47 protein-coding genes and 1 pseudogene (1 of these 48 only partly in view) are annotated in these 57,671 nt (G+C 42.4%); 23 read left to right on the top strand and 25 right to left on the bottom strand.

Annotated features, from left to right (window positions below):
* Nucleotides 1–81: 81 nt before the first annotated feature.
* The 4 genes from AACT52_RS30840 to AACT52_RS30825 all read right to left on the bottom strand — a co-directional run bounded on the left by AACT52_RS30840 (nucleotide 82) and on the right by AACT52_RS30825 (nucleotide 4,627).
* Nucleotides 82–627 carry an outer membrane beta-barrel protein gene (locus AACT52_RS30840; protein WP_073627945.1) on the bottom strand — a complete coding sequence of 182 codons (546 nt, stop codon included), beginning with the start codon at nucleotides 625–627 and terminating at the stop codon, nucleotides 82–84.
* A gap of 377 nt (nucleotides 628–1,004) precedes the next feature.
* A complete protein-coding gene (locus AACT52_RS30835) occupies nucleotides 1,005–1,343 on the bottom strand; it encodes a DUF6464 family protein (protein WP_073628057.1) in 339 nt (112 codons plus the stop codon).
* A 508-nt stretch (nucleotides 1,344–1,851) separates the two neighbouring features.
* On the bottom strand, nucleotides 1,852–2,466 hold the full coding sequence (locus AACT52_RS30830; protein WP_083630025.1) for a hypothetical protein: 615 nt from the start codon (nucleotides 2,464–2,466) through the stop codon (nucleotides 1,852–1,854).
* Between the two features lie 814 nt (nucleotides 2,467–3,280).
* Nucleotides 3,281–4,627 carry a helix-hairpin-helix domain-containing protein gene (locus AACT52_RS30825; protein ID WP_073627943.1) on the bottom strand — a complete coding sequence of 449 codons (1,347 nt, stop codon included), beginning with the start codon at nucleotides 4,625–4,627 and terminating at the stop codon, nucleotides 3,281–3,283.
* A gap of 371 nt (nucleotides 4,628–4,998) precedes the next feature.
* Between AACT52_RS30825 and gatA the strand changes: the two genes are divergently transcribed.
* Complete coding sequence (gatA, locus tag AACT52_RS30820) at nucleotides 4,999–6,453, top strand: Asp-tRNA(Asn)/Glu-tRNA(Gln) amidotransferase subunit GatA (RefSeq protein WP_073627942.1); 1,455 nt, start codon at nucleotides 4,999–5,001, stop codon at nucleotides 6,451–6,453.
* 29 nt (nucleotides 6,454–6,482) lie between these two features.
* Here gatA and AACT52_RS30815 read toward each other — a convergent pair whose 3' ends face one another.
* The gene (locus AACT52_RS30815; protein WP_073627941.1) at nucleotides 6,483–7,430 is read right to left on the bottom strand and encodes a helix-turn-helix domain-containing protein; all 948 of its coding nucleotides are present in this window, start codon (nucleotides 7,428–7,430) and stop codon (nucleotides 6,483–6,485) included.
* Between the two features lie 181 nt (nucleotides 7,431–7,611).
* Here AACT52_RS30815 and AACT52_RS30810 point away from each other — a divergent pair, with 181 nt between their 5' ends.
* From AACT52_RS30810 to AACT52_RS30795, 4 genes are all read left to right on the top strand, one after another.
* Entirely contained in the window at nucleotides 7,612–8,496 is an 885-nt protein-coding gene (locus AACT52_RS30810; RefSeq protein WP_198940829.1) for an alpha/beta hydrolase, read from the top strand.
* Between the two features lie 377 nt (nucleotides 8,497–8,873).
* A complete protein-coding gene (locus tag AACT52_RS30805; RefSeq protein ID WP_073627940.1) occupies nucleotides 8,874–9,983 on the top strand; it encodes a helix-turn-helix domain-containing protein in 1,110 nt (369 codons plus the stop codon).
* Nucleotides 9,984–10,806: 823 nt separating this feature from the next.
* Nucleotides 10,807–12,174 (top strand): serine/threonine-protein kinase, encoded by a 1,368-nt coding sequence (locus AACT52_RS30800; protein WP_073627939.1) that lies wholly within the window; start codon nucleotides 10,807–10,809, stop codon nucleotides 12,172–12,174.
* Between the two features lie 40 nt (nucleotides 12,175–12,214).
* On the top strand, nucleotides 12,215–13,723 hold the full coding sequence (locus AACT52_RS30795) for an ABC transporter substrate-binding protein (protein ID WP_073627938.1): 1,509 nt from the start codon (nucleotides 12,215–12,217) through the stop codon (nucleotides 13,721–13,723).
* A 13-nt stretch (nucleotides 13,724–13,736) separates the two neighbouring features.
* On the opposite strand, the gene AACT52_RS30790 is transcribed toward AACT52_RS30795, so the two are convergent.
* Nucleotides 13,737–14,417 (bottom strand): HAD family hydrolase, encoded by a 681-nt coding sequence (locus tag AACT52_RS30790; protein WP_073627937.1) that lies wholly within the window; start codon nucleotides 14,415–14,417, stop codon nucleotides 13,737–13,739.
* 158 nt (nucleotides 14,418–14,575) lie between these two features.
* Between AACT52_RS30790 and AACT52_RS30785 the strand changes: the two genes are divergently transcribed.
* Complete coding sequence (locus tag AACT52_RS30785) at nucleotides 14,576–15,346, top strand: glucosamine-6-phosphate deaminase (RefSeq protein WP_073627936.1); 771 nt, start codon at nucleotides 14,576–14,578, stop codon at nucleotides 15,344–15,346.
* A gap of 132 nt (nucleotides 15,347–15,478) precedes the next feature.
* Here AACT52_RS30785 and AACT52_RS30780 read toward each other — a convergent pair whose 3' ends face one another.
* Together AACT52_RS30780 and AACT52_RS30775 are read right to left on the bottom strand one after the other, a co-directional pair.
* Nucleotides 15,479–16,252: an ABC transporter permease gene (locus tag AACT52_RS30780; RefSeq protein WP_073627935.1), complete on the bottom strand. Its 774-nt coding sequence runs from the start codon at nucleotides 16,250–16,252 to the stop codon at nucleotides 15,479–15,481.
* Between the two features lie 206 nt (nucleotides 16,253–16,458).
* On the bottom strand, nucleotides 16,459–17,265 hold the full coding sequence (locus AACT52_RS30775; RefSeq protein ID WP_233153804.1) for an ABC transporter ATP-binding protein: 807 nt from the start codon (nucleotides 17,263–17,265) through the stop codon (nucleotides 16,459–16,461).
* Between the two features lie 902 nt (nucleotides 17,266–18,167).
* On the opposite strand from AACT52_RS30775, the gene AACT52_RS30770 reads away from it, so the two are divergent.
* The 8 genes from AACT52_RS30770 to AACT52_RS30735 all read left to right on the top strand — a co-directional run bounded on the left by AACT52_RS30770 (nucleotide 18,168) and on the right by AACT52_RS30735 (nucleotide 26,965).
* Nucleotides 18,168–19,664 (top strand): multicopper oxidase family protein, encoded by a 1,497-nt coding sequence (locus AACT52_RS30770; protein WP_073627934.1) that lies wholly within the window; start codon nucleotides 18,168–18,170, stop codon nucleotides 19,662–19,664.
* 1,077 nt (nucleotides 19,665–20,741) lie between these two features.
* Nucleotides 20,742–21,395 carry a response regulator gene (locus AACT52_RS30765; protein WP_073627933.1) on the top strand — a complete coding sequence of 218 codons (654 nt, stop codon included), beginning with the start codon at nucleotides 20,742–20,744 and terminating at the stop codon, nucleotides 21,393–21,395.
* Nucleotides 21,396–21,429: 34 nt separating this feature from the next.
* Nucleotides 21,430–22,722, top strand: coding sequence for a hypothetical protein (locus AACT52_RS30760; protein WP_073627932.1), 1,293 nt, complete (start codon nucleotides 21,430–21,432; stop codon nucleotides 22,720–22,722).
* A gap of 136 nt (nucleotides 22,723–22,858) precedes the next feature.
* Nucleotides 22,859–23,257, top strand: coding sequence for a hypothetical protein (locus tag AACT52_RS30755; RefSeq protein ID WP_073627930.1), 399 nt, complete (start codon nucleotides 22,859–22,861; stop codon nucleotides 23,255–23,257).
* Between the two features lie 224 nt (nucleotides 23,258–23,481).
* Nucleotides 23,482–23,802: a hypothetical protein gene (locus AACT52_RS30750; protein ID WP_143172719.1), complete on the top strand. Its 321-nt coding sequence runs from the start codon at nucleotides 23,482–23,484 to the stop codon at nucleotides 23,800–23,802.
* 629 nt (nucleotides 23,803–24,431) lie between these two features.
* A complete protein-coding gene (locus tag AACT52_RS30745) occupies nucleotides 24,432–24,680 on the top strand; it encodes a peptidoglycan-binding domain-containing protein (protein ID WP_073627926.1) in 249 nt (82 codons plus the stop codon).
* A 128-nt stretch (nucleotides 24,681–24,808) separates the two neighbouring features.
* Entirely contained in the window at nucleotides 24,809–25,057 is a 249-nt protein-coding gene (locus AACT52_RS30740) for a peptidoglycan-binding domain-containing protein (protein WP_073627924.1), read from the top strand.
* Nucleotides 25,058–25,222: 165 nt separating this feature from the next.
* Complete coding sequence (locus AACT52_RS30735) at nucleotides 25,223–26,965, top strand: sulfatase-like hydrolase/transferase (protein ID WP_083630023.1); 1,743 nt, start codon at nucleotides 25,223–25,225, stop codon at nucleotides 26,963–26,965.
* A gap of 198 nt (nucleotides 26,966–27,163) precedes the next feature.
* Here AACT52_RS30735 and dnaG read toward each other — a convergent pair whose 3' ends face one another.
* Nucleotides 27,164–29,077 carry a DNA primase gene (dnaG, locus tag AACT52_RS30730; protein ID WP_073628053.1) on the bottom strand — a complete coding sequence of 638 codons (1,914 nt, stop codon included), beginning with the start codon at nucleotides 29,075–29,077 and terminating at the stop codon, nucleotides 27,164–27,166.
* Between the two features lie 184 nt (nucleotides 29,078–29,261).
* On the opposite strand from dnaG, the gene tftA reads away from it, so the two are divergent.
* Complete coding sequence (gene tftA / locus AACT52_RS30725; RefSeq protein WP_073627920.1) at nucleotides 29,262–30,614, top strand: hormogonium tapered terminus morphoprotein TftA; 1,353 nt, start codon at nucleotides 29,262–29,264, stop codon at nucleotides 30,612–30,614.
* A 219-nt stretch (nucleotides 30,615–30,833) separates the two neighbouring features.
* Here tftA and AACT52_RS30720 read toward each other — a convergent pair whose 3' ends face one another.
* From AACT52_RS30720 to AACT52_RS30700, 5 genes are all read right to left on the bottom strand, one after another.
* Complete coding sequence (locus AACT52_RS30720) at nucleotides 30,834–31,127, bottom strand: hypothetical protein (protein ID WP_073627916.1); 294 nt, start codon at nucleotides 31,125–31,127, stop codon at nucleotides 30,834–30,836.
* A gap of 238 nt (nucleotides 31,128–31,365) precedes the next feature.
* The gene (locus tag AACT52_RS30715; RefSeq protein ID WP_272937064.1) at nucleotides 31,366–31,497 is read right to left on the bottom strand and encodes a hypothetical protein; all 132 of its coding nucleotides are present in this window, start codon (nucleotides 31,495–31,497) and stop codon (nucleotides 31,366–31,368) included.
* 33 nt (nucleotides 31,498–31,530) lie between these two features.
* The gene (locus tag AACT52_RS30710) at nucleotides 31,531–32,385 is read right to left on the bottom strand and encodes an HIT family protein (protein WP_073627914.1); all 855 of its coding nucleotides are present in this window, start codon (nucleotides 32,383–32,385) and stop codon (nucleotides 31,531–31,533) included.
* Between the two features lie 150 nt (nucleotides 32,386–32,535).
* A complete protein-coding gene (locus tag AACT52_RS30705; protein ID WP_158054511.1) occupies nucleotides 32,536–32,676 on the bottom strand; it encodes a hypothetical protein in 141 nt (46 codons plus the stop codon).
* A 158-nt stretch (nucleotides 32,677–32,834) separates the two neighbouring features.
* Entirely contained in the window at nucleotides 32,835–36,383 is a 3,549-nt protein-coding gene (locus AACT52_RS30700; RefSeq protein ID WP_073627912.1) for an AAA-like domain-containing protein, read from the bottom strand.
* Nucleotides 36,384–36,498: 115 nt separating this feature from the next.
* On the opposite strand from AACT52_RS30700, the pseudogene AACT52_RS30695 reads away from it, so the two are divergent.
* Nucleotides 36,499–36,706: pseudogene (locus tag AACT52_RS30695) on the top strand (transposase); the annotation flags it as partial.
* A 143-nt stretch (nucleotides 36,707–36,849) separates the two neighbouring features.
* Here the strand turns inward: AACT52_RS30695 and AACT52_RS30690 are convergent.
* A complete protein-coding gene (locus AACT52_RS30690) occupies nucleotides 36,850–36,981 on the bottom strand; it encodes a hypothetical protein (RefSeq protein ID WP_272937063.1) in 132 nt (43 codons plus the stop codon).
* A gap of 926 nt (nucleotides 36,982–37,907) precedes the next feature.
* On the opposite strand from AACT52_RS30690, the gene AACT52_RS30685 reads away from it, so the two are divergent.
* A complete protein-coding gene (locus tag AACT52_RS30685; RefSeq protein ID WP_073627910.1) occupies nucleotides 37,908–39,170 on the top strand; it encodes an RICIN domain-containing protein in 1,263 nt (420 codons plus the stop codon).
* Between the two features lie 135 nt (nucleotides 39,171–39,305).
* Here AACT52_RS30685 and AACT52_RS30680 read toward each other — a convergent pair whose 3' ends face one another.
* Together AACT52_RS30680 and AACT52_RS30675 are read right to left on the bottom strand one after the other, a co-directional pair.
* Nucleotides 39,306–42,815 carry an AAA-like domain-containing protein gene (locus AACT52_RS30680; RefSeq protein WP_073627908.1) on the bottom strand — a complete coding sequence of 1,170 codons (3,510 nt, stop codon included), beginning with the start codon at nucleotides 42,813–42,815 and terminating at the stop codon, nucleotides 39,306–39,308.
* 101 nt (nucleotides 42,816–42,916) lie between these two features.
* On the bottom strand, nucleotides 42,917–43,072 hold the full coding sequence (locus AACT52_RS30675; RefSeq protein WP_198940828.1) for a hypothetical protein: 156 nt from the start codon (nucleotides 43,070–43,072) through the stop codon (nucleotides 42,917–42,919).
* 73 nt (nucleotides 43,073–43,145) lie between these two features.
* Here AACT52_RS30675 and AACT52_RS30670 point away from each other — a divergent pair, with 73 nt between their 5' ends.
* Both AACT52_RS30670 and AACT52_RS30665 read left to right on the top strand, forming a co-directional pair.
* Nucleotides 43,146–44,351, top strand: a complete 1,206-nt coding sequence (locus AACT52_RS30670; RefSeq protein ID WP_073627906.1) for an RNA-guided endonuclease InsQ/TnpB family protein — start codon at nucleotides 43,146–43,148, stop codon at nucleotides 44,349–44,351.
* Nucleotides 44,352–45,340: 989 nt separating this feature from the next.
* On the top strand, nucleotides 45,341–45,964 hold the full coding sequence (locus AACT52_RS30665) for a hypothetical protein (RefSeq protein ID WP_073627904.1): 624 nt from the start codon (nucleotides 45,341–45,343) through the stop codon (nucleotides 45,962–45,964).
* Nucleotides 45,965–46,058: 94 nt separating this feature from the next.
* Here the strand turns inward: AACT52_RS30665 and AACT52_RS30660 are convergent, their stop codons facing one another.
* The 3 genes from AACT52_RS30660 to AACT52_RS30650 all read right to left on the bottom strand — a co-directional run bounded on the left by AACT52_RS30660 (nucleotide 46,059) and on the right by AACT52_RS30650 (nucleotide 48,004).
* The gene (locus AACT52_RS30660) at nucleotides 46,059–47,501 is read right to left on the bottom strand and encodes an AAA-like domain-containing protein (protein WP_233153803.1); all 1,443 of its coding nucleotides are present in this window, start codon (nucleotides 47,499–47,501) and stop codon (nucleotides 46,059–46,061) included.
* Nucleotides 47,482–47,691: a hypothetical protein gene (locus tag AACT52_RS30655; protein ID WP_073627902.1), complete on the bottom strand. Its 210-nt coding sequence runs from the start codon at nucleotides 47,689–47,691 to the stop codon at nucleotides 47,482–47,484. Before AACT52_RS30655 ends, AACT52_RS30660 begins: the two co-directional genes overlap by 20 nt.
* 121 nt (nucleotides 47,692–47,812) lie before the next feature.
* Complete coding sequence (locus tag AACT52_RS30650) at nucleotides 47,813–48,004, bottom strand: fluoride efflux transporter FluC (RefSeq protein ID WP_233153807.1); 192 nt, start codon at nucleotides 48,002–48,004, stop codon at nucleotides 47,813–47,815.
* A 904-nt stretch (nucleotides 48,005–48,908) separates the two neighbouring features.
* Here AACT52_RS30650 and AACT52_RS30645 point away from each other — a divergent pair.
* Nucleotides 48,909–49,799 carry a LysR family transcriptional regulator gene (locus AACT52_RS30645; RefSeq protein WP_073627900.1) on the top strand — a complete coding sequence of 297 codons (891 nt, stop codon included), beginning with the start codon at nucleotides 48,909–48,911 and terminating at the stop codon, nucleotides 49,797–49,799.
* Between the two features lie 85 nt (nucleotides 49,800–49,884).
* Here the strand turns inward: AACT52_RS30645 and AACT52_RS30640 are convergent, their stop codons facing one another.
* The 4 genes from AACT52_RS30640 to AACT52_RS30625 all read right to left on the bottom strand — a co-directional run bounded on the left by AACT52_RS30640 (nucleotide 49,885) and on the right by AACT52_RS30625 (nucleotide 51,696).
* On the bottom strand, nucleotides 49,885–50,061 hold the full coding sequence (locus AACT52_RS30640; protein WP_158054509.1) for a hypothetical protein: 177 nt from the start codon (nucleotides 50,059–50,061) through the stop codon (nucleotides 49,885–49,887).
* Nucleotides 50,062–50,075: 14 nt separating this feature from the next.
* Nucleotides 50,076–50,261, bottom strand: a complete 186-nt coding sequence (locus AACT52_RS30635; RefSeq protein WP_143172718.1) for a hypothetical protein — start codon at nucleotides 50,259–50,261, stop codon at nucleotides 50,076–50,078.
* A gap of 58 nt (nucleotides 50,262–50,319) precedes the next feature.
* Nucleotides 50,320–51,093: a hypothetical protein gene (locus AACT52_RS30630; RefSeq protein WP_073627898.1), complete on the bottom strand. Its 774-nt coding sequence runs from the start codon at nucleotides 51,091–51,093 to the stop codon at nucleotides 50,320–50,322.
* A 195-nt stretch (nucleotides 51,094–51,288) separates the two neighbouring features.
* Complete coding sequence (locus AACT52_RS30625) at nucleotides 51,289–51,696, bottom strand: hypothetical protein (RefSeq protein WP_073627896.1); 408 nt, start codon at nucleotides 51,694–51,696, stop codon at nucleotides 51,289–51,291.
* 460 nt (nucleotides 51,697–52,156) lie between these two features.
* On the opposite strand from AACT52_RS30625, the gene AACT52_RS30620 reads away from it, so the two are divergent.
* Nucleotides 52,157–53,038 (top strand): phytanoyl-CoA dioxygenase, encoded by an 882-nt coding sequence (locus AACT52_RS30620; RefSeq protein ID WP_073627894.1) that lies wholly within the window; start codon nucleotides 52,157–52,159, stop codon nucleotides 53,036–53,038.
* Nucleotides 53,039–53,107: 69 nt separating this feature from the next.
* Here the strand turns inward: AACT52_RS30620 and AACT52_RS30615 are convergent, their stop codons facing one another.
* Entirely contained in the window at nucleotides 53,108–53,569 is a 462-nt protein-coding gene (locus tag AACT52_RS30615; protein WP_233153802.1) for a GNAT family N-acetyltransferase, read from the bottom strand.
* Nucleotides 53,570–54,087: 518 nt separating this feature from the next.
* On the opposite strand from AACT52_RS30615, the gene AACT52_RS30610 reads away from it, so the two are divergent.
* Together AACT52_RS30610 and AACT52_RS30605 are read left to right on the top strand one after the other, a co-directional pair.
* A complete protein-coding gene (locus tag AACT52_RS30610; RefSeq protein ID WP_073627890.1) occupies nucleotides 54,088–55,584 on the top strand; it encodes a multicopper oxidase family protein in 1,497 nt (498 codons plus the stop codon).
* Nucleotides 55,585–55,738: 154 nt separating this feature from the next.
* Nucleotides 55,739–57,671, top strand: the 5' portion of a protein-coding gene (locus AACT52_RS30605; RefSeq protein WP_073627888.1) for a DUF4347 domain-containing protein. The gene runs 1,586 nt beyond the window's last position; only the first 1,933 of its 3,519 coding nucleotides appear in the window; it begins with the start codon at nucleotides 55,739–55,741; its stop codon lies beyond the right edge, outside the window.

Genomic DNA, 57,671 nt, shown 5'->3' with positions numbered 1-57,671 from the left:
ATAATTCTTGACTTTACAGGAGTTAACCTCCTGTAAGCATTGGTTAAGCTGTATGTTCAACCTGACACTTGAACTACAGCTTTACCTAAACCGATAGCCTAGACCACCATTGATGCTGAGGGCAGAAGCAGGGCTATTTTTGTAAGCATCAACTCCTACCGTAGCGTTGCTGTAGACCATAAAGCTATTACCGAGTTCTGATTCTACGCCAGCAGTCAGCGCTAGTCCATCTTTGTTGCCCAACGGACTTGGTTTGCCATCTTTCTCCACAAAAGAGTAACCAACACCTACGAAAGCATTGGTACCTTTAGCAATCCCTAGGTCTGCGGAAATTTGTGGAATAATAGCAGTTGTTTCTTCACCCCAGAGCAGTTGACCACGTGCAGACAAAGGTGTGTCTCCTAATTTCACGCGACCTGTGACATTTCCGCCAATTCCTGCAGCATCACTGTTTTGCCCACCATTGGTAACACCAGCAGAAACACCAACACCAACATAGTTAGCATCAGTACCCTTTTGTGTTGGTTGAGGCAAAGCAGAAGCATGACCAGCCGAGAGAAAAATAGGAGCAACTACCACAGAGGACAATGCAGAAATTGTCACAAAGGATTTAAGCAACCGTTTCATAATATTTACCAAATGTTGTAGGTATTGCTTTTAAATCCAAGGTCGAAAAACTAACCAAAATGTTCCATGTAATTTGAAAAAAAATTTCCTTATCTGTTGCTATTGATGCTGAATACTTCAACGTATATTTTTCTAGTTATTTTGTTAGAAAGGTATTATAAATACAAGACACACTGCGGCTGTCCGGTGTTTTTGTTTCAAAATAGACACTTTTTTGAGTGTCACATTAATCAATCATCTTTTATCACTATTCAGTAAAGTTTTTGCAAAAAATAGGTTGAGTTTATTTGGAAGCATAAACACAAAAAAATCAACACAGATTCATTATCTGTGTCCATTTCCATCATTCCTCGTTACAAAGAGGGAGAAATGATTAGTCAATACGGTAAGTCTGACGAGCTATTTTCACTACAAACGGTTTCCTTAGGTTGATAATAGCGGCAACCTTCGCATGGTCCTGTGGGATTGACAGCACAGCGCAAGTAGCCAGAACGGGCATTAAATTGGCAGCTGATGTCGCCAATCAGGTAGCCGACTCCTTCAAGATAATAGCGATCGCCCGGTTCGCTTATGGTGTTCTGCCGTATTCCCCGTGCAGGAGAACTGGTAGCTGCTCGCCTAAACTGCGAACGTGTTCTAGCCTGGGTTTTACGCATCAACCACAGGGAGAATAGGGACGGTAAGAAACCAATGATAATAACCAAAAGTGTCTTCACTTCAACACCTTCTTTTGTTTGTGCGCTTATCGTCCCTGGTATTGCATCTTCGCATTTAAGGAGGGTGCAACCCGTGGGAAATTCCGCGTGGAAGAAAGCTAACACTAGAATAAGTGTCAACTGCCACTTTTATCAGCATAACCGTTGCGACGCAAACCGTGCGTTTTGCTTGAATGTTGCTACCTTAAGATTTGTTTATAAGTCGTTCTTTGAGCTTGCACAAGTCTTACATAAAATAAAGCGATATGAAACTTGGCACACCTGACTATGGCAATCAGTGAACTACCCAACACCGACCCTTACGGGTACGGTGTGGGCTTCTGACTTCATTGACCGCTGCCCCTTGCCCTTACTTTGTAGGTGGTCTTACGCAGCCTCCATCAGCAATAACGGGATTCCCTCCGCCCAACGGGAGAGCCACTTTGCTTATGCCGGGGAACCATGCACGCCAGTTTCTCAACGGGACGGACAGTTTCTCCCGGAGGGAAACCCTCCAAGAGAACTGTCCTCACCGAACCCCCGCACCGGACTGGCTCACCACCGCACTGTCTCCTCCTGACTCCTGTTCGCGTAGCGTGTCCGCAGGACATATTCTGCTGTAATTCATTCTCCAATATTCGAGCTTATCTATGAGGATTGATTTGGTGATAACATTCACACCGTTTCCTCGCCAGGCTATTTCTGGATCTGTTGTAAAAACAGCACACTCTAATTGCTCTAGCTTAATATTCCAATACTGACTAAATCTGCTTTTTAAAGTTATTACCTGCTCAAATACTTTATTTCTGTGCTTATTTCTTCTTTTTCTTTCTGTTGCGCCTGTGGCTTCTGTATCAATAAATTTAGTTTCAACTATAAAAATTTTACCAAATGAAGTAAGATAAACAAAATCGCACTTTCCCAAATCTGTATAATCAGCAATTGGGGACTTTTCAAATAACAGTAATTCAGAACATGAAGGAAATATCTGTTTGATATTCAAAAATAAATAAGCTTGCAACAGGAGTTCCTTGTCATAAGGAAAAGCGATAACCCCTTCAAAAAACCTTTTGATGTTTTCCTGAGATTGGGGTTGAATTTTTTTGCAATATACAACAAAGTTATTAACCTCATCTCCGGTCATGCAGTTTTTGCTCCTTCCCCCTTGTTGCCACACACACCTTCATGGCATAAAAGATACCATGTATACAAGGAAGATATCATCCGCAGAAGTAACTAAAAAAACGATTAAACCATAAGTTACCTACGGCAATTTACTGATGACGCAAACGCAAAATAGTTATCTAGCTATTTGCTGTTTCTTATAAGCTACTCCCTTCCAGCTAGAACAATACCGATTAAAACAGTACCAGCCGCAGTACCAGCCGCAGTGCGGGCGCTTTGGGGGATTTAAAAGAGCCCTCCGGGTTCGCCACTTGCTCTACTTGGGGAAACCCCAAGACCGCAGTGGCTCACCACCAACGCTTATGCCTACGGCACGTCTCTTGACGAACGGTGCTCGGGGGTGGGGGACTTAAACATGCAAAGGATGAAACTGATAACTGGTAACTGGTAACTGTTAAATGAACCACGTTCAAAGCAGCGTGTCCTCTGGATCACGTAGACGCACTCTTCGGCGTGCCTCCTAAGGGATTTCCAACAAATAAATTATCCAATCTTGGTGGGGTGGGATTGGCACCCGCCCAGTTTATAGAACGGGCTAGATCCCACAAAAAAAAGTTGGATATTATATTTTTTAATTTGGAAGTCCCTAAGGGAGGTCGCACGGTACAGCCGTCAGGTGTGCCGCAGGCATACCGGCAGGGGGGTTCGGTGAGGACAGTTGCTCCGGAGGGAAACCCTCCGGAGCAAACTGTCCGTCCCGCCCGTGCGGACTAGCGTGGGTTGGGGGGATCAAGTCTTATCCGAACCGTATTGCTTTGCGGCGTCCTGTTTCATCAAACATTAGTCAGCGATTGTACATGAGCAGAAAATCTGGCGTTTTGAAGAGCCTGAACAGTTGTTCTCGAATCCTGTACCCAAAATTGTCGTCCAAAACGGACAAGTTGACGGGAATTTCCGGCTTGTACAATTCCTATCACTGGCACTTTTGCTTTTTCTTTGTCTCCTGATTGTTCTTGCAAAATTGTTCTGAGGCGATGCTGTTCCTCAATAGTAGCGGCTTGTTGGAGGTTGAGTTCCACCATCACCAGATGTACTGTTTCCACTGGTTCTACATCTTCAACAATCAATTGAGTTTGGTCTTCGCGTCGGTCTATTTTGCCCCAAATAATTAACCTAGAATCAACCAGAAGCAGTGAATTAATTCGCTCATAAATTTTGGGAAATACCACCGCTTCTGATTGTGCAGTTAAATCTTCTATTTGCAAAATCGCCATTGGGTCGCCTTTTTTGGTCATCACTTTTTTAACGCCATTGAGCATGACAACCGCACAAATGGTACTTTCCTCTTTCTGTTCGCCAAGTTGCGAAAGGTTAATCGGAGCTAGAACACGGGCTGATTGGCGAATAGCTTTCAGAGGATGATCTGATACATAAAATCCCAAAAGTTCTTTTTCTCTCCGCAACTTTTCCTGTGGAGGAAAATCAGGAACTGGTTGAGCTTTGGGAGCAGATTCAAAGCTATTTTGGACTTTGTTTTTATTATGAGAAAATCCGCCACCTAACAAATCAAAAAGATTTCCCTGTCCAGTCGCTCTATCTCTGGCACGCGATTGTGCCCAATCATACACTAAACCTAGGTCCTGGATAAGTTGGTTGCGGTTGGAGTCGATTTTATCAAAGGCTCCACAGTAAATGAGCGATTCTAAAGTGCGACGGTTAACAGTACCCAAATCCACGCGATCGCAAAAATCACCCAAGGATTTAAACTCTCCTTTGTCTCTCACTTCCAAAATACACGCTATTGCGTTCTGTCCCACGTTACGAACAGCGGACAATCCAAACAAAATTTTGCCATTTGACGGTGTAAAATCCACAAGAGAGCGATTGATATCTGGCGGTTCTATCTGAATATTCATACTCATACAGGTGGAAATATATTTCTGCACCTTGTCTGTGTCGTCACTGTTAGCCGTCAACAGCGCCGCCATGTATTCCAATGGATAGTTAGCTTTTAAGTACGCGGTTTGATATGTTACATAACCATATGCCGTAGAATGGGATTTATTGAAACAATTGGAAGCTATGAAGCCATTTTTAGTAACAAAATTATGATCCCGCTCTACCCCAATATCATAGACATTTTGCGTCTCTACTAATTTTCGTGTTAAAATTTTTACCATTTAACAAAATTCCTAAAAACTATAAAATCAATTAGTTTATAAATTGACAAAAAGGAAAGCGGGCATTGCCCTACTGAGTGAAATAATGATTAAGCTGATGAGCGTACATATTGCACTGTCTTGAAAAATAGCTTGCCAGGAAACCCCGCAATGCTTTTTTCGCTTTTTTCGTTAAGGTTCTCAAGAGTCCAAAAGTCCAGGTTGGCTCTTGACTCTTGAGAACGCTCACGAGTGATTATGCAATTTTAATGCGTCACAGGTTAATTTAGTCCAAGCCGCCTTCAAGGTGAATATCTGCACGGCTGAATACCTTGAGCAGGAATCGTCAAAATGTACTAAAATCAAGGACTTGAGTCGTAAAGGGAGCAATCATGGCGTCCATCCGCGAGTTGCACACACAGCTAATCAAGAAAGAACGTTCTGCCGTTGAAATTACTCAAGAAGCAATAGAGCGCATTCAAGCAATAGAACCGAAATTGCACAGTTTCTTATGCGTTACTGCTGAACAGGCTGTAACGCAAGCGCGGAATGTAGATGCTAAAATCGCCGCCGGGGAAGAAATCGGTATTTTAGCAGGGATTCCCATTGGGATCAAAGATAATATGTGTACTAAGGGAATTCCCACCACCTGCGCTTCTCGAATTCTGGAAAATTTTGTACCGCCTTATGAATCAACTGTCACCCAAAAACTGGCTGATGCTGGTGCGGTGATGGTAGGAAAAACGAATTTGGATGAGTTTGCTATGGGGGGTTCTACAGAAAACTCTGCCTTCAAACTCACCGGCAATCCTTGGGATTTGTCAAGGGTTCCTGGAGGTTCTTCTGGCGGTTCAGCCGCAGCGGTAGCAGCAGGAGAATGTGTTGTCTCCCTAGGTTCCGATACTGGCGGTTCGATTAGACAACCAGCGTCTTTCTGCGGTGTTGTGGGGATGAAACCAACTTATGGACTGGTTTCTCGCTATGGTTTGGTGGCTTTTGCTTCATCTTTAGACCAAATTGGACCATTTGCACGCACAGTAGAAGATGCAGCGATATTATTGCAGGCGATCGCCGGTCATGATCCCAAAGATTCCACCAGCCTGAAAGTCGAAATTCCCGACTACACCGCCAACTTAAAACCAGATTTCCCCAAAGGAAAGCTAAAAATTGGTGTCATTAAAGAAACTTTTGGTGAAGGTTTGGATTCACAAGTCGAAGAAGCTGTTAAGAAGGCAATTGAACAGTTAAAAGAATTGGGAGCGGAAATTCAAGAAATCTCCTGTCCTCGGTTCCGTTATGGCTTACCAAGCTATTACATTATTGCTCCATCTGAAGCATCAGCAAACCTGGCTCGCTACGACGGCGTTAAGTATGGCTACCGCGCTCCTGATGCAGATAATTTGATATCAATGTATAGTCGCACCCGTGCTGCTGGTTTCGGTGCAGAAGTCAAACGCCGGATTATGATTGGAACTTACACCCTGTCGGCTGGTTATTACGATGCTTATTATCTGAAAGCGCAAAAAGTTCGCACCCTGATTAAACAAGACTTTGAAAAAGCGTTTGAAAAAGTTGATGTTTTAGTCAGTCCCACAGCTCCCACCACTGCATTTAAAGCAGGGGAAAAAACCGCTGATCCTTTGAGTATGTACTTAGTTGACTTGATGACTATTCCCGTAAATCTTGCTGGTTTACCGGGTTTAAGCGTGCCATGTGGTTTTGATAACAATGGGTTACCAATTGGTTTGCAGCTTATCAGCAATGTGTTGCGAGAAGATCAACTGTTTCAAGTCGCTTATGCTTATGAGCAATCAACGGCTTGGCATCTACGCACGCCGCAACTATAGTTAAAAGTCATTTGTCTTAGTACTAATGTCTATTGACTATTAACAGTTTCTGGTGTGTTATTTGTTTCTGGAGTTTCTGGAGTTTCTGGGGTTTCTGGAGTAAATGTAACTTGCTTCACACTCCCCATACTTCCCAATGGTGTTGGTTGCTTCTTATTAGTAGAAACCAATACCGCACCAGCATTTCCAGAACGGATAGTCAACTCTTTTTGTGCTGTCCAGGTTTTCTTATCTCCCTTGTTTAACTCCCCTTCAAATTCAGTTTTGCCATCCACTTTCACTCGCACCCATGATTTGTCTTGCAGCTCAAGAGTCACTTCAACAGGAGTCGTCTGTGCTGTAGGAGATGCGGTTGGGCTTACAGTGGTGGGTTCTGTAATAGGTGTCGCTTGTGTTGAGGGGGATGCAGTCGGAGCGATCGCACCTGCTGCAGGGGATTCCTTGGTTGTCGTTGAGGCGACAGGTGAACTAGCTTTTGGTTTGGAGGATGATGCTAATGATGAAGTCTTAGGTGCAAATTCTGTTTTTTGTTCAGAAGCAAGCGGTGAGGACTTCTTTTGACTAGAAGATTCAACTGAACGTTGTGGATTGAGAATATAAAACAGTCCAAAGGAGGCGGCTGCTATTAACAGGGCGTAGGGAACAGCAAGAGGTATGTATAAACTTGATTTTTTATCTAACTCCTGATTATCATGATTGGGTTCTTGAGGAGGAGAACAAATACTTGCAACAGTTTTTGCTAAAGCAGCACCATCTAGTCCCATAGCATCTCCATAGCGGCGGATGAACCCTTGGACATAAATAGGCTCTGGCAATATTTCAAATCGCCCTTCTTCTATAGCTTCTAAGAAAGCTAATCGAATACGTGTGTAAGCTGCTAGTTCTTCTAAACGTATCGATTTTTCTTCGCGTACTTCCCGTAGATGTGCAACGACTTCCTTGAGTTGCTCTTCTTGAGCCTCGTTTAACAGCTTCACCGTCTTCTCCTCTTTTGTTGCTAACGTTTTATCATTTAATCAAGAACTACTTAAAGTGATGTAGAAAATTTTACTTATTGGCTGATTTTATTTTAAATCATTTTTTGATTAATTAATTGATTATTTTATCAAGATAAAGCTGCTTTGTTAGGCTAATAATATTGTATTTATCAATACTTACATGAGGACAAACAAACTGCAATATCCAGTGCAATTACTGTTCACATTATTCATTTGGTTAGGAGTCGTTGTAGCAATAGGCTATTTGGCTGTATGTATATTTCTTTTTCTCCAACAATCTCGGTTCATCTTTTTTCCCGCTAAGGTTATTGAAACGACACCAGAGTTTTTTAATTTAGGTTACGAAGATGTTTGGTTGCCTGTGAACGCTAAATCAGGCAAGGTGGCACGCATTCATGGTTGGTGGATACAAGCAAACCAGCTCAATGCCAAAGTTGTACTGTACCTGCATGGCAATGCTATCAACATTGGCGCAAATGTCGCCCACGCACACAGGTTTCATCAACTAGGGTTTTCGGTGTTACTCGTTGATTACCGTGGCTATGGTAGGAGTGAGGGCGGCTTTCCTACTGAATCGCAGGTTTATCAAGATGCCGCGACAGCTTGGGATTATTTAGTTTACCAGCGACAGATTCCACCCAGCCAAATTTTGATTTACGGACATTCCCTGGGAGGCGCGGTAGCCATTGATTTGGCTCTCAAACATCCAGATGCTGCTGGATTAATTGTGGAAAGCTCTTTTACCTCAATCCAAAAAGTCGTCGCTTACAGGAACAATTTTTGGATGTTTCCAGTCGATTCAATCTTAACACAACGTTTTGATTCGATTGGAAAGGTGCCAAATTTAAAAATACCAGTTTTATTTATTCACGGTACTGCTGATGTCATAGTACCAGCTTTCATGAGCCAAGACTTGTATGCTGCTGCTCCTGAACCAAAAAAATTGCTTCTCGTTCCAGGTGCAGCACATAACAATGTAGCAGAAGTCGCGGCTTCTGTATATCTGGAAGCGGTGCGCTCTTTTGTCACCAGTACTGAGTCATGATTTGTGAGTTCTGAGTCAAAATCACAGAGAATTCTTGGTGTGCCGTTCTACTCAGACTTATTGCTCGCTACTTAGAACCTACTTCGTTAGGTAGTACCAGAAGTTAAGAGTTAACAATTATAGTTAGTAAATGTTTTCATAAATGAAGTAATTTTTAATACGAATCTTCTTAACAAGTATTCGTAAAAAAATTGGCATAACCTCTACAATCTTAAAGATGAGGTTAGTATGCTATGCCAAAACTGAGCCAAGAAAAAAAATCTATTTTTCTTGAATTCAGAAAAAATAACTACGTAACAATCCGGAAAAGCCAGCAAACAATAGAAGAGATTACACAGGTATAACTTCTGCTTAATTGCCGCAAGAGGCTCCCTACAATGGCTACCACACCTGTATATTTGTTAAAAATTCTCGGAAATCCAACTATTGAAATTTCTCAAGATGAATTGCGGACGCTTTTAGGAGAAATAGAAGCTGAACTGCACCGGAGTAAAGCTTATCGCCGTGCTGTAACGATGTTGCAAAACTTGCTGGGTTCTTCATCTGATCAAGCCAACGTTTTATTTAAATCAATAGGTAGAGAAGCGATTGGTTTGGCATTTCGCCGATTTGTGCAACAGTATCAGAACAGCAATGAGAATCAGCAACACGAAGACAGCACAAATGAAACATTAGCTACTGAACAAACAGATTCCACTGATGATTTATCAGGTGCTTTATCACAGTGCTTAACAAATGTTACTGTTAACCAAAAAACGACGTTCGAGATTGATAGTAAAGCAGATTTACCATCAGAATCTCAAGTAGAAAGTCAGACAGCAAATAATTCCACAAAAGCTAAAGAAGACCGCCCCAAAACGAAAAAATCGATTAAGTGGTTTACTCCTGGGAAAAAACGGAAACAAGCTGAACTAGCCAAACAAATGGCAGCCGAACAGCGCGTAGAAAATCTACGTAAAATCGGTGAACAACTACGGCAAACTCGTGAGTCTCAAGGTCTTTCTCTGGCGCAACTTCATGTTTACACTCACGTACCATTTCATCACATGGAGGCAGTGGAAAACGGTGATTGGGAATCATTGCCAGAAGATGTTTATGTTCGTGGCTTTATTCGTGTCATGGCTAATGCTCTTGGATTAAATGGCACAAATTTAGTTGCTTCTTTACCTGCGCCAGAACCAGTAAAAGCAATCATACCACCTACTTCGTATCAGCATAAAAGCCGTTTTGGATTTGGAATAGCGCTGCATCCGGTGCATTTGTACGTAGGCTATGCAGCTCTTGTCGCTGGTTCAGTAGGAGGATTGTCAGTCATGGCATCCCAACAAGCAAATGCTGATAGACTGATCGATAAAGATGCAGCAACTCCACCTTCTTCATCATTCACTCATTCATCGCAGGATACAAAACCCATTTCTAAACCGGGACTCTCTAGTAGTGGTAATGTCACTGTTGGATCTGGTATTGCTACACCAGAATCTTTTTAAAAGCGATGAGTTATGAATTATGAGCTTAAGAAGAACATAGAAGACAGAACACAGAACTCCGTTGTCAGAATACATCCCCATAAATAAATGCGCTCTTACTTAATAAGGACGCCCCGTATCCCTCACGGGACGCTTTGCGCTCAGTTTGCACTTGTAGGAAAACCAACGCCCTTCGGGTATGCCTGCGGCACGCCTGACGGCGAACGCCAGTTCCCTGGGCGCGGGAAACTCTCATTCGCCCTGCGGGCAGGCTGCGCCAACAGGACGCTTACTCACCAGTCGCCGGGGCGCGGGTTTCCCGCCGTAAGTGCTGGCTCCTCTTTACAACTTCTAATACCAATTCTCTGTAATACCAATTCGACCTGAAGATGCTCTTAAAAAATGAGGCTCCGCCTCCCTAACTCGTTCCCAGGCTCAGCCTGGGAACAAGAAGTTGGATGCACTAATCCTTAAAATCCAGAGGTCTTCTAGACTGAGGGAAGATAAAGTGCTTTTTTTACAAAGAATTGGTATGAGTACTTTCTTTGGTGAATTATGGATGATAAAACTTATCATTCATAATTCATAGTTCATAACTCTTAACTCCTTTCACGGCGATTGAGCAGATGGACACTACCGTAAGCCTTGGGGACAGGCTGCGCCCATAAAGCAGCGTCTGAGCAACACCATAAGGCATCGCTCACAATAAAAAATATAAAGTAAACTATCAATATAGATTTGAGATTTGTTAAATTATTAGACTCTTAATCCGGAAAGTTCAGAAGACTCGATGTATATTGATTACTATTAACAAAAGACAGTTATAAAAGACAGCAATAATACTATGGTTTGCTGCCTAAATCCCGAATGCTCTCATCCTCTCAATTCAAAAGGAACAAACTTTTGTGGAAATTGCGGGGCAGAGTTGATTTCGTTACTTAGGGGTCATTACCGCATTATCAAACCGTTGGGAGGTGGGGGATTTGCTCGCACTTATCTTGCAGAAGATGCAGATAAGCTTGAGGAAAAATGCGTGGTCAAGCAACTGGTCCCACAAGGTCAAGGTAGCTGGTCACGCCAAAAGGCGACTGAGTTATTTCAGCAAGAGGCAAAACGTCTCCAACATTTAGGCGAACATCCCCAAATTCCTACCCTGTATGCCTATTTTAAGGAAGATAACTACCTGTATTTGGTGCAGCAGTTTATTGAAGGGCAGAATCTGTTGCAGGAGTTAGGACAACACGGCGTGTTTGATGAAGCAAAAATTCGAGAGTTCTTGCAAGATTTGTTATTTGTGCTAGCAACGGTACATCAGCAGCAGGTCATTCACCGAGATATTAAGCCAGAAAATATCGTTCGCCGTGAAAGTGATGGTAAGTTAGTGCTTATTGATTTTGGGGTGTCAAAGCACAAGACGGGAACAGTACACGCGAAACCAGGAACGAACATTGGTTCATTTGGTTATGCGCCATTTGAACAAATGTATTCAGGCGAAGCTTATCCTGCTAGCGATTTGTATAGTTTGGGAGCAACAGCCTTTTATCTGTTGACCGGTATTTCGCCTTGGGAAATATGGATGAAACAGGGCTATAGTTGGACTACTACTTGGTGGCAATATTTAACACAACCAATTAGTCAGGACTTAGAGCAGATTCTTGATAAGTTGCTGCAAGAGAACTATAAACTGCGTTATCTCTCAGCAGAAGATGTCTTACAAGACTTGAATGTTGAGTTACCACGACTGCCTACTTTACAGTCTACGCCACTGTATACAGTCCTCTCGCCTGTTCAACCAGAAAAGCTAACGCTACAAATTCAACAGCAACCACCTGAGGGGGCGCAAAACTCCATAGAAAAATTATTGCCTTGGGCAGTTATGGCGGGATCAGGGAGTTCGTTTTTGGCGATCGCCCTTCTGAGTTCTGTCGGAACTATTTGGATGAGTTCTGGTTTATGGTTGATCATTTTAGTAGGGTTAATCTTTACCCAGCCTCGCTCAATTTTTGAAAAGACTTATTTGTTTCTCGTTGCCGGAATTACGACATCATTAATTGTATTTATCTACAAAAATTTTTATATTATTAATATTTTTCAAGCTGGGAACAATGGATTTCTGGTTTTAGTCTTACTAGTTATCCTTGCTGGATTACTGACAGTAACTCTCTTCAATTTGTCCCAACTCTTGAACAGATTTATCTCTAAATATTTCTAATTTATGATAGATAAATTTTTTAGATTTGGGGTGATTTGATATGAAAAATAACACAGAAAATATCCGCCTCCTTTTTTCTTTAGGGCTATCAGGATTTCTGATAGCAGTTATTTTATGGTTATTAGGTACAGTAATTCGTCCCCAAACAGAGTATTCTGGGCAATTGAAACAACAGAGTGCTTCATTCGTTCCACCTTATACCAATTCACCTTTAAAAAATCGGATGAGTTTGGGTGAGAAAATTTTTGTGACAGAAGGAAGACCTCTTGAGAAAGAAGCTGGAAGGAGAGCATTTGAAGCGGGAGATTTTGTGACTGCTGTTACTAAATTCCAATCATCCTTGCAAGCTAAACGTAATGACCCGGAAACATTAATTTATTTGAATAACGCTAAAATTGGCAAGGCGAAATCTCTAAAAGTTGCTGTCATTGTGCCGATTGGTATTTCCTTAAATGAGTCAGAAGAGATGTTACGCGGAGTGGCTCAAGCTCAAGATGAGGTAAATAGCAGTGGAGGAATTAATGGCTTACCGTTGCAACTTCAGATTGTCAATATTGATAACTATGAGATACTTAAACAGATAAATACTGACTTGGTGAATGACTCTAGTATAGTGGCAGTTGTCGGTTTTAGTCGTGACACATCAATTTATAACAAGCGTGGTTTGGTGATGGTTTCACCAGTCAATCCAAAAAAGCCATCTAACCCGACAAAATACGTCTTTTACGCTACTCCTAGTTCTGATGTTTTCAGTGATGCTATTGGTAGCTATATTGTTCAAAAAGCTCGCCTCACCAACATCGCTATTTGTAGTGATTCGACATTTACAATTAATCAGGAAAAAATAAGTAAGGAAATTGTACAACAATACACTGATTCGATTAGAAAATATGGAGGTAAAGTCACCAGTACAGCTTGCGATTTGGGTGCGCCAACGTTTCAACCCAGCAGTTTTCTCAGCCGAGCCATCAGCGATGGAGCAGAAGGTTTGCTACTGATCCCTAGACCAGATAAACTCAATTTAGCTATTGAAGTGGCGCGTGAAAATAAAGGCAGACTACCGCTTTTCGGTTTTCAAGCTATGTACACGGAAAGAACGTTAAAGTATGGGCAAGCCGATGTTAAAGGAATGGTGCTGGCTGTATCTTGGCACCGTGATGCTGTTGGAAACAAATTGTTTGCCCCCAAAGCCATTCAACTTTGGGGTGCAGAGGTGAGTCCGCGAACTGCTACAACTTATGATGCACTCCAAGCAATTATCGCTGGTTTGAAAAAAGGTAATACCCGCCAAGAGTTACAAAAGGCACTGTCTGATCCCAATTTTTCGGCTTTAGGAGCAACGGGAACGATTCAGTTTTCACCAACAGGCGATCGCCTCAGGGAAAGCTTTGCCGATGGCGTCCCTAAGGCGGGAGAAAAGGGCGATGGCGCAAAGCGTGATCGCCAAGGTGGAGTTTTTCTAGTCAAAGTCGCACCTTGCGATTCAAGCCAGTCTTGCAATTCCACCACAGGATATCGTTTTCAACTGGTGCAGTCGCACTTGCAATAGTGGCAAAGTAGATTTAACCCAAATAAGCCACATCTTCCTCTACTGACGAGTTCAGCAGCGTCCACAACTGCAAATCAGTAAAATCTGGAGTTGTCATAAACGTCCCAATTCCCTGGAGAACTTTCGGCTCTTGAGTGGTTGTAACGCCAATTGTACGTATACCAGCAGCGACAGCAGAACGAACTCCAGAGGGAGAATCTTCTAGTGCTATTGCTTGTTCTGCCGTGATGCCTAATCTACTCAGAGCAACTTTATAAGGTGCAGGGTCGGGTTTACCTGCTATCTCATCTTCTGCTATGACAACTGTATCAAATGCTTCGTTTATTCCCAAGACTTCTAGCATGAATTGGACATTTAATTTCGGAGCGTTGGTGACTAAAGCACATTTGAGTTGGTGCGTATCTGTCCATGCTAGGAGTTCGGAAAATCCATCAAGTGGTTTAAGAAGATTTTTGGCTTGTTGGCGGAAAAGCGCTTCTTTTTCGTCTGCAAACTTTGCGCCTTCTTCCGGTGATAATTGTGGCAGTAAATCTTCTATGATTTGTGGATTCGTCCGCCCGCTAATTCGAGATTTGTAAAATGCTTCATCAATGTCCATGCCGTAGCCTAACAGCATTTCCCGCCAAGCTTGGTAGTGTATTGGGTCAGTGTTGGCGATCGTTCCATCTAGGTCAAACAGAATTGCAGCTAGCATGGTTTTTTAGGGTGTAAACTCTTGTAAAGTTTCATTACATAGTTTACATTGTTTTGTTGTCCTTCTGCATTCTTAAAAGTAGAAAATTATAAGTAACGGCAGACAGGTCATGCCCCGACTCGTTTCCTTTTATGTGAGAAAATTTTCTGTAGATCCCAATGTCAACCGCCAAAAATTCTTTTCGCGTCGATGCTTTGCAGGTACAGGTTTATAATTCTGAAGTTGAACTGGCGCAGGATGTAGCGGGAATTGCACAAAAACATTTACAGCACACCCTTGAGCAAAAGGATGCTGCGGCTTTATTGCTGGCAACAGGCAACTCCCAAATTCAATTTCTTGATGCTTTGATAGCATTGGGTGGTGTAGATTGGTCGCGGATTACTTGTTTTCATCTAGATGAATATTTGGGTATTTCTGCTGACCATTCCGCAAGTTTCCGGCGCTATTTGCGCGAACGTGTGGAAAAGCGGGTGAGTCCTAGGGAATTTCACTATATAGAAGGCGATGCTATGCAACCTTTGGTAGAGTGCGATCGCTATACCAAACTCCTGCAAGCACAACCTATAGATCTGTGCTGTCTTGGTGTGGGAGAAAACGGACACTTGGCTTTTAATGATCCAGCAGTAGCGGATGTTAACGATCCCTATACACTCAAACTAGTGAAGCTAGACACTACAAACCGCCAGCAACAAGTCAACACAGGGTATTTTCCCAATTTGGAAAGTGTGCCGCAATATGCTTTTACCCTCACCCTCCCAATGATTTGTTCAGCAAAAAAAATCATTTGTCTTGCACCAGCAAAACGCAAGGCGAAGATAGTAAAACAGATGTTGGAGGGCGAAATTACCACAGATTGTCCCGCTTCTATTCTCCGTACGCAGCAGCAAGCGATGTTATTTTTGGATGTAGATTCTGCGGGTTTACTATAGCGGTTTTCAATTGAATGGATGACAATCTATTTTGTTGTGGGATGGGCGTATCGCCCGTCCCAAATTCCGGGCGGGCAAGATGCCCACCCCACAAGAATTGTAAAGTCAGTTTATCTTCTATCTTCTCTGTTATTAATATCCACTTAGCATCCCTCGCCGCTTTGCCTCACGTTCAGCAAGATAAAAAAGCACTAATCCTACAGCAAAATAGACAACCCCATTCACGAATGCTATACCCAATTTTGTGAAGTTTAAACTCTCACCCCGTGCCATCAAATCACGTAATATTGCTGCACCAGAAGTCATGGGCAGTAATTGTGCCAAAATGTTTAGTGGTGGTGTCCAAGTTTCAGTGGGAGTGGCTAATAAAAATAAGAGCGCAAAGTTAAAAATTCCGAGCAATTGTTGGATACGCTTTAGTAATAAAGCTAAAGAACCCATTGTAAAAGCAATACCATAGGCTCCCATTAATACCGTAACGAACGGAAAAAGCAATGTTGGGGGAAAGTTCAGACGGCTCCCAGTCAGCCCCATAATGATAAATAGAATGGTGAGCATAATAACCATCTGCAAGGTTAGGCTAGCCAAAGTCCGCATCAAGAAGACTTTGATGGCACCAAATCGAGAAAGGAAAAGTTGTTCTAAAGTGCCAGTCTGTGCCTCGTATTGCAAGTTACCGGCAATGTCCGTAATGATGAATAACACCAAAGTCCAAAGCACATAGCCGATAATGATTGAGTCAAGGCGATCGCCTAACTGTAAACTAGGACCAGCAAGGTAACGGGCGCTTAAAAAAAGTCCATAAAAAAAGATAGTGGTGATGACAATTAACCCAATCGCCTCCGCTGGATAACGACGAAATTGAAGCCAACTCCGACGTAATTCAGCTATAAATAATTCAAACATTGCTATTTATTAAAAACTTCATTGAAGCCCACTGATGTAAGTTTTGTTTGTATCTTCGCACATTTCTAGTTTGAGCGCGTTAATATCTTTTTACGGTCAGTTCCTTCTCTAACTATTTGCAAAAAGATTTCTGTCAGATCAGATTGTTCTTTTTCGACACAGTTCAAAGGAAAAGGTTTGACGATATTAAACACTTGATAAAGTAATTATGATTGACTCACATAGATATTTTTTCCATCTTCAACATCAGCACCAATTTCTATTAATTCTGCAATTCTTACTTTATCTAGTGTTGCTTCCATTTCAATTTTGTAAGCTGTACCAGAAAACTGTCTGATCAGTTCTTTTGTTGGTGATTCTGCTAAAATTTCACCTTTTTGGATAATGGCTATTTTATCAGAAAGCTCTTCGGCGATCGCCAGTTGGTGAGTTGTCAACAAGATAGCACAACCAGAAGCGGCAATTTCCCGCACCAGCACTTTCACATCTTCAGTCGCCTCTACATCTAATCCTAAAGTCGGTTCATCTAATAATAAAAGCAAGGGTTGATGAACTAAGGCAACTGCTATTGCTAATTTCTGCTGCATTCCCCGCGAAAGTTGCTGTACTGGTGTACGACGTTTGTGGAGTAAACCAAACCTTTCTAAAAGTGCGATTCCTGATTTACGCGCTTCTCGCTGGGAAAGCCCTTTTAACACCCCAAAATATTCTAAATTTTCTTCTGGTGTGAGTCGCCAGTAGACATTACGATTTCCTTCCAGCACTGCACCCATCTTTTGTAGTGTCCCTGGGTTACGATGGGGATCACTTCCTGCAATTCTCACCCAGCCTGCATCCGGCTGAATCAGTCCTGCCATCATTTTAATACTCGTCGTCTTGCCTGCTCCATTAGGACCAAGAAACGCCAAAACCTCACCAGGCAGAATGGTTAAGGAAACGTTTTTGACTGCTTCCACAATTTGTTTGCTTTGGCGGTATGTTTTTTTGAGGCTGTAGGCTTCGAGTGCTTTCATGAGGAAAATACAGCATTGAGGTTACTGATAATAAAATTATATTCAGTATTTTTACTATTTCCCCAATAAATTTAATAGATTAAATGACTTGAAAATCTAACCCTAAAGCCTGAGTTCAGGTATTATCCGTACTTATTAATATGTATAATTTGTTATATATAAACAAAGCTACATACAAAATAATTTGACATTTTTCACCAAAATTAATTCCTTCTTAGAGGATGTTTGGAAAGTTGCTAATAACAGCAAAATTTGAACCAGATCTCCCCAACCCCCCGATAAGTTGGGGGGCAAAAAGCCTTTCAAAGTCCCCCTTTTTAAGGGGGATTTAGGGGGAGCTAAAATACTTCACGTAACAAATATGACTTCTCAAACATCCTCTCACACAGTGGGTGCATCCGCACTCCAGAGTTTACCGTTTCTGAAAACGACTATGAGATAAAGTGAGTATTTTTACACACTCTTTCATAAAAAGCAGCTTGGCAACAAAACGTAAAATCAGCAAATATTAGAATAAGACAATTCATTTGCTGAAATTAACAATTGATGTTTGATAATATTAAAATTAACTTAGAATAATTAATTTTTTTTCTTATTTATACTAACACTACGATTTTTAGAAAGCTTTACACAAAAGCTTTTCCAGCCATATTTGACTTTTGTCGCTACATATCTAATACACAAGAGACGCAGCCACAAAAGAGACAAAAATCATAAAAATGTAATTTTAATTAAAATTAGTCATTTGTCATTTTTTTATAACCTATTCATTTTTAGTATTATTACTTAAATAAACTTTAGCGTGTTGTTATATTTTTTATGAAAGAATGACACTACACAAAAATTCTGACTGCTTTTAAGCCAGTCACATATATACAAACTATTAACCAGGGAACTGCACAATGAAGAAAATCACCAGACGTGAAGCGCTGAAGATTGCAGCGCTTGCGGGGGGTTCTGTTTTGCTTCCCGTAGCACTTCAAAATCGTGGATATGCTCAGAGAACTGATGAGAGAGTCGAGCCGTTTACACTTGCGTTCCACACACCGCCAGTGTTGAACCCTGTACGCAGCGATTCAACAACTGATTATTACCAGATGACGCTCCAGAGGGCTAATGTAGAGATATTACCAGGACGAACAACGGAGATTTGGGGCTATAACGGTACATTTCCCGGTCCGACAATCAAACAACGTCAAAATCGGCAATCGGTTGTGCGGTTTATCAATAATGTAGGTGTACCAACATCGGCTCACCTACATGGAATGGCATCGTTACCCCAGTACGATGGCTACGCTGAGGATTTGATTCCTCAGGGGTACTACAAGGATTACACCTATCCCAACCCTACTGCTGCTACTTTGTGGTATCACGACCACGCCCTCGGTCAGACTTCTGTAAATGTGTACAGGGGGCTGGCTGGGATGTATATTGTCCAAGATGACAATGAGCTTAATCTGCCACTGCCCAAGGATGATTATGATATCCCTCTGATCATTCAGGATAAGATCTTCGCGTCTAATGGTTCACTCATTTTTGATGACCAAGCTCAGCACGGTCTGATGGGCGATGTGATAACAGTCAACGGTGTGCCTTGGCCTCGTATGGAGGTAGCTAACCGCAAGTACCGCTTCCGGGTGTTAAACACATCAGTTTCCCGCTCTTACAAACTCGCTCTGAGTACTGGTGATGACTTGATTGTGATTGGTACTGATGCTGGGTTGATGTCTGCACCAGTGAATACTAGAGATATGCGTATTGGAATGGCAGAACGCTATGACTTGATTATCGATTTTTCTAGGTATTCTATAGGGACTCAGGTCGTCCTGCAAAATCTTGGACCCCCTAATAACGATAATACCGGCAACACAAATAAAATCATGCGCTTTGATGTGGTGCGCTCAGAAAGCGATAACAGCTCTATTCCCAGCACACTACGCAATATTCAATTCATCCCAGAATCCTCAGCTGTGCGAACCCGCGACTTCACCTTTGAGCAAGGTGGTAATCCGTTATGGGTGATCAATGGCAACGGATGGGACCGAAACGCAATAGATGCCAATCCACAACTGGAAGAAGTGGAGATTTGGAGACTGCACAACAACTCAGGTTTGTGGTTTCATCCTGTTCACCTTCACCTTATCGATGCTCAAATCCTTGACCGGAATGGTCAGCCGCCTTTTGCCTATGAGCGTGGCTTGAAGGATGTCTTCTACGTTGGTGAAAACGAGACTGTACGAATCATTGGGAGGTTTAGACCTCAAATTGGCAAGTATATGTACCATTGCCACAACATGGTTCATGAAGACCACGACATGATGCGTCAGTTTGAAGTGGGACAAGGAGGGATAGATCCGTTGTCAGCCCCGGCGCAGCCACTCCCAGCACCAGCGCTTTAGAGAGATACGATGACCGAAAATCCAAGGGCTTATCCCCTATAGGCTGGCTTGTATGTGTGAGGAGCAATCGGACGGGCATCTTGCCCGTCCCATAAAAGGAAAGGGTCTAATCATTTGAAAAGCGCTATAAAAGAGAATCCAACAATCATTCGTCTACATCTTCATCCAAAATTGGCTCCAAATCTCGCGCTCCATGCAGCACTCGTAGAACTTTTACACTGGAGGAGGTTGCATGGTAGAAGATGAGAAAGGCATTGAGCCAAGATCCACGCTAAAACGGAAATAGAAGCTGAAAACCCTTGCCAATTCTAAGCTTTAGAGATTTGGCGAGGGAGATGAATTGCATGGACAAATGGTTGGCGAATATTTTGCTCCTTCACAACATAATTGCCATACCGCTTGATATGTCTGATGTGTAAGAACCGTTAGCTGCTATCAAGCTGGCTAGAGTTGGGAGATTTGAGTTAGAAATTTTGAATTTTACCAACTTTCAATTATTGAATAGTTTCAATAGCCATACCCAGAACCCCTAAAAAATCAATGTTGTTTTGCCTGTTATTACCAACATTCGCTTATTAGTTGGTATTTACAAAATATTTTTAAGGGTATTTATTTTAATTACTTTCATGGCTGCGGGTTATTTTCGACAAGCTTGCGCTCGTAAGCCGTCGAAAAGAACCCGCACAAAGCGTACGTTCCACGAAAATGCCCCTTTCTTTCATAAATATTCTGGAATGCATGATATTTCTATTGAAGAACTAGTATGTGCATCTAAGTAGTACTCTGACACAGAAACTATGAGGAGTTCGTAATAACAACGAAGAGTCCTTTGGAAAGGGCTCAAGCCCTTACTACAAGCCTTGAAAGTTGGTGTGACAGACTACTAAGTATGGGAAAATTTTTCCATACCCCATAGCATGGTACAATCCCTTTGCTCAGTACTGCCTAAGTTTCGGCAACTACATAAGTCAATTATAAATTCACCTATAAAAAGAAGTAAAAGTTTAGCTTGGTTAAAATAAAAACGCGGTTTTTCCCAGGTGGTACAAAAAAAACTATGTCACATCTTATAGTTCGATGAATATTCAACAACCAAAGATTTTAATTGTTGATGACCATCGCTTACTGCTGAATGGAACAATTAGCTTGGTAAGCGAACGCTATCCCGATGCACTTGTATTATCAGCCCAAACTGCACGGTCAGCCCTTGCTTCGGTTGCGGAGCATTCTCCTGATTTGGTAATTGCGGATTTATCCATACCACAAACAGCAGAAACAACAGCGCAAATAGAAAATGGATTGGGGTTGCTGTCACAATTAATGAAAAATTATCCCCATCTTAACCTGATGGTGCAAAGTAGTAACATCAAAGCCTTAATTCGCTTGATGCCAGAAATTGATGCCCATCAAGGAGGATTTACAATTGTAGATAAAAGTTTGAGTGTAGAAACCTTTTTAACCCGGATGGATTGGTCAATCCAGGGACTGACTCACACTAAAGATATTCAAGGGGATTTGGAAGTCAAACCAGAGTGGTTGGAGGTACTGCGACTTGCGTTTGAAGAAGGATTGCAAGATAAAGCGATCGCAAGCGCCATGTATAAGTCCGAACGCATGATTCGCCATTACTGGTCAAAAATTCAAGATGCATTAGAAATTTATCCAGAAGAAGGAAAAAATATTCGGGCATTGACCCAAATTCGTGCGCGCGAAAAAGGGTTAATTGACTGATTAAATAATTGATGGAGTTAAGGGTGTGTTGTCTATGATTTTAGATTCTCATAGTACACTAAAGCGTCGATTCGTTCTGGGTATTTTGAGTTTGATGACTATCGGTGCAACTATTTCTACGATTATTCATCGACTTAACCCGCAACCAGAGCGAATTTACCTGATAGTACCTCCCCTGTTTGCAATTACATCCTTAATATTATTAATTCGTCTTTATACAAAACCGCAGACCTTACAACAAGTCATATATCTAGGTTTATTTGAGGCTGTAATTTTTGTAGTGTTTCCCTCTTGGTTCGTAACTATAAAAGCGTTTACATCAAAAACTACCCTTGTGGCAAGTTTGCCCCCCAGTACCTCAGCATTATTCTTGTTGACAACGTGTATGATGATAACTCTGCGTCCCAAACAATTGCTGAGGGCAATTATACTCACCTGGATAGCGATCGCATCTCCCATTTTGACCTACTTAATCCTCAACCCTGTAGAATTACGCAGCCCACGAGGATTAGATTTACTCATCTCTCTGGGTCCAGTCATGGGAGTACAAAGTATCATAATTCTATTACATACTCGTCTCCAGTCGATAGTAGAACGTTTGTATGCCGAGCGTCTCCAATATTATGCTCAAATCATCGAACGGCAAAGTATTCGCCAAAAGGCGATGGAACAAGCCTTTAGTCAAATTCATAATGGTCCATTGCAAACGTTGGCACTCCTCCAGAGAGATGTGCAACAACAGGAGATAGCTTCTCCAGAACTTTTACAGCGCTTACATGATCTCAACACAGAGATTCGGGCAGTAGGACGCAGCCTAATAGATGAAAATGATACTGATAACAAACTATTGGAGGCGACAACAGCCTTAGAATTAGTAACCTCTGAAGACACCCTCCGCTTAGGCGAAGGAAGCAGTATCAACCTCAATCTTCCCCTGCATAATTTATTACATGAGGTCTACTCGCTGACTCTCAAGCGTAATCTACCTTATTTTCAAACGATTAAAGTCAAAGTACGGAATTTTGCCCCCATTAATCAACCGGACATCACCCTGGAAATAAAACGCGATTTGTGTTTGTGGTTAGAGGAAGCCCTGTGTAATGTGGGTAAACATGCCCAAGGTGTAACTCGGATTATAGCAACAGGAGAACAACAACAGAACAAGTACATCCTTAAGGTACAGGATAATGGCTCTGGGTTAAAACCCGGACAGCAAGAGGGAACAAAGCACAGCTACTTATTAGCAAAAAGGTTGTCCGGGGAATTTCGTCGGGAGTCTTTACCCAAAGGAGGTGTATTGTGTGAACTTTCTTGGTTCGTGGGATGATTGCCGAAAAGTGTAATACCCAATGGTCAAAAATCACCATAAGCACTGTCTGCAACTATCAATGATTTCCCTTTCATATTCTCCGATACTGAAATCATCGTTCCCCGAACAAATGATTTTACAAGGAGATTGAATTATGAATATTAAAGTTCTCGCTTTAGCTGCTATTCTTGGTTTTTCCGCACCTGCAATTATAGATATTGCTTTAAATCCTCAAACTGCTGTAGCTATGCCTACAGATTTTGTTCGTCCGACAGGTGCTTTTACAGATAACAATCAAGAATGGGTTATAAAGCTTAATTTAGACCAGTTTGGTATTTATACTTATGAAGGTCAAAATGTCAAAAAAGGAAGTGACCTAACTTTAAAAAACCCAGAAATGTCTGGTAATAGTCAAAGTTACACTTATACTTTCAAAAATCAAAATTACAAATATATTATTACTTATCACCTAGCAGACACAAAACATATTCGTCTTACAGTTGTTAATCCCCAGGGAAGTACAATCTTAAATAAACTGATGGCTAAGGGATGAACTGATAGAGATGTTTAGACTATTTCCTTGAGGGAAAACATCATATTTAAGTAGGTGCGGTCTACTCCTAAGATGCACGTTTTAGAATTCTGAGACAGCAAGGGTTTTATAATTCCAGAAAAATGTGCTTCTTTCATTTGTTGCTAGTGGCGAGCGCCGCTAGTCGGAGGCTCACCGGAATGCACCTGTTTCTGTTAACAGTATAGGAATAAGGGATAAGCGTTATGGATAGAGTATTGATGGTGCAAGGGCTAATTGTATTAGTGACAGTGGGAATAATTCTGTACATTCTATATCTATACTTACATTTGTGGCACCAAAAATATCTTCTATCACAACAACTTCAGCTTCAACAAGATTTAATGGAAAAGACATTTGCTTCAATTCATAATGGTCCAGTGCAAACGTTGGGGTTTCTTATTAGAGAAGTTGAAATTCATCAAGTAAATCAACAAGAATTACTAGAGTATTTACGTGGTGTTTATCAAAATATTTTAGTGGATGTTGAAAACTTAAATCTTTCCAATTCCACAAAACATAGATAAATTAGTTGCTTCAAGCCCAACGGGAGAGCCTGTCCAATGGGACTTGGTTAAAAATGACATGATATGGTGCCCAGCCTCTCAAGTAGAGGCTGGGTTTTTTATTTTACCAATGAGTGGTCGCGGCACTCAGCATCTCGCGAGATTCTTCCCTATGCCTGCGCGCCCGCACTCGCGTTCGGTCAGAATGACATATTTGAACGCAATTTGGTGTCACCGCACTACACCACTGCATCAATCCCCTCCACATAACGGCAAATTGAGCTACAAGCCTTTTTCTTGATAGCGATCAAAATATCGCGGTAGGGGGAGGGACGGGGAGCAATACTGCTCGATATGCCACGGGAAGCAGGGAAGCTCTTATGCAGAGGGAGAAAAAAATCGAACCCAAATGCTTTGACAGCAACCTCGGTCTTCTTATCCCTGTCTTGAGGGAATCTAGCGTTTCCAAGCAGTATTGGGAGGGGGAGGGAAGAATTTGGAGCGATTTTTAACCCATTGCCGAAAAGTGTAATGGACTATGGACAAAAATCACAATTGCCTTTGTCTGCAATTATCAATGATTCCCCTTAGATATTCGACCATACTGGAATCATCAAACACAAACAAATTGATTTCAAAAGGAGAAAGTTATGCCAGTAGATAATCAAGACCGTACATTGAAACTTGGCGCTCAAGGCGATGATGTCAAGCATTTGCAAGAAGATCTGAATCTTCTAAAATATGGACCATTGACAGTTGATGGTGACTTTGGCACAAAAACAGAAGCTGCGGTCAAACGTTTTCAAAGCAAGAACGACTTAGTTGTAGATGGAATTGTTGGACCAGAAACTTGGCAAGTTTTACATGAACAAGCAGCAAGGGCAAGAAGAGCCAGTTAGTTGAAGAAGCGCAAAAATCAAAATCTAAAAAGCTTATTCAATAGTCAGGTGGCTGATGCCACCCAGCCCTCCAAATCGTTAGTGCATTCCGGTCAGTAAATTAACAACAAACAAAGAAGGAGAAAGTTATGCCAGTAGATAATCAAGACCGTACATTGAAACTTGGCGCTCAAGGAGATGATGTCAAGCATTTGCAAGAAGATCTGAATCTTCTAAAATATGGACCATTGACAGTTGATGGTAACTTTGGCACAAAAACAGAAGCTGCGGTCAAACGTTTTCAAAGCAAGAACAACTTGGTTGTAGATGGAATTGTTGGACCAGAAACTTGGCAAGTTTTACATGAACAAGCAGCAAGGGCAAGAAGAGCCAGTTAGTTGAAGAAGCGCAAAAATCACAGTCTAAAAAGCTTATTCAATAGTCAGGTGGCTTATGCCACCCAGCCCTCCAAATCGTTGGTGCATTCCGGTCAGTAAATTAACATTTATCGAGTTTTACACAGGGCTCTTCGGATTTTTTATGTTTCATAAAATTAAATCAAGATGATGAAAAGACGGACATTTCTATCAGCAACTGGTTTGACAGGAGCTGCACTACTCGGGTCTCAACTTCCGATTAAATCCAACAGTTGGGCAATTGCACAAACATCTGGATATAAAAAGCCCAATATCCTTGTGATTGTCGTAGACCAACTACGCACTCCACAATGGTTCCCAGCACAAGCTACTCTCGACAATTTTCTACCCGCGATCGCTCAATTACGAAAGAGTTCTGTCAGCTTCACACGGTACTATACAGCAGCAACAGCCTGCACTGCGGCTCGCGGCACATTGGTAACTGGTTTATACTCCCACCAAACGTTTGTGATGGATACACATTTGAACGATGGTGATGGCGGTAGGGGTAGTGTACTCATTAAAGCGCCAGCGCCAAGCCTTAACCCTGGCTTTCCTACCTGGGGAAAACTGTTGCGAACTCACTTTGGTTACAGTACATGGTGGTTCGGTAAATGGCATTTATCCACCACAGATTCCCTGGAACCCTACGGATTTAGTGGAGGAACTTATCCTTCCCCCAATGGTAATCCCGGAGAAGGTCTAGCAGTAGACCCTTACATTGTCAACGGCGGCACACCTCCTCAAGGGATTCAAGCCACCGAACAGTTCGCCGAGTGGCTCAATTCCAACGAGGCAAAAAATACTCCTTGGTGTACAACCCTCAGCTTAATAAACCCCCATGACATTTCTTGGTATCCTCGTGGGACGGAGCAGATACCAGCAGAAAGTAATCCGCCAAGTGTCTTCAAAGATAAGATTCCCAACTTTGAGACCCCCTTTGAGTTAACGAAAAAGCCCCGGTTGCAAGAAGCATTTCGCCGAGCATCAAACATCGGGGCTGGCTTCGTACCACCAGAATTCGGACAACCCTGGCTGAAACTGTTGGATTCTTACCTACTATTCCAACAATTTGTGGACACTCAAATTGGGAAAGCACTTAATATTTTAGAAAACTCCCCCTATGCCCAAAATACCATCATCGTGTTTACCTCAGACCACGGCGAGTATGGCGGTTCTCACGGGTTGCGCGGTAAAAGTGGTGCTGTCTATGAAGAAGCAATTAATGTTCCTCTTTACATTAAAGACCCAACTAAACAGTGGGTCTCCACCCCAGGAACAGAACGGACACAACTGTGTTCTAGCGTAGATATTGTTCCCCTGTTGCTAACTATAGCTAGTGGAGATAATAGATGGCGCAGCCAACCAGCATTCTCGCATTTAAATACACGCTTGGATATCGCCCAAATCCTGCGCCGACCAAATGCGTCAGGTCGCCCCTACGTTCTTCACACTACAGATGAACTGATTTTAGAATTGGTAGGCGACCTGCTAGTTTTAGGCGATACCCCAAATCATGTTATTGGATATCGCACAGACAAAGCGAAACTAGGAGCTTATAACTTCTGGCGTCCTGGCACCATAGATATTGAAACCAAAGGTATGGAAGCAGAAGTTTACAACTACAGTACAGCTCGAGGACAGCAGGAATTAGATAGCGTCAGCAACAGTCAGCCCAAATTGTACAAACAACTTGCGAGCAATCTGTTTAATGACGCTATTCCCAATGAGTTGCGTAAACCTCTACCTACACCAGAACTGCAAGCCATACAACAGCAAGCATTAAAAGACTATTTGTCCTTTGCCGAGCAGACAACCAAAGTAAAAAGCAGGGTGGATAAAACAGATGAACATCTCCAGGCTTTAAGTGCTGCAATTGTTAATTTGTAGCTTCACGCCTCGAGAGCGGAAAATTTTGGGGGAGCTGAAATAGATAGTGCGGTAGAATAACCGCTGCTTGACATACTCCCCGCCCTATTGCCCCGGACATAATTTTTAGTTTGATAACCATTACCCCAATCCCTATTGCCCCTAATCCCCACTCCCTCCGGTCGTGGGGGCCCCGAGTTCCCCAATTCCCAGTCCCCTTTACAGCAAATCTGCAAGAGAAAATTGCCGCTGTCGCTCTAATTCCTGAAGCCGCTGTTTTTCAGCATAGAAAAGGTCATAATAAGATTGCCATTTTTGGGGTTCAGCTTCTGGATCGGTTTGATCCAATAGTTCCCAGAAGTGACGACAGCGCTTTTCCCTAATTACCCTTTCCATACAAGCAGTCGCTGCTTGGATTAATTTGTCATGATGTGAGATAATATCTTTCTGGGTTTTTTCATTTAAATGAAATAGATGAGTCACTGATTTCATCTCCTCAGGAAACTCTAGGCATCTATCTTGCACAGTTGATATCAAATCATCCTCCATTCCAGAGGAAATTTCTAAAATTTGTCGCCATAAAAATCTATGATGAGAAAGGCTAAATTGCAAATCTCGCTCTTCTAAAACATCAACTATAGCCTGACGATATTGCGGATAGTGCAAGTAAATCTGCAATAACAAAGCCTCTGCCATTTTTAAAAGACTGCTTGCTTGAGATGCAACACTTTCCTGTGCTGCTACAGGTTGCTGCTTGATGACTGGTGTTGACTTACGGGGTGTGCTAGCAGGAGCAATTTGAGTGACAAGATTTTCTACCCGTAGCTGTATAAGTCTGGTGTCTCCTAAGCTGAGTATCTCGGCGCAGTAGGAAATGTAATAGTTTCGTGTATCGCTGTTAGCAATATTTTTCAGTAACTTCACCATCTGCCCAGACACTTGTTGGAAGTCAGCAGCCTGTTTTAAGTCACGGTCTTTGATGATTTGCTGAATCTGCCAATCTAGCCAAAGTGGAGCATTTGCTAATAATTCTCGATAATCCTCTGGATTGCGTCCTTGCAAGTATTCGTCGGCATCTTTACCATCGGGTAAGTTGAGAATCTTGAGCTGGACTTCACCCTTGTATGCAAGTTCGGCAATTTCCCCAATTGCCCGTTCTGCGGCATTTGTCCCAGCTTTATCAGCATCAAAGTTAAGTACTAACTGTTTGGATTCGGTGTAGCGTAATATTTGCCGAACTTGTTCCATGCTTAGAGCTGTACCAAGGGAGGCGACAACATTATTGATACCAGCTGCGTGGAGGGCGATCGCATCAAAATATCCTTCCACCACCACAGCTTGATCCATTTGGGAAATCCCTGCTTTTGCCTTATCAAGGGCAAATAAAGTCTTACCCTTGAAAAAAACTTCTGTCTCGGGTGAATTCAAATACTTCGGTTGTTCATCGCCTAAACTTCTGCCACCAAAGGCAATAACACGCCCAAGAACATCGTGGATGGGAATGATCAGGCGATCGCGGAACACATCATAATACCCGCCCCCTTCCTTGCGTGGTTTAATCAAACCCGCTTTCTCCACCAGTTGCACAGGGTAGCGTTTATCCTCAACCAGATAGCGGTAAAGCGTTTCCCAACCTGCGGGGGCATAACCTAAACCGAACTGCTGTATTGTATCTTCCCGCAGTTGACGCACTTGTTCGAGATACTGCAAAGCCTTCTCACCACTATACCTGAGAGCGTGTTGATAAAACTGTGCTGCCGCAGCGAGAACTTCATACAGTTGTTCGCGCAAAGACAATTGACGCTGCAACTCTTGCCTTTGTTCGGGTTCTAGGGTTCTGACTGACACTTGGTAACGCCGTGCTAAATCCAGCACAACTTCTGCAAAAGAGCGCTTCTCCAAGTCCATTATGAACTTAATAGCATTGCCCCCAGCTTGACAGCCAAAGCAGTAGTACATTTGCTTAGTTTGGCTGACAGTGAAGCTAGGACTTTTTTCTGAGTGGAAGGGACACAAACCCACAAAGTCTTTTCCGCGCTTGCGTAAAACAACGTGTTCCGAGATGACATCGACAATGTCAGCCCGTTGTTTAACTTCTTCAATTGTGTCTGGATGCAAGCGAGGGATGTACATATTGGTCATAAGTTGTAGAGACACGCTCTAGCGCGTCTGTACATTAGCGATTGGTCATTCACTTTAAACAAGGGACAAATAACAAAGCAAAGGACTCCTGATGGATATTATATTGTTTATGCCAAAGCAACAACGGCACTCCAGAATCGTTAATCGCATAATTCTATAAGAGGAAATACTGAAAATGGGACGTATTTTTATTTCAGCAGCTCACGGAGGCAAAGAAGCAGGACGAACTGATCCAGGCTCAATTGCTGGTGGGACAAACGAAGCGAAGGAAATGATTCTGCTGCGGGATTTGATAGTGACGGAACTTAGAGCGCGTAATTTTGAAGTTTTGGCGGTTCCAGATGATTTGAGTGCTCAACAAACGATTGCTTGGATCAATTCTCGCGCTCGTCAAAAAGATGTTGCCCTAGAAATTCATGCTGATGCAGCCAGCAGTCCTTCTGTACGTGGGGCAAGCATTTTCTACATTGCCAGTAACGATGAGCGCAGAAGCAATGCTGAACTGCTCCTAGTGGCGTTGCTGCGCCGTGTCCCTCAGTTACCAAACCGGGGAGTTAAACCAGATTCAGCATCGGGTTTGGGGCGCTTAGCGTTCTGTCGTCAGACAGCAATTGGTTCTTTGTTGATGCAAGTTGCCTTTCTCACCAGCCCAGACGATCGCGCTTTGCTGCAAACTCGCCGTCGTGACTTTGCGCTGGGAATTGCTGATGGACTTGCGTCTTGGAGTCGTACTGTTGATCCGGGTTCAGGAGGGGAAGCAGAACCAACTTATCCGCCAATCAACATCAACATTAACGGGCAAAAGTACTCAGAGCAAGGGATACTGATTAATGGTAATGCTTATATCCCTATTGACTTGGTGGATCGTTTGCGGGTTGATTTGTCGAAAGCGCCGAATGTCCGCCGCGTGAGTTATCGCCGAGTTGTTTACGTCAAAGCTATTGAACTGCAAGACTTTCATGTTTCTATCTCTTGGGATAGTGCAAGTCGCACTTTGAGTTTACGCTCGATTTTGCAAATTCCCGCTGGTCAAATTGACAAGATTATGTCTAACGGTTATACATCAGAAGTACAGTTGCAGCTATTTTTGAGAAACAATAATGAAGGTGCGATCGTGCAGTTTCCTGACTTGCCGAAACTCTATCGCGAAGAAGCAACGATAGAGGGCGTGAACTATGACATTGCCTTTTGCCAAATGTGCTTAGAAACTGCATTTTTACGCTTTGGTGGCGATCTCAAACCAGAGCAAAATAACTTTGCAGGTTTGGGGACTATTGGTGGTGGTGCAGAAGCGGCGTCTTTTGAAAGTGCGAGAATTGGTGTTCGAGCGCAGATTCAACACTTGAAAGCTTACGCCAGTTTGGAACCATTGGTGCAGGAAGTCGTAGATCCGAGATTTCGCTTTGTGACGCGCGGTATTGCAACATCAATCAACCAGCTTTCAGGACGTTGGTCAGCAGATTTAGATTATGGTAACAAAATAATGGCAATGCTTAAAAGGCTCTATGAGTCGGCAGGATTAATATAGAAGGCAAAAGAAGGAATCAGAACTCAGGAGTCAGAATGTCTCTATAAATAAATGCGCGGGGATTCAGCAAAGAATGAATTTTGTTTTCTCCACTGAACAACAAGATTCCCGACTTCTTTAAGAAGTCGGGAATCTGAAGATGCGCGATTTTCACGTGTGCATCTGTGTTAATCTGTGGTTTTATTTTTATCCAATTGACTTTAGTAAGAGGTTTACTATTTACTTCTGGAAATAACTGCATATCAACTTACCTGGATCATTGTCCTCAAATGGCACAACAGTTCCATCTTTTTCAACTTTAATTTGCTCAAGACAGTTATAGACTTCAATGGGTCTTTTGATTCCATCTACACTCACGGCAGCCCTATATTCCCAATAATTTTTAGCGCTGCGTTTGATACTGATCATGCAAATTTTGTGACCTTGATAACTCCGACATACAGATGCCTCAGCAGGTAAAGTTACTAAGCAGAAAAGTATTAATAGCAGTACTAAAGCAATATATTTCATCATGTTTATATTAATAATATTAGCGCTTGCAAGAAGTTTAGTTATTTGCCCAACCGACAAACTACAAACTATTTTGTTTTAGTAAATCTTAAGTAGGGTGCGTTACGGCACTTTGCCTAAAGCACTGCTATATAACATGGTGCGTTAGGCGCTTTGAAGATATTTTTCGTTACAAATTATATCGAAAGGGCGCGCCTAACACACCCTACAGTAATTTTATTTTTACTTTATAAATGACCTCTTAATGGTAGTAGTAGAACAAGATTACAGCGATCGCCTGCGGCGCTGCGCTCTGCGCCATCGCCCACTTTCGGCTCCGTGCGATTGGCAATGCCTGTGCCCCTTGGGCAATCGCACCTTGTATTGATAACATTCTTGCGGTTCTGCCGAACCGACAAACTACAAACTATTTTCTTTTAGGAATCACATATCTTATTCCACCTTTCGCACCAACAGTATCACCTCTGTAACGAGGGATAATATGAATACTAGCATGCATCATATTTTGACCTGCATCTCGATTGATGTTCATTCCCACATTAAAACCATCGGGTTCAAATTCTTTACTAAGAATTTCTTGGACTCTGTTAACCATAAACCAACAAGCAGATTGTTCTTTAAACGGTAGCTCAAAATAATTACTAACGTGACGTTTTGGAATCACCAAAACATGACCTTTACTTACGGGATAACCATCAAACATAGCATAGGCAGTTGCTGACTCGGTTAGGATAGTTAGGTTTTTATGAGGGTTGCAAAATATGCAATTATTAGATGTGTTTCTTTGTAAGTTATAATGTGTATACTCGTAAATTTCGCAATACTCATCTAAGTGGATTGATTTAAAAGGAAGTTTAACAATACACTGATACGTCGGTTTTTTATGGATATAATGTTCTCTGAACCCTTCTTTTTTTATATCTCTTCTGACTGCATAATACGCTTTACCTCCCGGCTTCAATAGGTTCGAGACTCCCATGAGAACATTAGCTTGTTCTTCAACAAATAAAACATTTAAAACATAAAAGCAAATTATTGTGTCAAATTTATCATTAGGGTATTGCGGAAAATAATAAGGATCATAACCTGTAATATCAAAACCTTTTTGTCGCAATAATTTAACATCATTGCCAAAGCCACAACCAAAGTCTAGGACTTTACCTTGAAGCATATTCTTATTTAGCAAAAACTGTGCAGGTACTGATAGGTAAATTCTTTCTATTGCCGTGAGGTGGCTAAATTGATTTTTTTGCTTTTTCATCTAAAACCTCGCGGTAGTATAGCGCTTCTCAGTGAAATCACATACACAATGGTATGTAGAGACTGTACTGTACGGTCTCTACTGTATTCCACGCAACACCAAACCCGCTATAATTCTGTCTCAGGAATTGCAGCAATTTTGGATTGTGAACTATGCTGTCTTAAAAAACCTGATAATCTCGCGGACATGATCGAGAAATTGTCCGTCGGTAGAAAGCTGGGCGATCGCCCCTCTTGCTTCTCTTGCTAGACGTTCATGTTCCGTCAGATTTGTAGCGCGATCTGCTTCCAAATTCGCAGAAATACGAAGTGAAATAAATCTGAGGGGTTGTGTCTATTCCAGAGGAGGCAGGGGCTGGGTAACAGGGGAAAGGAAAGAAGAACTCTTGAGACAAGGGGACTTTTGACAAGTTTATGAACTCAAAACTCTCTAACTCCAAATTCGCTAATTTAGCCGCACAACTGTCTGTCCTCCTCCTTCACGTTGGCATTCGTCCGCAGATAATCCCGCACCCAATTGCAACCATACTGGAGGAAATCGAGCTGGAAAATTCGCTCTAAATTCCACAAAATGGCGGTTTTATCCTGGCTGGCTGAGGCGATAAACTTCCCATCAGGGCTAAAGGCAACTCCAAACACCCCATCGCTATGTCCCTTTAAGGTTTCAATCTCTTGACCGTCGTAGCTCCAAAGTTTGACTGTGCCATCGAAACTGGCTGAGGCAATCGTCTTGCCATCCGGGCTAAAGGCAACTCCAAACACCCCATTTTTGTGTCCCTTAAAAGCTCTGATTTCTGTACCGTCGCGCCGCCAAAGTCTCACCATGTTATCCATACCTGCTGAAGCGAGGGTCTTTCCATCCGGACTAAATGCCACTCCAGCCACCTGACGGCGATGGCTTTTTAACGTGTGTAGAAGCTTGTAGCTGGGCTTTCCAGATGCGATGGCATTATCCCACTGCCAAAGATTGACTGTGCCGTCCACGCTAGCTGAGGCAATTGTCTTTCCGTCAGGGCTAAAGGCAACTCCGTTAATGTGATCGGTATGCCCTTTGAGAGTTGCCAATTCAGTGCCGTCAATCTTCCAGACTTTGACGGTTCTGTCCTCACCCGCCGAGGCAATCGACTGCCCATCTGGATGGAAATCAACCGCGAAGACTCTGCCCTGATGTCCGGTGAAAGTGTGGAGTAAGGTTCCATCTAGTCGCCACAACCGAACAGTGCTGTCATAACCACCTGTAGCAATGGTGTCTCCATTAGGGCTGAAATCTACTCCGAAAACTTTATCGGCTTGTTTGGGGAAAGTGCGAATTAAGTTACCATCAAGCCGCCAAAGTTTCACTGTACTGTCGCGACTGGCGGTGGCAATTGTCTTTCCGTCAGGGCTAAATTTTATGGTGTAAATTGATGCTTGATGTCCGTTAAGAGTCTGGAGCAAACTGTCATCAAGCTTCCAGAGGATGATCGGGCCATCCCAACTGGTTGAGGCGAGAATTTGCCCGTCAGGACTCCAAGCCACTCCAGAGACGACATCCTTGGCGGCTGGCAGGGTTTTTACGAGAGTCCCGTCAAGCTTCCAAAGTTTGACTGTTCTGTCAAGACTTGCCGAGGCGATTAAACGACCTTGAGGGTTAAAAGCGATTTTTTCTACTGTATCACTGTGTCCAGTTAGGGTTTGAACTAACGTGCCGTCAAGGTGCCAAAGTTTGACGGTTTTATCCCAACTTGCCGAGGCAATAAGATTTCCTTGAGGGCTAAAGGCCACCTTCCTGACTCTATCTGTATGTCCGGTTAGGGTTCTTATCAGTTTACCGTCTGTACTCCAGAGTTTGATCGTTTTATCTTTAGAAGCAGATGCAATAATCTGACTGTCAGGGCTAAAGGCAACGCTGAAAACTTCATCCGTATGTCCGGTGAGAGTTCTGTGCAGTTCGCCGCCTGCACTCCAGAGTTTAATTGTTTTATCTTTAGAAGCAGAAGCAATGGTCTGATTGTTAGGAGCGATCGCTACTTGTAAAACATCATTGGTATGTCCGTTTAAGGTGTGCCACAAGGTATAGCTCGGCTTTGGGTTTGCTGATTTTGTACTCGTTTTGCGCCAAAGTTTAACGGTGTTATCTCCAGAACTAGAAGCAATTAGATCTCCTCTGGGGCTAAATACGACTCCCCAAACCGTCTTGTTGTGTCCTTGAAGCGTGAGCAGCTTTGTACCGTCTTTTTTCCAAAGATCGATGGTTTTGTCGGCAGAAGCTGAGGCAATGAGTTCGCCATCAGGGCTGAAACTTACATCATTAACCACATTGTTATGCCCGGATAACTGGTTATACTCAACCGCTCCATAAACAGCCTGATGGAGAGCCTCCTTAACTGAGTGCTGGATCTCTGCGTCTGCAACACCCAACTTCTGCAATCGTCGCTTTGCTGTGATGGCTTGTACTAGTGCATCTAACTTTTGATTTGAGGCGAATAGCGCTTCGGAAGATTTAGCGATCGCTTTAATCTCGCTGACAGCAGTTTGCCGATACTGAACATAAACCTCTAGCCCCAATGCACAGGCTAGAATTAATGCCATACTTACTACAAAAAGCAAAAACCCTTGCCGCCTAGAACTTTTTTTCTCTAGTGCTAATATTTTTTGTTCCTCTGCCAGTCGCGCTTCCACTTCTTTAAGCCGTTCTGCTTCTAAAGCTTGCTGCATTTCCAGTCTATCCAATTCGCCAGAAGCGGCTAAAAATTGATAGTCCAAATCGCTCAAACTTTTACTTTGCGCCCAGTATGAAGCGTCTTTCAGCGCTTGCCCTCTGAGAAGACGCGAACTATCTTGTTGTTTGGAAGCAATCCAAGCATCAAACGCCTGCGAGTAAGGACGCAATGCTGCTAATCTTTTTTCAACCCATTGAAGATTAAATACTTGTTGATAGATGCGATTTTTTACCTTGAGGATTCCCGAGTGTCTAACGACTAACCCACTGAGTAACAATTCAATCTGTTCTCGGCTATCATCACTTTTTATTTCAATTCCTTGCAAAACTTGTTGATAAATGCCTAGAATTCTACCAGCCCGCTGACCGTTACGTTCAATGCGATCGCGTATAGTTCTCAGGTGTTCCGGTTCATCCTGCGATTCCCAACGCGAAATTATGCGAGTTTTGACCAAGTTCTCAAGAAAGAACGATTCCGTACCTGGTGGAATGCAACCATTACCATCGTGCCTGATTGTCCCTTGACTCAATTGCACGACTAAATGACACAACTTCTGAGTGAGAAACGGTTGTCCACCCGTCCAGTCTAAAATCGCCCTGACAACCGATGCAGGTGCATCCACCGTCTTTTCCAACCCTTGAATTAAAGGAGTCACTTCCTCCCACTCAAATCCTTTGAGTTCTATTGCTTGCCCAATATTGAACGGTGTCTTGGTTCTGTCTCGAATCAGATCCGAGGGAGTTGCTACTCCAAAAATCGCAAAGGTAATGCGTTGATATTCTCGGTTGATTGCCCGTTGGTTATAGCAGAAGCGAATAAAGGCAAAAAAGTCATCAATCGAAAAGTTAAGCCCCAGCAGACTGTCGATTTCATCGACAAAGATAAACAACTGTTGTTGGGGAAACTGCACCAGTAGCAATTCCTCAATAAACAACCGCAGCCGTTGCAGTAAACCGAGATCGTTGCGTTGTTGCCACCAAGTTTTCAGGTTCAAGGTTTCCAGTAGTCCCAACTGTCGCCATAAATCACCTACAAATCCCTTGTACCATTGCAGTGGAGTAATTTGTTCGCTCCCCACCGCACTCAAATCCACAGCAGCGCAGTGAAAGCCCTCTTGCTGGAGGCGATGCTTGGTTCGTACTAGCAGTGAGGATTTGCCCATTTGCCGGGAGTTGAGGACATAGCAGAACTCTCCTCGCTGAAGGGCTTGATACAGTTGCGAGTCGGCAAGCCGCTCTACGTAACTTGGTGCATCAATCGCTAAACTACCGCTGACTTGATACCTATATTGGGGCATAAAAAGTTGATTATTAAACCAATATCTTCCCCAAAAAAAGAGGATAAAGAGAGAGGGCGTTCTGTAGTAAAGTTATTGTCTTCCACAACGACAACTTCATTGCTACAATTCCCCCATCTTCGACATCCTATCACTTTTACAGTGCTTGCTAGTGCAAATAAACGCTACAACAACAGCGGCAATTGAACCGGATAATCGTAGCAATGCTAGCTATGAACGCAACAGTAACGATGTTGGGAATCTCCCGGTGGGCTGGGGTTGGTGGTAGTTATCGTACTGTGTATCGATTTTTTCATACTGTCATACCCTGGGCAACTCTGTTTTAGCTGTTCTTCCACAAGTCTTGGTTTATAAAAAATACAAGTAGCTGCTTTTGTCAATAATCTCAATTGGCTAATTAATTCCCCAACTAGAGCTACAGATACTTCAAGCCCGGATAAGCTTGCTTCCAAGAGGGGCAATGCTCTTAATCTATATCAACCATGACGCGATCGAGAATTTCTGGTGTGAGGCTCATTGAGATATCGCTCCTTGGCATAGACAATAGCCGAGGCGATCTGCGCCAATGCGCGAGAGTACTTCCGCAATCATTTGCCACAAATTAAGGCTTTTTGGCACGTGTCAAGGGAGCATCGCAATTTTGCAACAAGACAAGAGAAAGGGAAAATTATTCGCTCCTTAAACTAGCGAATAAAAGGGGACTATGCAGATGTTGCCATAATTTCTTCATTGTCAATAGTTTTATTTTGAACCATGAGTTTAAGTAAATTTAGAATTTTTTCGCTCTAGCTGATAAAACTTTTTGGTTTACTGACTATCTATTATTCAGTTGTTTACCTCAACGAGAAATAGATAAAGTTGGTATGTTTGTGTAAAGTTTTACTGCTGTAAGCAAAGTCAGAATTAACCGATTTTGTCAATATACTACATAGGTAAATTAACTCCCCAACTAGAGCTACAGGTTGGTTACAAGAGGCGCTTCGGACGAATTACAGATACTAATTCAAGAGGGGAAGAAGAAAAAAGTTGTTAGTAGGAATTACAGATTGACAAAAAGCAAAAATTGTGAGATTAAGGTGACTTGAATGACTAATGTCCCTGAAAGTTGCTATCCGGCGATCGCACAGCAGCACTCTCGCGATCGCACCTTTATATTGCTATGAACCGCAAACTAACAATTAGTTACTTTTGTCAACTGAGATCTTGCACCATTCTCAAGCTTGCCTCATAACCCGCCAAGAACTTAAGTTCTTGCGTCATAGCTCAAGTCCACTCTCATTGGACTAAAATTCTTATCTAGTCGTCTTTAAACGACTGGAGTTTAGACTAGTCTAAACTCCAAAAAGTAGGAAAACTAGGAAAAGTAGGAAAAGTAGTATAAGTCGGATATTAGCTATTAGAAGATAAAAAAGTGTTGACTTAATAATAAAGTTGTGAGTATGATTCTTCTAGAATATTTAGCGTTCATGTTTGTCTATTCGGTAAGGACTAAATATTCACTCCTAAGCATGGGTGCGTTTCTGTGTGCTTAAAGTCTTCAAAGGAGAAGAAAAAGCCTTTTTAGACAATTCCTTTCACCCTCAAAAAATTAGTCAACACATTCAACAATATAAACTCATGAAAAAGCTCAGTTCGTTTGTTCTGGCAGCAATTTTGTTTGTCTGTACTTTGCTGTCGATAACTCCTCATGCTTTGGCTCAAACAGCCTTTCCTACTCCAGGGAAAAACTACTACCTCACTGCTAAAGTAAGCGGTAAAGTTTTAGATGTATCTGGTGGTAGTACTGATAATGGTGCCAACATCCAACAATGGGAAAAAGGAGGAGTTGACCAGCAAAAGTGGAGGTTGGAAGATGCGGGAAATGGCTACTATTACCTTGTCTCTCAAAAAAGCGGGAAGGTAGCTGCTGCAGACTATAAGGGTGTTACGGGTACTAATCTAAATAATGTTGTCCAATATGACAAGGTTGGTGCTGAAGAGCAAAAGTGGAAATTAGAAGATGCAGGAAATGGCTATTTCAGCCTCGTTAATAAAGCTACTGGCAAACTTCTCGATGTAGAGGGTGCTGGACTTACAGACGGAACTAATGTTCAACAATGTGAGAAAAATGGAACTGATGCCCAAAAATGGAAGTTTGAAACTGCGGATACTGCTCCCAGTGTACCCAATACCCCTAAAAAGATTTCCATAGATGCCGCGACAAATACAGGTAATGGCAAACGCTATTTCTTTAAAGGTAATCAATATATCCGTTATGATAGTGACGCAAACAAAGTGGATGCAGGCTATCCAAAACCAATTAAAGAATGGAAAGGCTTAGAAGCTTTTGCTAATGGTATAGATGCTGTTTTTGAATGGACAGATAGTGTATTCTTCTTTAAGGGGAATCAATATATTCGTTTGGATGATGACGGAAATAAAGTTCTTGAAGGTTATCCAAAACCAATTAAGGGGAACTGGAATGGTTTAGAGCCTTTTGCTAATGGTATAGATGCTGTTATTGGGGGTGGCGACTATCACTATTTCTTTAAAGGTAATCAATCTATCACTTTTAATAAAGAAGCCAATAAAGCTGATGGTTCTCCATTACCAATTAACACTAAAGGGCATTGGGTTGGTTTAGAGCCTTTTGCTGATGGTATAGATGCTGCTTATGAAAAGCCTCCATACATCTATTTCTTTAAGGGCGATCAATACATTCGTTATGATACGCGACCGTATGAACCTGCTGAGGGTCCAAAACCAATTAAGGATAACTGGAATGGTTTAGAGGCTTTTGCTCAGTAAAATTTCAAAGTCCACAGCAATCCTACCCTGGGTTTTCCTAGACAAGTCCAGTGCAAACGCTTCTTGATTGGTCTTGACAATAAAGCCCCACTTACTAGATAGGTGGGGCACAATTGTGTCTAAAATGTTGAACTTCTACTCCTGACAAAGTGGCCTATCGCCCTCTTCCACCTCTGCTCCCGTCCGCAGATAATCTCGTACCCAGTTACAGCCATATTCCAGCAGGTCAAGTTTAAGTATGCGCGGTAAATCCCAAATAACGAGAGTGTTATCTTCACCTACAGAAGCTAAAAAACTGCCATCAGGGGCGTTCTGCGTTTCGCAGCAGCGCTTCGCTATCGCCAGATTCCAAACTGAACCACTATGACCGAGTAGAGTAGTAATCAACTGCCCTTCTCGACTCCAGATTTTCACAGTTGTGTCCATTCCAGAGGAGGCAAAAAACTGACCGTCGCTACTCCAAGCAATGTTAGACACTAAACCGTTATGACCGACAAAGGTTTGCTCAGATTGGCTTGCAACTCCATCTTTTGAATTATATTTCCACAGCTTAATCGTGCTATCACCACTACAGGAGGCAAGTAACTGACCGTCAGGACTAAAAGCAACATCATTAACACTCGCATCATTTTCAGCAAGAGTTGTCAACAATCTGCCGTCTCGATGCCAAACTTTAATTTGGTTTAAATTACCACTGGAGGCAAGTAACTGACTGTCAGGACTAAAGGCAACACATGAAACCATCTCTTCTTGTCCAGTGAGAATATTGTGTAATGTGCCATCGGTCGTCCAAAGCCTCACCTTACCATCCCCATAACCAGAGGCAATCAGCTTGCTATCAGGACTAAAGGCAAGGCTAAACGCTAATCCTCCTTCTGCTGGCAGTATTTTTAGAAGTTCAGCTTTGTCCCAGTTTCTACCCTCACGCTGCCAGAGTCTAACAATACTATCGTTGCTTCCCGTTGCTAAGGTTTCTCCAATGCCTGACGGCAGGCTAGCGCCAACAGGACTAAAAGCAACACTAAACATCGATGCCTCGTGTTGCAAGGTATTCAGCAATGTGCCATCGCGCTGCCAAAGTTTGACAGTGTAATCCAAACTGGCAGTCGCAATAGTGGAACTATCTGGACTGATGGCAACACCGAAAATTGGCGCACTGTGAGCATTTATAGTAGTTTTGAGGTCATGAGTGGGTTTCCACATCCGGATGATGCTATCCGCGCCAGCAGAAATAAAATAACTTCCGTCTGGGCTGTAGGCAATTGTTCGCACTGTTGAACGATGCGCTTTGAGGGTACTCAGTTCTATTCCTTCAACACTCCAAATTTTGACAGTTTTATCTCCACTGACAGTCACAAGAGTTTTGCCGTCAGGACTAAAGGCAATGTCCCATACAGCAGCGCTATGTCCGGCTATTGTTGTGATCAACGTGCCATCAAGATGCCACAATTTAGTAGTAGTATCTTGACTGGTAGAAGCGAGAATTTGTCCGTTACGACTGAGAACCAATGTGCTTATCCCGGCTTGGTGTGCCACCCATTTCTTTAGCAGTGTTCCGTTCTCCTGCCAGAGGTAAATTACGTTCTCTGCCTGTGTAATTATCAGTTGAGTTTCAGGAACAAAAATAACAGCGGCTGCATGGTTTGGATGTTTTAACGATCCGAGCAAAACACCATCCAGACTCCATAAATTTACCACTCCATCATCGTGCCCTGAAGCAACGATTTGACCGTTCGGGTTGAAGTTTACAACGCGAGTCGTTGTAGAATAGTTGGCTATAATTTTGGGTGTATCTTCATCCAGTCGCCACAGTTTCACATTGCCATCATTATGTCCTGAAACTATCATTTTACCGTCAGGACTGAATTTAACTGACCAAACTGCCACAGATTCATTTTGCAAGGTTTTAAGTAAGGTGCCGTCTCGTTGCCAAAGTTTGATCGCGCCATCCATTCCTGCTGAAACAATCAGGTTACTATCAGGACTGATATCAACACTCCAGATATCGGCAGTATGTCCCGTCAAATGATTACATTCGGTTGTGCCATAAACCGCCTGTCGCAGGGCATTATCAATTTTTTGTTCTAATTCGGGTTCAACTGAACCTAATTGTTGTAACTTTTGCTTAGCTTTAATGGCTTGAACTAATGCTTCTAAACCTTGATGGGAGGCATAGAGGGCTTCAGATGCACTGGCGATCGCTTTAATCTCACTGAGTCTAGATTGTTGTAAGGCAGCCATGTTGGCATTGAGCAAGAATTGTTGAATTCTAGTCGCTTTTTGTTCTTGCACAAGTCTGGCTTCTACTTCTGTAACACGTTCTGCCTCTAAGCGCAATTCCACTTCTTTTCGATCTATTTCTTGGGAGGCATTAAAAAATAAATAATCTAAATCACTCAAACTTTTACCCTGCGCCCAAAGTTGAGCGTCTTTGAGCGCTTGTCCGCGCAACAATCGCGATTCATCTTTTTGCCCGGAAGCTACCCAAGCATCAAACGCCTGCGAGTAAGGACGCAATGCCGCTAATCTTTTTTCAACCCATTGAAGATTAAATACTTGTTGATAGATGCGATTTTTTACCTTGAGGATTCCCGAGTGTCTAACGACTAACCCACTGAGTAACAATTCAATCTGTTCTCGGCTATCATCACTTTTTATTTCAATTCCTTGCAAAATTTTTTGATAAATGCCTAGAATTCTACCAGCCCGGTGACCGTTACGTTCAATGCGATCGCGTATAGTTCTCAGGTGTTCCGGTTCATCCTGCGATTCCCAACGCGAAATTATGCGGGTTTTGACCAAGTTCTCAAGAAAGAACGATTCCGTACCTGGTGGAATGCAACCATTACCACCGTGCCCGATTGTCCCTTGAGTCAATTGCACGACTAAATGACACAACTTTTGAGTGAGAAACGGTTGTCCACCCGTCCAGTCTAAAATCGCCCTGACAACCGATGCAGGTGCATCCACCGTCTTTTCCAACCCTTGAATTAAAGGAGTCACTTCCTCCCACTCAAATCCTTTGAGTTCTATTGCTTGCCCAATATTGAACGGTGTCTTGGTTCTGTCTCGAATCAGATCCGAGGGAGTTGCTACTCCAAAAATCGCAAAGGTAATGCGTTGATATTCTCGGTTGATTGCCCGTTGGTTATAGCAGAAGCGAATAAAGGCAAAAAAGTCATCAATCGAAAAGTTAAGCCCCAGCAGACTGTCGATTTCATCGACAAAGATAAACAACCGTTGTTGGGGAAACTGCACCAGTAGCAATTCCTCAATAAACAACCGCAGCCGTTGCAGTAAACCGAGATCGTTGCGTTGTTGCCACCAAGTTTTCAGGTTCAAGGTTTCCAGTAGTCCCAACTGTCGCCATAAATCACCTACAAATCCCTTGTACCATTGCAGTGGAGTAATTTGTTCGCTCCCCACCGCACTCAAATCCACAGCAGCGCAGTGAAAGCCCTCTTGCTGCAGGCGATGCTTGGTTCGTACTAGCAGTGAGGATTTGCCCATTTGCCGGGAGTTGAGGACATAGCAGAACTCTCCTCGCTGAAGGGCTTGATACAGTTGCGAGTCGGCAAGCCGCTCTACGTAACTTGGTGCATCAATCGCTAAACTACCGCTGACTTGATACCTATATTGGGGCATATAAAGTTGATTATAAGGGGTAGGCTGAAAACCCCGGAGAAACAGCAACGTAGTTGCGTATTTCGTGCTTCAGACCGGGGATGAAAGCCACGACGCAGGGTTTACCCTGCCGTGATGTTTTCTTTTTTGGGTTCTGGTAGAGAATCAATCCATTCATCAATCATACTGCTGATAGTTCGGTCTAGCTCGGCTGACAATAAGACTAGCTTATGATACCTGCGGTCGGTTAGCCTTACATTTAATCTTTTAGTCTTCATTTTGGCGTTATATGGCGTTACATTCATGGTAGCATATATTGAGTTAGTGAAATGACAAGGAGGTGATAACGCAGTGCTGGTTTTAGAGTACAAAGTAAAAGTAAAAAGACAGCAATGTAAAGCTATTGATGAGGCTATTCGTACTACTCAATTCATCCGCAACAAAGCTATTAGACATTGGATGGATGCACCGAAAGAGCAAAAAATAGACAAAATAGCGTTGAATAACTACTCAACGGCGCTGCGTAAAGAATTTGGATTTGTTAAAGACTTGAATTCAATGGCTTGTCAGGCTGCAACAGAAAGAGCGTGGCTATCTATTGCCAGATTCTACGACAATTGCAAGTCTAAAAAGCCTGGAAAAAAGGGTTTCCCAAGGTTTCAAAAAGATAACCGTTCTGTTGAATACAAGACTAGTGGCTGGTCACTAAATCCTACAAAACGACGCATCACCTTTACTGATAAAAAAGGTATTGGTGAAGTTAAGCTACTGGGGAAATGGGATATTCATACCTACCCTGTAAAATCCATTAAGCGAGTTCGACTTGTTCGTAAAGCTGACGGTTACTACTGTCAGTTTGCAATTGATATTGAGGTTAAAACAGAACCAAGAGCAGGCAATGGTGAAATCGGCTTAGACGTTGGGTTGGAGTTTTTCTATTCTGATTCCAACGGACACCACGAAGAAAACCCCCGCTTTCTGCGTAAAGCTGAAAAAGCGATTAAACACGCCCAACGTGAGATTTACAAAAAAGAAAAAGGTAAAAACCAACGACGGTTAGCTAGGCGGAGATATGCTCGGAAACATTTGAGAGTAAATAGGCAGCGGAATGAACACGCGAAGAGAATCGCGCGTAACGTATGCAAGGCTAACGCCTTAGTCGCCTATGAAAACTTGAATGTTAAAGGCATGGTACGAAACTACTGTTTAGCCAAGTCCATTAATGATGTGGCTTGGTCACTATTCCGTCGTTGGTTAGAATATTTTGCTCAAAAGTTCAACACCACAGTTGTTGCAGTCAATCCTAAATACACTTCTCAGAAGTGTAGTGATTGTGGGGCAATTGTGAAAAAATCTCTTTCGACTCGTACCCATAAATGTGGTTGCGGATGTCAGCTTCAGAGAGATGTGAACGCAGCGATAAATATTCTAAATCTTGTAAGAGCTAGGGACGGGCAGTCCCGAAGTAACGCTACAGGAGCCGCAACCTCTACTCTCCTTGGCGCAAGCCTGGTTGAGCAAGTGGCGACGTTGAATGTAGAATCCCCTCGGCTTTAGCCAGGGGAGTGTCAATAAAGTCAATTATTTTAAACGTAGAGTAGCTTTAATTTCAATAGATGTTAAAAATTACGTATTTTCAGCACTTAGTATTCAACCTAATGACTTGCCTTTAGATTTACTTTATAAATAGCCTCTAACAAGAGATACAGCTATTTTTTTGCTAATGGCTTTGACTCAGAGCGTGATAAACCCTGTTCAGCGTGTGTAGACGCGTTTTGTAGAAAATGGTGTAGATTCCAGTGCCTCGACTCTGCGGGCGGTGAATTCCCCAGTTTTTTTCAAAAGAGCGTCAATAGCGTTGCTAACTGTGAGTTGAGGTAACCCGAGCAGGTATTCAACCAACCGCAGTGTAAGGCTGGCATTCGTAAACAATTTGAGGAACTTGTTGCCGGTTAACGAATTATTGGTTCTTCCCAAATAATTCGTTAACCGACACCCGGTAACTGTGCCGAGGGTTTAATTTTAAATCGCCCTAATAACTGCCGGATCCGTCATGGGGTTTCCATTAATTCAACTTCCGAAGAAGTCTAAAGGTGCGATCGCACCTGTTGAAACCAAGTCAATTTTCCTTGAACAATTAAGAGCATCGCGCCTCTTGGAGCCAACGTGAGCTTCTAGTTGGTCATTTAATTCACCGATTTAGATAGTTGACAAAAGCCAATAACTGTATATTATTTTTCAAATATCACTAATTTAGATGATTGACAAAAGTCACTAGTTGTGAAAAATATCTCTCAAAGCGGTATAATTTTAGACAAAAATACCAACTTTATCTATTTCTCGTTGAGCAAAACAACTGAAATAATACATAGAAATAATACATAGTAAAGTTTTTTGGTGAATGTACGCTTAGAGCAATTCAGCCCTTGTCGTTCTGCCCTGGAGCTATCTGCATCAAAGCCGAATTGGATTAACTGCTTGTTTGGGGTGCATAAGAATCTAGAGCGTTCCTTGCTGTGTACATACTACTCAAATGGAATCACTACATGAATATTGGCGAAGTTCTGGACATTGTACAAACTCTGCTCTCTAGGCAACTAAGTTCCCTTGAGCGCTTAATCCTGTGTCAGTCATGGCTCGGACGCGGTTATAAGCAGATGGCACGCGATTGTGCCTATAGTATCGCTCACATCAAGGATATTGGCTGCCAGTTGTGGCGAGCCCTTTCTAAAGCATTAGGGGAGAGAGTGACGAAAAAAAATCTGTTTTTAGTCCTCAAGCAATATTTGCTTTCCCGGACAGGTGAAACAGTGGCTAGCGACCAGTTATCAGTAACTAGTGAGTTAGCAGAAGTAATAGATCCACCACTAACACCTACCACTAATCAGTTACCAGTTCCCACTGATTTAGTAGAGCCTTCATACTCAGAAGATAGCGAGCAATTACCACCCTTTTGCGATCGCCCTACAGCCCTTCTCCTAAAGGAGACGCTACGCAAACGGGCATCCTACGGCAGGCGCTGCCCTTCTCTTCTCCTGTCGGAGAGGCTGCGCCAACGAGACACTTTCTCGCCTTCGGCTGCGACTGCTTTGCAAACGCGAACAGGCAATCGCTGCGAGCTAGTTACTGAAGAAGATGAGTGGCTTTTTAGAGCTAAATTAAATAGCTAAAAACTTTTTTAAACTTGCTTATACTTATTTAGTCTGAGGAAGTTTTTGATGTGGAAGGTAGGAGAGTATTGGGCTTATTCATGCTGCTCAAGAATTAAGAAAAATAATTGCGGAAGTACTCTCGATATAGCTCACAGCTAACAGTTGCTTGACTATCGATTATATGCACCAATCCTAAACTTTTTAACTTAAACGCCACCTCAATTTCTAACTCGATTGGAGCCGTTAAAACCTGCCCAAAGGCGTCAGCTAATTTAGGATGCTGTTGAAGGTTCCACAACTGATACTGAAGATGTTGTTGATAGATTCCAGTATTCCTCGTAGCATCTTGCAGTAACGTTTGCACAGGAATCTTCAAGCGGGCACTTTGATACAATGCCAGTCGAATTAAATACGGAAAACCATCAGTGAGCTTCATTAACTGCTCAAGTTCACGCTTTGTAAGTTGAAGTCCGTGACGTTCGGCTAAATCCTGCACCTGTTCTGGGCTAAAGGTCGGCAGTTCGATCGCTAATCCCACATTAAACGGAGAGCGATGGGTGGGTAAGGGAATGTAAACTTCAACTGCATGAGCCATCACGACTCGTAATTTCTGCCAGACTGAAATGTCTTTTGTTTCCTCATACCAAGAACGCAACAGGACGAAAAAATCACTAGCAACTTCTGGGTACTCAAATAATTGGTCTACCTTATCTAGTGCTAAAACGATAGGGTTAGAGAGTTCCTTGAGCAGATAGCCCTGAAAATAAATCGTGCTGTTAATCAAAGCTCCCATATCCTCGTCCCAGAAGTCATTTAATCTAGATTCCAAACCCAACTGCTGTGTGACATTACTACAAAACCAGCGTAAGAAGCGTGAACTCTGGGCAAACACCTGTGTTCCGGCGTGATGTAAGCTGAGTCGCACTGTGTGGTAATTCTGACTGCTCCCATAATCTAGAATTCGTGCAATTAGGGAAGTCTTCCCCATGTTTCGAGGTGCAAAGATGCGAATGAACGCATGGGGTTGGAGAATTTCTTGATAACAGGTTTGTTCGATAGTTGATCGCTCAATGTACAAAGAGGAAGCGAGGGGAACCTGTCCTTCTGGAGATTCTAGAACGTAGCGTTCCCTAAGAAAGCCCGCCGTCTTTATTGCTGCTGTTGTCTCGGTCGTCTGAGGATTATCAAAAGAAGCGAATTTTTCTAACCGCTGTTCTAGCAGCGCCGCGAGATTCGTCTTATTAACTTTTTCACCGAGCGCCTCTGAAAGCAACTGCCATAGTTTAGGCGCAACTGAGAACTTAATATAGCTTTCAGAGTAGTTATTTTCAAGAGCAATATTAGCGTAAGTTTTTTTGTTATTAAGTAGAGAGTTTCGCAGGATTACTTTTTGAATATAGTTAAGTGAAACCCCTGTTTCTGTAGCCACTAACTGGAGCGCAAATTCAACAAGTTTTTCAATGTTTTTCATTTTGGCTTCATCGAGGTTGGCTCCCGTCAAATCTGCCTCTTTCAAGTTGGCTTTGAATATATTGCTATGATTCGTATATATCATGGTTAGGCGACTGGCATGATTTTTGACTGGTTTCGACTTTTAAAACATCCTCTAAGGTTTCTTCCTGAATAAAATTTATTTTGTTTTTATTTTGTTCACGATTAATCCATTCTGTTTCAATTTCAACTTGTAGCTCTTGGGAAAACCTGTCTAAAGGTAAGTCATTAAGTGAATCTTTATTATCAGGCAATTAGCTTCGCTAAATAGCAACCTAATATAATACCAACTACCGCTAAAATGGCACTGCCTACCCAGTAAAAAATGGTGGCTCCCTGCTTGCCATTACGCCACAGCGTCAATGTATCGTATCCCTAGGTAGAGAAGGTTGTATAAGCACCCAAGAAACCAGTTCTTACCAGCAAATCTATCTCAGATGGAAATTCTTTAATCCCCTTAAATAAGGTGAAGAAAAAGCCCATTAGTAAACAACCTGTGAAGTTGATAATAAAAGTGCCGTAAGGAAAGTTTGTACCTATGGCTGCACCAATAGCGATCGCAAGCACACCGAACAAAGTAACATTTTGCAGCCATTAACACACTCCTTAGCTAATTACATTCAGCGATATGAAATTTAATTTTTGAGAGTCAAAATTTATAGACCTTCAGTCTAATAGGACATTTCCATAAAGTCTAATGCTTTATAAGCATCACAGTTATAACTTTTAAGCATAGTAGGCTAGCACTTTCAGTATTACTCCCTTTCCACCATGAATATTACTTAAATTCGTAGGTAAAGCTATGTCGCACATTCGCGCTTTGTAGGGCATAACCCCACCTACAAAAATCGGTAATTTTAGAGCAGAAAGGGAGTAAATCTCCATAAAGAGGTAGAAAGTTTACGTATATATTCATACTTATACAAATCTGCTTATAGAATTTGTAAAAGCACAAATTAGTTGGATAAGTAGGATAAGCAAGATAAGTTTGATATTAATCATCTTGTTTAGTAACTAAGAAAATGTGTTATTTGACAGGTTGACTAACTGCAATGTGAGCGCTCAACCAAACTTTGTATTTTTTTCTTGACAAATTACGAGAGTTGCGTGGTATTGCTTAAAACCTAACCGAATATGACTTTATGCAACTTGGCATTAGGTTTTCAGTTGATCTACATTTATTGGGAACTGCGAAATGTGGGTTCTAAATTCCACATGGAGGGTATCTATACCCTCTTTCTCCAAGAGAGCCAATATAGCTAAATTCAATTTTTCAAATAAGGCGACAGACGGAAATCTGAAAACCCAAACTACATGTGAATTTCTTAATTATGAATTACGAATTGGTATTACAGAATTTAATTACCGAAAATTAAATACTTACAAAAATTTAGGGTAATAGAACATACATCTAAAGTCCAATACCTTATAATTATGATAGCTATAACTTTTAGGCATACCCGATAAATTCATGGAATTACGGCATCTTAAATATTTTGTGACCGTTGCAGAAGAACTCAACTTTAGCCGTGCTGCCGTCCGGCTGTATATTTCCCAACCTGCGTTAAGCCGTCAAATCAAAAACCTTGAAGACGAACTGAGCGTTGTGCTGTTTCTCAGACAATCTGATGGATTGACACTCACACAAGCGGGGAAATTTTTTCTTGAACAAGCAAAAGATATTTTGAATCGTAGTGATGTGGCTGTGCAAACCCTCAAGGCTCATTACAGCAACACTCTGGAGCCTTTGGTAATTGGCTATATCCCAACCATCCTCCAGACTTTTCTTGGTCAAACCCTCCACCGCTTTGGACGTAGCTATCCTGAAGTTGCTGTACGTTTGCAGGAGATGCCGCCCAGTGATCAAGTTAGAGCATTGCGAAATGGCATGATTGATATTGCCTTTATGGGCAATCCACCCGATGAGTTAGACGAAGAGTTTACAGTCAAATGTGTTAAGAAAGTGCCTATTGCTGCTGTGATACCGGATACACATCCGCTGGCAAATCAATCCTCAATTAATCTAGCTTCCCTTGCTACTGAAAAATTTATCGGGATGTCTGAAGAAAAGTTTCCCGGGCGGAACGATCGTATCCGCGACACTTGCCGCTGCGCTGGCTTTATGCCAAATCTGCACCTGTTTGCCGATAGCCACGCTTCCATGATTGCCCTCGTGGCAGCAGGGCAAGGGGTAGCAGTTATGCCGAACGAGGCAGAAGCACTGCCTCATCCTCAAGTTGTGTTTATGCGGCTCCACCATCCCATATACTATGCCCGATCCGCTGCCGTGTGGAGGAAAGAAACACCATGCAAATCTTTAGATAAATATCTCAAAATTCTGTTTGAGTATGTTCAAGAGTAATTGACAATCTCCCAAATTGAATTCAGGAGATTTGCTGGGTAAACGAGTCCTCGCTCAGCTTTTTACGTTGAACAGCTTAAGAAGTTCACACCGTCACCGGTTGCTCTTTTTCAATTGCTGATTGCTCATTGGTTGATTGCTTGACTCTATTGAGCCATTTTTCAGCCTTTGAATAGTTATCTTTTTGTACCTGCTTGATTGCTTGCTGGAAGTGCAATTGCACACCCCAAACATCTGCATGGAAACGCTTCTCTTTCTTCATGCGCTCAAAGAATTCTACTGCCTCAATTTGTGATAGTTCGCCAACCGATTTGGCGATTGGGCGAAGCCCACTGCCCTAAGCCCTTCGGGCACGCTGCGCGAACGGGCAATCGCCATAAACACCTCAAACACATCATCTGCCATCTTGGCATCACCGCAGACATAGTAAGTCCCATACGTAACGTCTCTACTGTATTCCACGCAACACCGAACCCGCTATAATTCTGTTTCAGGAATTGCAGCAATTCTGGATTCTGAACTATGCTGTCTTAAAAAACCTGATAATCTCGCGGACATGATCGAGAAATTGTCCGTCGGTAGAAAGTTGGGCGATCGCCCCTCTTGCTTCTCTTGCTAGACGTTCATGTTCCGTCTGATTTGTAGCGCGCTCTGCTTCGAGATTTGCAGAAATACGAGCTAATTCTTTGCGCGTTTCTTCTAAATAAGTTTGTTGGTTGGCTGCTAAGGAATAGGGCTGTTCTGGGTTAAGTTGTTCTTCTAAGCGCTGAACGGTTGCTTCTAGAGTGTCGAAACGGGAACGAAGTTCCACAACATCTTCACGCGGATACTTCCATTCTTGACGAATCATAACCAACCGTGCATATAAGTACTCATAAGCACTAATGGCTGGACGTAATCCAGTTAATAACAAAGCAGCACCAGAACTGACATAGCCAACTGCACTAATACCAGTAGCGGCGAGGGTGTAAAGACCAATAGCTGAGAATAAGTGTAAGGCAAGAGCAACAAAGAGCGATCGCCTTGCCAAAACCTTGACGTACTCCAGTTGTTTCTCATCCACCGGAATTTCTTTTTCAGTTGATTGCGCCCCTTCTGCTAAAACTTCTTTCGCCTGAAAATAGATATTCCACGGTACAGTCACAATCACCAACAGCCACCAAAAACTTGCGCCCCCAATCACCCAATCCAGAAAATTGCCAGTAGGTATATGAAACCATTGCAGCACGCTAAAAGCCAGCAGTACCAAAATCATAATTCCCAGACTGGAACCAATGAACAAGTTAAAATACATCTTGCCTAATCTCCGATGAAGATATCACTTCAATCTTGGCGAGGGGTTGGGACTTAGGCAAAAATGCTTGTGATGGTTTTTAGAGTTACACACTAAGAAAGCGAAGGGAATAGGGAATGGGAAATGATAAATTACAAATTATGAATTATGCAAGAGTCATACTCTACTCTAATTTCATAATTCATAATGAATAATTTATCGAATCAAATAACTGCGCCAAACTGATTTAGAATCCTTGCCACTAGCTTCAGGAACCAGTAACCGCCAAGTTTTACCTTCTTTTTGAAGTTGCAGGTAAACTTCAAAAGGTTTTTGAGGTTGTGTCAACCGTCGTTTTGGTAGTTTCAACGTGAGTTCGTAAGTTCCATGAACGCGGTATGTGGGTAAATTTTGAATTGTCAGAGGTTGTTCCTGAGTAATTGATAACCGATGGATTTCAAATCCCTGAAAATCCAAATCTAGCTGTTGGCTGAGTTGCTGTTGAGTTTTCTCTAATTCAAATACAATTGCTTTTTCCACTAACTGCCTAGTTGGTGCAAGAACACTCGTGGTACACGCAGTTAATAGTCCCAACAAAATTAAGCTGATAATTAGCCGCACCATCACTGTAACTCCTCCATACTCATGTCTGCTATTCCAAAGCGATTGTATAGGTTATAGCTGGTGCAATTATCGCGCCTATCTGTGGCAAAAATTAGTATCACATTGTGGCTAGTAAACTTTAAAACATTATGCAGTTAAGTGGCTTTGCAAGCTCCGGTTTAACCAAACTTTACACCCAAATGAATAAGTTAAGACTGCGGCTTCTACCAAGTACCAACAAGTTGTCTGTATCTGTCATTCCGTAAATTTATTGAGTTCAATTAAGATTTTTTTGGGAAAATTTCCGGAAAGTAGGTTTTTCTGCTGAATATACAGAAATAGTAAAGCACACTCCTCTTATAGCTTCTTGTGTATAAAGCCAGTATAAAGTTTGTCTAAATAAAAATAAATCGTTGGACATCTTACCTTAGATATACTTAAAATATTTATCAAGATAGTTGTAAAACAGGTTACAAGCAAGATGAAAACTATTGCGACTCAAGTGCGTAACAAAATATTAAAAAATCTTTATGAAGTTTCATTTATACGAGATCCTGCTGAGTTTGCTTATGAAGCAGCATTAGAAAAACATAAGAGTCATCTACCTGTTCTTTCGAGTACTGACTGGGCTATCGTGGAGACTCTTGAAACTGAGGGAGTTGCTGTCACTTCATTAGAACAACTTTCGATTCCTTCTACTCCACAATTGCTGCAAGCTGCAAAAAAATTAATACCAAAAATCCCCAAAGCAATTTCTGGCGATGAAAATGAATTTGTTGTTCATGCAACTAGTGAACAAATGATGGAGTATCCAGAGATTTTTCTTTGGGGATTAGAACAACGTTTACTCAATATTGCTGAGAATTATCTTGGTCTACCAGTCGCTTATCATGGCTCTTATTTTCGCAGAGATCTTGCCAACCAAGTTGAGAGAAAATCAAGGTTGTGGCATATGGACTCGGAAGACCGAAAATTGTTCAAAGTCATTGTTTATTTAAATGATATCAATGATGAGCGAGGTCCGTTTCAATATATTCCAAAAGATATCACTTCCAAAGTTGCTGATTCTTTGAAATATAAAACTGGCTACATCAAAGATAAAACTTTACAACAGGTGATATCCCAATCAAATTATAAATCCTGTACAGGACCATCTGGCACGGTAGTTATTGCAGGCACTGCTAGTGTCTTTCATCGGGGTAAAATACCTGTAGATTCCGATAGATATTCAGTATTTTTTGATTACACTTCTAGACAACCAAAATTTCCTTTTTATTGTAAATCTTCTCTACCTATGGAGGATTTGCATTTACTTTCCACAAAGTTCTCCGAAGAACAAAAGCAGTGTGTTTTTTGGCGATAACGAATTTTAGCAATAGTGACTTAGGGGAGAAACAGGACTAGCAAGTTTTCTAAGTAGGAAAATAAGGTTTCAAACCTCATTAAAGTAGGCTGGATAACACACGTTCCCATTAATATTCATCAAAGCACTCGGTTTGAGTTCTAACACCATAAATGCCTCATCAGGAATTGGTAACGATGAGTGCAAGCCGAATTGACTCGCGTTTTGAAAACCAAAACGCTTGTAATAACGCGGATCGCCGACAACGACAACAATAGAATGATTTAATTCACGACATCTTGATAAACCCACCTGCACCAGATGACTGCCAATACCTTGGCGCTGGTGCGTTGGTGTGACAGCTAATGGTGCTAAAGCCAGTGCAGGAATTTTCTTTGGTGTTTCAATGACAATGCGACTGAAAAGAATGTGTCCCAGCACATCCTCATTTTCTAGCGCTACAAGAGATAATTCAGGTATAAAATTTGGAGAGTTACGGATTTTATCTACAAGTTCGGCTTCTTGTGTTTGACCAAAAGCATCTGTTATCACTTGGTGAATCTTCGCTATGAAGGTTATCTGTCTCTGCAGTAATATTTAGCATAAATGAGATTGATGACAGATTTTTTAATTTTTTAAATTTTAGCATTTATCATAAAAACGTTGATTTTTCAATCAATAACATTTTTTTGAAAGCTTAAATAAATACCCAACGAGCCATACTTAGCTTCTTTAACTATTTATTTGTTCAGCAGAAATCACTGTTAGAACAGGGACAAAAAAGAGAAAAATCTACAGCAGCAATATTGGCTCAGTCGTCATAAGTCAAAACTAAAAAGAGCTTGACGTCTGGCTTTGAGACCAGAACATTGTACTTCTTGCACGAAGAATCTGCTGTAACTTTCATCAAAACTTTTCTTTTGTGAAAATTTTACTAATTTTGTTTTATTACTTAAAACGAATTTTAAAACGTTGTTATATTTATTTTGAAAAAAAAGACAGTGCAAAAGATTTTTGACGACTTCTTAGCTCATTAAATTCATACAGCCTCTTAATTAGAAAACTTGATTATGAAGAGAATCAGCAGGCGTGAAGCGCTAAAGATTGCAGCGCTTGCGGGGGGTACTATTTTACTTCCCGTAGGACTTCAGCACCGGGGATACGCTCAAAGAGTCGATCAAACAGTCGAGCCATTTACACTTCCCTTTCGTACACCACCAGTGTTGAACCCAGTACGTAGTGATTCAACAACTGATTACTACCAAATCACGATGCGGAAGGCTCAAGTAGAGATTTTACCGGGGCGAACTTCGGAGATTTGGGGCTATAACGGCATATTTCCTGGACCGATAATTAAACAGTCTAGAGGTCGATCATCAATTGTACGATTTATCAATAATCTTGATGTGAATACATCCGTTCACCTACATGGGATGGCATCTTCACCCCAGTACGATGGCTACACATTGGATTTCATTGCTCCAGGATATTACAAAGATTACGTTTATTCCAACCCCGCAGCTGCTAATTTGTGGTACCACGACCACGGGCTTGCTCAGACTGCCAGAAATGTGTATATGGGGTTAGCTGGAATGTATATCGTCCAAGATCAGGAAGAACTTGCGTTGCCACTTCCCAAAGGAAATTATGATATTCCTCTTATCATTCAGGATAGGCAATTCGCGTCTGATGGTTCACTCGTTTTTGATAATCGAAATCAGACCAGTGTGATGGGTGACGTGGTTACAGTCAACGGCGTACCTTGGCCCCGCATGGAAGTAGCTAACCGCAAGTACCGTTTCCGGGTGTTAAACGCATCAATTTCCCGCTCCTATAGACTTGCTCTGAGTACAGGTGATGACTTGATTGTGATTGGGACTGATGGTGGATTGATGTCTGCACCAGTGAATACTCAAGACATACGTCTTGCTATGGCAGAACGGTATGACTTAATTATCGATTTCTCCAAATATGCCTTGGGGACTCGGGTAGAACTGCGAAATCTTCCATTACCAAATAACGTTGTTTTCAACAACATAGACAAAATTATGTGCTTTGATGTAGTGCGATCTGAAACAGATGACAGCCTTGTTCCTAGCACACTACGCAATATTCAATTCATCCCAGAATCCACAGCTGTACGAACTCGCGACTTCACGGTGCAACAGAGAGCTGATGGAGTTTGGGTAATCAACGGCAATGGGTGGGACCGAAATCGAGTGGATGCAAATCCTCAACTCGAAGAAGTGGAAATATGGAGATTTACGAACACCGCAAATCTCTCGTTTCATCCAATGCACCTTCACCTCATTGATGCTCATATACTTGACCGTAATGGTCAACCGCCTTTTGCTTATGAACGTGGCTGGAAGGATGTCTTTTATGTTGGTGAAAACGAGACAGTACGCATGATTGGGAAGTTTAGACCTTTTCGAGGTCAATTTATGTACCATTGCCACAACATGGTTCATGAAGACCGCGACATGATGAGTCAGTTTCAAGTGGGGCAAGGTGGGATCGATCCGATGTCAGCCCCAGCGAGACCTCTTCCAGCACCACGTCTTTAATGTCAAGTATTTGGATGTCAATGTCAGCAGACACTAACCTTCTTTGTAAGTTAGGGTATTCATTCCTAATTGGAACATACCAATTTCCCCTGCGATCGCCCACAGTATCCGACATTCCGCAGGTAAACGAAGAGATTAATAGTATTTTTTACTCATGCAGCCACCTCAAATACAAAAGCTTGACATACTCAATCGTTTTGGCATCGCAACGCAACAGAATCAGCCCAGCAGTGTCACTTCTCAAACTATAGTATTCATTGATACATCCATTCCGGACTATCAAACCCTAATGTCTGGAGTGGAAAAAGGCACACAGGTGATACTCCTGCACCCAGAGTCGGATGGTGTCGAGCAAATCACCACTGCACTGTCCAAGCGAGCAGATATTACCACAGTACATATAGTCTCCCACGGTTCACCTGGGTGCCTGTATCTGGGCAATAGCTGTTTGAACTTAGAAACCCTAGAATTCTACGTCAGTCTACTAGAGCGATGGTTTCCTGTAAAAAAGCAGCACGCAGGTTTTACTCCCTCGTTGTTGCTTTACGGTTGTAATGTTGCAGCCACAGATACTGGCGCAGAATTCATTGCCAAATTGCAAGAGAAAACAAAAGCACAAATAGCTGCTTCCACCACCCCTACAGGTAACGCAGCTTTGGGCGGTAACTGGAAACTGGAAGTCACTACCGGAAGGATGACAACATCCTTGGCATTCCCGGTTGCAACTCAAGTGGCATATACTGGGGTGTTAAACGTCAGCCGCGTCTCCCTAGGTCCAGGAGACAACCAGGGGAATAACAACTCCTTCCGCCCCGCCATTTCAGCTTCGGGGCGTTATGTAGCCTTTCAGTCTAATGCCAGTAACTTAGTAGCGGCTGACACAAACAACTTCAGTGACATCTTTGTCTACGACACTCAGACACGCACCACCAACCGCGTTTCTGTAGGTTCAGGGGGCATCGAGGGGAATAACGCCGTTAATGGGAGTCCCACCATCTCCGCTTCGGGGCGCTATGTGGCGTTTGAGTCATACGCCAGCAACTTGGTAGCGGGAGACACGAACAACTTTAGTGATATCTTCGTCTATGACACTGAGACACGCACCACCAACCGCGTTTCCGTAGATTCACAAAGCAATCAGGCGAATGGCGTTTCTTTATCTCCCGCCATTTCACCAGATGGACGCTATGTGGCATTTGAATCTTATGCTAGCAATTTAGTAGCGGAAGATACTAACAATACGAATGATATCTTTGTCCACGACACTCAGACAGGCACTACCAGACGTGTTTCTGTTGATTCACAGGGCAATCAGGGGAATAACGCATCCTTTTTCCCTGCCATTTCTGCTTCAGGGCGTTATGTAGCGTTTGATTCATTCGCCAGTAACCTGGTACCGGGAGACACCAACTTCAACCGTGATGTGTTTGTCTACGACACTGAGACAGGCACCACCAGCCGCGTTTCTGTAGATTCACAGGGCAATCAGGGAAATAGCGTATCCTTTTCCCCCGCCATTTCAGCTTCGGGACGCTATGTGGCATTTGAGTCTAATGCCAGTAACTTGGTGGCAGGAGACACCAACGACACTGCTGACATCTTCGTCTACGACACTGAGACAGGCACTACCAGCCGCGTTTCCGTAGATTCACAGGGGAATCAGGGGAATAACGAATCCTTATCCTCAGTCATCTCGGATTCTGGGCGCTATGTGGCGTTTGATTCATCTGCCAGCAATCTAGTGCCAGGTGATACTAATAGTACTGATGACATCTTCGTCTACGACACTCAGACGCGCATCACTACACGTGTTTCCGTAGGTTCACAGGGCAATCAGGGAAATGACTTCTCCTACAACCCTGTCATCTCCGCTTCGGGACGTTATGTAGCGTTTGAGTCATATGCCAGCAACCTAGTTGCAGGAGACACCAATGGCACTCGTGACATCTTCGTCTACGACACTTTCCCTACTGTAAGCATTGCTGCCATTGATGCTTCTGCAGCCGAATCTGGTGATGTAGGTATCTTTCGTATCAGTCGCTCTGGAGACCTCACTTTACCACTTCAGGTAAGCTACAGCATTTCTG

Origin of the sequence: Scytonema sp. HK-05, assembly GCF_963872035.1 — a bacterium.
Taxonomy (GTDB): domain Bacteria; phylum Cyanobacteriota; class Cyanobacteriia; order Cyanobacteriales; family Nostocaceae; genus Kalymmatonema.
Note: the sequence above shows the minus strand (reverse complement) of the source record. Positions and strands in the feature narration are given on the sequence as shown.

Bases quoted from the DNA above. Each gene is read 5' to 3' on its own strand.
- AACT52_RS30665 (WP_073627904.1), top strand. From the start codon at position 45,341: ATGAATATTGGCGAAGTTCTGGACATTGTACAAACTCTGCTCTCTAGG.
- AACT52_RS30675 (WP_198940828.1), bottom strand. From the start codon at position 43,072: ATGAAGACTAAAAGATTAAATGTAAGGCTAACCGACCGCAGGTATCAT.
- AACT52_RS30680 (WP_073627908.1), bottom strand. From the start codon at position 42,815: ATGCCCCAATATAGGTATCAAGTCAGCGGTAGTTTAGCGATTGATGCA.
- AACT52_RS30785 (WP_073627936.1), top strand. From the start codon at position 14,576: ATGTCAACCGCCAAAAATTCTTTTCGCGTCGATGCTTTGCAGGTACAG.
- AACT52_RS30620 (WP_073627894.1), top strand. From the start codon at position 52,157: ATGAAAACTATTGCGACTCAAGTGCGTAACAAAATATTAAAAAATCTT.
- AACT52_RS30660 (WP_233153803.1), bottom strand. From the start codon at position 47,501: ATGATATATACGAATCATAGCAATATATTCAAAGCCAACTTGAAAGAG.
- AACT52_RS30740 (WP_073627924.1), top strand. From the start codon at position 24,809: ATGCCAGTAGATAATCAAGACCGTACATTGAAACTTGGCGCTCAAGGA.
- gatA (WP_073627942.1), top strand. From the start codon at position 4,999: ATGGCGTCCATCCGCGAGTTGCACACACAGCTAATCAAGAAAGAACGT.
- AACT52_RS30755 (WP_073627930.1), top strand. From the start codon at position 22,859: ATGAATATTAAAGTTCTCGCTTTAGCTGCTATTCTTGGTTTTTCCGCA.
- AACT52_RS30775 (WP_233153804.1), bottom strand. From the start codon at position 17,265: ATGAAAGCACTCGAAGCCTACAGCCTCAAAAAAACATACCGCCAAAGC.
- dnaG (WP_073628053.1), bottom strand. From the start codon at position 29,077: ATGTACATCCCTCGCTTGCATCCAGACACAATTGAAGAAGTTAAACAA.
- AACT52_RS30830 (WP_083630025.1), bottom strand. From the start codon at position 2,466: ATGACCGGAGATGAGGTTAATAACTTTGTTGTATATTGCAAAAAAATT.
- AACT52_RS30825 (WP_073627943.1), bottom strand. From the start codon at position 4,627: ATGGTAAAAATTTTAACACGAAAATTAGTAGAGACGCAAAATGTCTAT.
- AACT52_RS30750 (WP_143172719.1), top strand. From the start codon at position 23,482: ATGGATAGAGTATTGATGGTGCAAGGGCTAATTGTATTAGTGACAGTG.
- AACT52_RS30790 (WP_073627937.1), bottom strand. From the start codon at position 14,417: ATGCTAGCTGCAATTCTGTTTGACCTAGATGGAACGATCGCCAACACT.
- AACT52_RS30800 (WP_073627939.1), top strand. From the start codon at position 10,807: ATGGTTTGCTGCCTAAATCCCGAATGCTCTCATCCTCTCAATTCAAAA.
- AACT52_RS30765 (WP_073627933.1), top strand. From the start codon at position 20,742: ATGAATATTCAACAACCAAAGATTTTAATTGTTGATGACCATCGCTTA.
- AACT52_RS30715 (WP_272937064.1), bottom strand. From the start codon at position 31,497: ATGTTATCAATACAAGGTGCGATTGCCCAAGGGGCACAGGCATTGCCA.
- tftA (WP_073627920.1), top strand. From the start codon at position 29,262: ATGGGACGTATTTTTATTTCAGCAGCTCACGGAGGCAAAGAAGCAGGA.
- AACT52_RS30780 (WP_073627935.1), bottom strand. From the start codon at position 16,252: ATGTTTGAATTATTTATAGCTGAATTACGTCGGAGTTGGCTTCAATTT.
- AACT52_RS30710 (WP_073627914.1), bottom strand. From the start codon at position 32,385: ATGAAAAAGCAAAAAAATCAATTTAGCCACCTCACGGCAATAGAAAGA.
- AACT52_RS30640 (WP_158054509.1), bottom strand. From the start codon at position 50,061: ATGAAGAAAGAGAAGCGTTTCCATGCAGATGTTTGGGGTGTGCAATTG.
- AACT52_RS30645 (WP_073627900.1), top strand. From the start codon at position 48,909: ATGGAATTACGGCATCTTAAATATTTTGTGACCGTTGCAGAAGAACTC.
- AACT52_RS30795 (WP_073627938.1), top strand. From the start codon at position 12,215: ATGAAAAATAACACAGAAAATATCCGCCTCCTTTTTTCTTTAGGGCTA.
- AACT52_RS30625 (WP_073627896.1), bottom strand. From the start codon at position 51,696: ATGGTGCGGCTAATTATCAGCTTAATTTTGTTGGGACTATTAACTGCG.
- AACT52_RS30760 (WP_073627932.1), top strand. From the start codon at position 21,430: ATGATTTTAGATTCTCATAGTACACTAAAGCGTCGATTCGTTCTGGGT.
- AACT52_RS30805 (WP_073627940.1), top strand. From the start codon at position 8,874: ATGGCTACCACACCTGTATATTTGTTAAAAATTCTCGGAAATCCAACT.
- AACT52_RS30610 (WP_073627890.1), top strand. From the start codon at position 54,088: ATGAAGAGAATCAGCAGGCGTGAAGCGCTAAAGATTGCAGCGCTTGCG.
- AACT52_RS30735 (WP_083630023.1), top strand. From the start codon at position 25,223: ATGATGAAAAGACGGACATTTCTATCAGCAACTGGTTTGACAGGAGCT.
- AACT52_RS30630 (WP_073627898.1), bottom strand. From the start codon at position 51,093: ATGTATTTTAACTTGTTCATTGGTTCCAGTCTGGGAATTATGATTTTG.
- AACT52_RS30810 (WP_198940829.1), top strand. From the start codon at position 7,612: ATGAGGACAAACAAACTGCAATATCCAGTGCAATTACTGTTCACATTA.
- AACT52_RS30770 (WP_073627934.1), top strand. From the start codon at position 18,168: ATGAAGAAAATCACCAGACGTGAAGCGCTGAAGATTGCAGCGCTTGCG.
- AACT52_RS30720 (WP_073627916.1), bottom strand. From the start codon at position 31,127: ATGATGAAATATATTGCTTTAGTACTGCTATTAATACTTTTCTGCTTA.
- AACT52_RS30745 (WP_073627926.1), top strand. From the start codon at position 24,432: ATGCCAGTAGATAATCAAGACCGTACATTGAAACTTGGCGCTCAAGGC.
- AACT52_RS30700 (WP_073627912.1), bottom strand. From the start codon at position 36,383: ATGCCCCAATATAGGTATCAAGTCAGCGGTAGTTTAGCGATTGATGCA.
- AACT52_RS30840 (WP_073627945.1), bottom strand. From the start codon at position 627: ATGAAACGGTTGCTTAAATCCTTTGTGACAATTTCTGCATTGTCCTCT.